The organism is Pectobacterium artocarpous (genome assembly GCF_046159765.1).
Lineage (GTDB): Bacteria > Pseudomonadota > Gammaproteobacteria > Enterobacterales > Enterobacteriaceae > Pectobacterium.
This window is the reverse complement of sequence record NZ_JBJXVK010000005.1, coordinates 1-57,671: the sequence shown is the minus strand read 5'-3', so window position 1 is coordinate 57,671 and position 57,671 is coordinate 1. Positions and strand designations below refer to the sequence as shown.

Sequence of the window (57,671 nt, the reverse complement as noted above, 5' to 3'; positions counted from 1 at the left end):
AAGTATTTCCTTCACTAACGACGCCATTTCATTTTTCATTAACTCCTGGTTAATTTCTGTTTTGATAGTTCCGTCTTCAGGGGCAAGTAGGTTAATAAGAAACGCGCTACCAATAGGTTCTGGAATCGCGCGGGTATCAGAAAAACCTTGCACCAAATGATCAACCCATATTTTCTGCAACGATATACCAAACACTTTATTTGCCATATCCCAGATGCGCATGCCGGCAGGGCGACGATTTGTTTCGACTAAAAACGTTTTTCCAGTGATTGAATCAAGTTTAATTTCGTTATGAAAAGCGCCGTAACGTTGACCCGAAAGAAGATTCATACTTTGACCAGCTTTGACTAATGCCAGAGCCTGCGTCGGAGAACACTGTGCTGGCACGATTTGTCCAAGTTCGACAGGATAATCACCAAGCTGACTGACTTTTTGCGTCAAAAATGAAAGTACACCTACGCCGTCATAGGAAAACTCAGAATCAAAAGCAATCAACTCCTCTGCAATGATGCTGCTGCCAGGTGCAGCCAGACAGGACGCAGCGTAAGAAGCCTCTAGCGAATCCATGGCCTTGACGATTTTCACACCAATGTTTGCCCGACCATCGACTGGTTTTATTACTACACCTGACGGACATAATTCAAAAAACGCTTTTAATTGCTGATAATCGCTCACATGCGTTGAGCGTGGCGTAACAATATTCTGTGCATGAAGAAATGTTTCCAGGATCGATTCCTGTTCCCTGAATTTTAACTTGTCGATACCAGCAAAACTTAATGTCGCATCGTCACCATATAGCCCTAATCTTTTGGCAATGACAGCCGCGTGTCCCGATACCGCATCCATAAAAGGGAGAATACAAGCACACTCCATTTCTACATTTTTAATCAGTTTAATCACTTCATCTTCATAATTCACAGTAGATACAGGCAGGTGATAGACGTGATCACATATATTTCTCTCCTCACCCGAGAGCATATCACTGACGATCACCATATCCAGGTCATACTGCGCTTTCACATATTCCTTGATAAGTTTTAAGTCATGAATTCTTGCAGGAAGATAATCAAGAACTAGCAGATACTTTTTCGTGTTCATTCTCTATCCTTATGAGATTAATCTTTTGATGTAAAGTAACGAAATGGATTGATTAGAAAAAAAGAAAAAACGACAACCAGAAAAAAAATAATAAAAATATATTTATAATCAATTAGCAATAAGGATTTCGCGCAAATAAAGCTAGCCAGCGGAACGGCTAATTGATTAAGAACCAATACAATACCTAAATAACGAGAGAATCCCTCCGCAGGTAAAAGCCTGGCACGATAAAAGCGGGAAAAAAGATTGAAGCACCCTTCCGAACCAATAATAAGCAGAAAGCCAAGAAGATAAACATAGAAATTATTTGCTACACCAACCACCAATAAACCACATGCAGCTATAATAAATGCGCTTAGCCCCACAGTACAAATGTGGAATCGACGAATTAGTTTTGGCGCAACAAAAAACAGCAAACAGTTGGCTATTCCTGCCATAGCAAGCGCCTGCGCGTAGCCTTGTTCAGGCTGGTGAAAAATGGATGTAATAACATAGACTGCCGTTGATAATAATGCCCCTTGCATGATATTTACTAAAAAGGTAAGGCTTATTATTTTTTTCAAATCTCGATTAGCAGCAATATAGGCGATGATGTATTTTAATGACTTTTTATCATGACTTTCTGCACTCACTGTCGTCTTCACTTTGTGGATAGACATCCACAAAAAAGTGCTGACAATGAAAGGGATTGATATAAATATAAATGTTTGCAGAATAGAAAACTTTAACGTTAAAAGACTTACAAGTATTGGTGCTGCTATATAAGTAAACTGCTCGACAAATTGCAGTTGAGAGTAAATAGAAGGTAGTTTATCACTAGATATCGTTTGAGAAACGAAGCCCTCAAGATTCACATAGCCTGCGCCGCTAAAGAACGACAAAATACAGGCTACAGGGATAATCAGGCTTACTATATATTCAGGAGATATATAAGGGTAAGAAAAATACAATAATAGGCACACGCAGCCTCGAATACTGTCACTAAAATATAGCATTCTAAGTGGGTGAATTTTATGCCCAATCCAACCTGAAAGAGGCAATGATACTACGCGTGCTAATCTTTCCAGACCAAAAGCTAAGGAGGTTAATGAAGCGCTATTTGTTGAGGTATACACCAGTACCGGCACAGCGAAAATAATAAATGCTTCTGCAAATATAGAAAAAAAACGTGCCAACACAATTTTCGTGATCACTGGTGCAACCTGTATAAATTAATGAATAGACTTAATGATATAATCACCCAATACTAAAAAGTCAATTCTTGTTTTGAGAAAAGTTTTAATAGCGTCCTCCGGTGAACATACAATGGGTTCACTATCGTTAAAAGAAGTATTAAGTAGAATAGGTACACCTGTAAGCTTATGAAACTCACTAATCAGATGGGTATAGCTTTCATTTGTTTCTTTATCGACAATTTGTACCCGTGCGGTGCCATCTGCATGCGTAACAGCGGGAATAGCATTTTGCTTATCAGGCTTAACATCCATCGCTAACAGCATATATTTTGCCGCATCGGGTAAACCACGAGAAATAAACCAATCACTTGCATATTCTCGCAGCACGCTGGGTGCGAAAGGCCTAAAGAACTCACGATGCTTAACCTTTAAGTTCATCAGATCGCGAATATCTTTATTACGAGGATCGGCCAACAGACTACGATTACCAAGGGCGCGAGGGCCAAACTCCATTCGCCCCTGAAACCAGGCCACAACATTATTATCAGCGATCAGGGAGGCGACTCTTTGGTGGATATTATCCACTTTCTCCCAGGTTAAATTGTATTTTTTCAATTCGTGCTCATACTGCGCATCTGAATATTCAGGACCGAGATAAGCACTGACCATTGGATGACGCTGAGTGTGCTCCATAATATGATGCCAAATATACAGTGCAGCGCCGATAGCGGTACCAGCATCATGTGCGGCTGGCTGTACATAGATATCAGCAATGTCACACGCTTCATAGAGCAATCGATTTGTAATACAATTCAATGCTACGCCACCAGCCAGACAGAGGTAGTGGCTACCGCTGCTTGCCAGATAATGCCTGGCAATGTTCATAACAATATCATCGGTAACAACTTGCAGTGTCGCTGCAATATCATAATGTTCCTGACGTAACTCGTCATGTTTATGACGCTTTTGCAAATCAAACAACGATTCCAATTTTGAGAATGATTTACTACGAAACGTGAGAATATCGTTATTAATAGTAAACTGCCCTTCCGGCAAACACTCAACAATCGTGGAAAACTGCTCCTTGAATCTTTCAGCATCACCATATGCCGCCATGCCCATAACCTTGCAGGCATCATACTCAGAAAATCCAAGATACTCTGAAATTCTCTCCCACATAAAACCTATTGAGTTAGGATACGTTATGGTCGATATTTTCGTTAGTTTATTTTCCTTTCCAATAAAAACACCTGCGGTATTATCCTCACCGATACCATCAAGAGAAAGAACCAGTGATTCATTAAAAGACGAAGGATAATATGCAGATGCAGCGTGAGCAGTATGGTGCGCTACCCAATGAAAATCACCGCGGAATCCCATGTTTTGCAAGATCAATGGAACATTTGCTGTTTTACGATAGAACAGACCTTCTCCAGGCTCACTTGCCCAACCATCAGATAACTTTGTCTCATTAATATAAGCAGACTTATGCCTGGCTACGGGATCAATAGAGTAGCCAATGCTATGAACATCACACAGTTGAATACCAGCAAAGGCAAGCGCAGCGTTAAGCGAAGACAGGGGTAACTCATCAGGATTATCAAGATCTGCTGATTTCCCATGTTTTTGCCTATTTAAACGCTCTTCTTCAATCGCAAAAACAACCTCACCATCCTTAATCAGGCACACTGAGGATTCATGGTAGACTGAATTAATGCCTAAAATATACATTTTAAAACCTCTTAATTCAGCTTAAGCACCAGACAGCGTAAACTTCCGCCACTTTTAAAATATTCACTCATATTGCATTTAACAACATTGAAACCAAAATCATTAATTTTTTGTTCAACTTCAGGAGAACAATCATGCATTAATACATCGTTACCAATAGGGATATTGTTACATACAAACAGCTCTTTGGCATCAAACTCCGAGACAGCAATGCGCCGGCTAAAGTTTTTTTCAATATAATCCTGACTTTCCTTAGTGAAAGCCTCAGGGTAATAAATAATTGTATCTTCAGAAATGAAAGAGAAGGCCAGTGCAACATGAAAGAACGTATTATCCTGAATATGTAACTCGCCAAGAACTTTCAATTCTGGATACGTTTCCCGAATGGCTTTAACCGCGTCTTTATCAGAGCGAGGACCGAAACCGAATATAATACTGTCGTCCCAGTAAATCACATCTCCCAGACCTTCAAAATGTACACCGGGCTCGACACGATGGACTTCAAAACCCTCTTTCTTCAAAAAATCGATATAATACGGTGTTTCACCCTGCCGTTCAGGGTGCCTGAAATTACTTGCCAGAAATTTATTATTATGAATCATGCCGCAGTCACCGGCAAAAGTCATATCTGGTAAGCCTTTTACTGGCTCAATAACTTTAACTTTTATACCACGGGTCACCAGTTGATCGTAAACATAATTCCATTGATTTTGTGCGACAACTTTGTCTACTTTGTTTTTTGGATCCATCCAATCATTAATAACATATTCAATATCGTAGAAGTCAGGTTTACACATCAGTAGTTCATGAATCATTTTATTTCCCTTTTTTTGATTGCACTACATTTACTATGAATATTAAATATCCGTGAAAATCCTTCTGCATCATCTTGACTATAAAGATGTCCACAGTTGTAAATGGCCATATCCGCATTGTAGATTGACGAATCCGAATCACGAGAGATAACGCGGGCGTAGTACATACCGATCTCTAAATCTACGGTGCCATTCACATTGCAATTGATACTGTCAATAAAAGAGTTTAAATGATTCATTAAAGGATCGTACCAAAGACCTGAATAAACCATTTCAGTCCACTTTCTATCGATAGTTTCTTTAAACCAATTTTCATTTCTATTAGAGCAATAAATCTCTAATTGCTTATGTGCCATAATTAAAAGATGTGCTGCTGGAGATTGATATATCGCACGACTTTTTAAGCCAACGACACCATCCTCAACCATATCGAACAGGCCGACTAAATAGGTATTACCAATTATTTTTAATCTTTCAATAATCTCGTAAAGTGGCATACATTCATGATTCAACGAGACAGGTATACCTTTTGCAAAACCCAACGTGATGACCGTTGGCTCCGCACATTCTTTATATTCTGCGGATATAAAATCCTTTACGTCTTCAGGCATTGTACGGCCAGGATTTTCTAAATCGCCACATTCTATCGTCAGCCCCCACATATTCTCACTCGTAGAGTAGGGATTATTACAGCCAAACTCTAATGGAATATTATAACGGCGTGCATAGTCATAAACATCTTGATCGCTATGGGAAAAACGTCTCAATGAAGCTATGGGTGTTTTACCGAGTATTTCTATATTCATGTCCATTCTGACTTGATCGTTTCCACGGAATTGATGTGCAATATGTTCAATATTCAACTCGGTTGCGACTTCAACCGCAGCCTCAGCTAACGCTGGACGTGATAATGCCGCACTGAGATGGTAGCCATCTTGATATATCGCATTAGCCTTGATCGCTTTTGAGATTATATTACGTGCGTATTGGTCACGATAATCCTTATAAATAAAGCGATCTGCACCTGCGGCTATACATTCCCGCTCAATATCTTCTATGTCACATGCCTTGCCTTCATCAATCAAAACAGAATACACATTGGTAAAGTTTTTCTTTAGATCCTTGATAATGAGCGGGTTGTAAAGACGATTATAAAATATAACAATAACATTATCAGAAATCATTTAGAGTACATCCTAATTCATAAACGAGAGATGTTAATTCATTGTCACAGTCACTTTTTTCAATCAACTCTGAGAACCCGTGCTTTGCAAGCCATGTATCACTGTAAATAGTATCAACGTATCGTTCACCACTATCTGGGATGATAATCACGACATTATCCCCCGGGTTGAACTTATTCAGACGTTCCAGCCCAGCAGATAATGCACAAGCCCCCGTGCCACCAATCAGGATGCCTTCTTTACGAGCCAACTCACGAGCTATTTTAAACGCCGTGAAATCAGATATTTTTATCGCATCGTCGATGTAACGATCATCTAGAATTTTGGGACGAAATGCCAAGCCGGCACCCTGCACAAAATATTTCCCTGCCTCACCGCCAAAGATAATTGACCCCATCGGCTCAACCGCAAATACTTTAATCGCAGGATTCATTTCTTTAAGGTATCTTGAAACGCCAGTGATTGTGCCGCAACTTCCTGCGGTAATAAAAACACCGCTAATATCACCAGAGAACTGACTGTATATTTCTCGGGCTGTTGAATCATAATGTTCCTGAGGGTTATCCTGATTCTCAAACTGCATGGGACTAAAGGCGTTTGGGTATAACGAAATGATTTTTTTAGTCAATTCTATACGATACAAAACCGTATCAATACCATCTTCAAATTCAGGTAAGAAAATGATATCCGCACCATAAGCCTTTATTTTATCTCGTTTAGCACTGGGTACCATGCGATCTAAAATAGCAATAAATTTATATCCTTTTGCGGCGCATGCCATTGCCAAGCCAATCGCGGTATTCCCTGATGATGGCTCGATAACGATCATGCCTTTGCGCAGTACGCCTTTACTTTCTGCTTTCTCCAGCATGGAAATAGCGATTCTATCTTTAATGCTCCCACCTGGATTGGTTGTTTCCATTTTAAGATGGACATTTACGCCTTGAGTGTCAAACGCATTGATACGTACACAGGGTGTATTTCCTACTGTCTTAAGAATACTGTTGTATTTCATTTTAATTTTCTCTGAATTAGCTGGACTATATATTCTGGCAATAAGAACAGGAATACCACGATTTGCTTGATATACGAATAGCCCATTATTTTCAAACTTTAAAAAATCAAAATAATGAAATAGATTTCGTTTAAAAAACCCATACATAACGCTCAGCATAAAAACACCCTTCGTTTATCAAAAAATATTCCTATCCGAGAAACGTTAGCCACCTTAAGTTTTACGTATTTTCTTTACAACTAGCAGAATTGTCAGTTGCGGAGGATGTCTTGAAGAGAGAGTCTTACGCATATAAAGCATTCGATAAGAGTAGGTGATATGCGCATACTGATCATAGGTAGTGGCTTTTCCCCGATACATAAGAAACTCAAGTTGCTTGGGCATCACTTGTTCATCATCCCTGATCCCACAAGAAAGATTAATCTTAATGAAGATAATCTTTATGATGGTATCAATTTCCCTGAGAATAAAGATGACATAGAATCATTAGCACGAAATATATGTGAAAATAAAACAATTTTCAGTATCGACCGCGTAATCGCTTTTAATGAACAATGGCAACAGGTCGCAGCTCGTGTAGCGGCCTATACCGGGTTACCGATTATTACCGATGAGCAATTGGTTAGCAGGACCGTGGATAAATATTCGATGCGTAATCATCTGAAAATGAATAACTTCCCAACGATAAAATTTGAAAAAATAAATCAACATTCTGATCTTGCCCCTGCATTGAAGCGTGTTGGCTTTCCTGCTGTTTTAAAACCACTTTCAGGTGAGGCCAGCAGGGATATATTTCTTCTTCACGATGAGAAAAGCTATCATCAACTTGAGCCAATACTTTGCGAAAAGAGCGGTGAAACGTTTATTCTTGAGTCATTTGTTGCTGGAGATGAGTACAGCGTTGAGGCTATTTCTTACCATGGCCAACATCATATTTTAGCCATTACAAAAAAATACAAAAATGATAGATTCGTTGAAATTGGTCATGTTTTACCCGCACCCATTACGCTTGAGCAGGAAGATCTCATCAGAGAATATATTCAAGATTTTCTAAGTGTAATGGGGTTCGACAACAGTGCCTCCCACACTGAAATTATTCTTTCAAATAATGGCCCCACCGTTATCGAAAGCCATACTCGCCCAGGCGGAGACAATATCTATTGCCTATTGGAGTTTTCTACAGGCATCGATTTGATGAATCTTGTAGCAAAAATAAATACCGATAGTGTGGAGGAAATTGACTTACGTAAAAGGGAGGATACCTGTTATTCAGCGGTATGGTATTCCTCACCAGAAGGTAATGAAAAATTTATTCTCGACAGTGTACTAGGTCTGGAAGAAGCAAGACGCCGAACCGGTATCAAAGATATTACTATGTTAACGAAACCCGGTGACACGGCGCGCCGCGTAGCAAATAGTTTTGATAGGAGTTTATTTGCAATTGCGACAGGGACTACGGCTGGCGAAGCATTATCTACCGCTCAGGATGCATTATCTGAGATAACACTAAAGTACAAATACTGCACAAAATAAAAGGTTAAAAATGGAAAATGTAGCATTCACCTTATTCGCCATCAGCGGGACATTACTATTAGGAGCCATGAATCCAGGAGAAAGTTTTCTTTTGGTTGCACGAACAACTGTCGCGACATCTCGGCTGAATGGAATTGCGACGGCACTCAGTATGGGTACAGGAAGTTTGATTTTTTCCCTTGCTGCAATATTTGGCCTTCAAGCCATTATCAAAACCATGCCCGATTTTTATTTTTTCATCAGAATATTGGGGGGGTGCTATCTCATTTATCTCGCGTATAAATTCACAATTAAAAAAACCAACATTACTGTAAACCATACTCTAGAGGGTGTTGAACAACAGTCGTTCATGCAAAGCTATTTCCAGGGGCTTATTATTCAATTAAGTAACCCCAATACTGCCCTAGTTTTTGCCAGCGTCTTCTCCGCCCTATTGAGTCATACGCTCTCATTTGAGATGTATTTTATTTTACCCGCTATCGCCTTCTCTATTGATGCCTTGTGGTATATCTTTGTCGCTGTCGTTCTGTCTTATCAGCGCCCAAGAAACACCTATCTCAATTATAAAAAATGGTTTGATATTATTGCTGGCTCACTAATGCTATTTCTCGGAATAAAAACGCTATACACTGCATTTACTCTGGCTAATCCTTTCTGAAGCAATGTCATTAAAAACATACGACGATGGCATTCTCTTCGTTAAAAATGCTAAATAGCTTCGCCCAATATCAGCATGACCTGGCTAACATGGAACGGTAATATGCGAAGCTATTTAGTCCCATCTGTCTTCTTGAGCTTGCACTTTTCATCGTGCGTTATCGTTTCCTCTACTGCGTTATGAGCGAAACCTGCGAGCCGCCTCGCGTACTTGAGTCATCGTAGAAAAATCGGATACGCATCCCTGCCTCAGTCTGGTAACGTCGCCATGACGTCAAATCGCAGCCATCAATGATAAGATAGCGCACTCGCGGGTGATGTTTTTCATCCGCCAGTCAGTATACTTCTGGCATTCCATTTCAATGCTCAGGTGACGCGCCATCAGCAAGGTTTGCTATCAAACCCAATGCCATCACCTGACGAACAAAAGCGTTAAGACTGAGTAAAATCAATATGAAAGATTCTACCGACAAGGATTTCACTGCCCATACGCCGATGATGCAGCAGTACTTTAGGTTAAAGGCTGAACATCCGGAAATCCTGCTGTTTTACCGCATGGGCGATTTTTACGAGCTGTTCTATGACGATGCCAAGCGGGCTTCTCAACTGCTGGATATTTCTCTGACGAAGCGCGGCGCTTCCGCAGGGGAACCGATACCGATGGCTGGCGTTCCTCACCATGCCGTTGAAAACTACCTTGCCAGACTGGTGCAAATGGGCGAATCCGTCGCTATCTGCGAACAAATTGGCGACCCGGCCACCAGCAAAGGTCCTGTAGAACGCAAAGTAGTACGTATCGTCACGCCGGGAACCATCAGCGACGAAGCACTATTGCAGGAAAAGCAGGACAACCTGCTGGCCGCTATCTGGCAGGATAGTCGGGGATTCGGTTATGCCACTCTGGATATCAGCTCTGGACGCTTTCGCGTGAGCGAGCCTGCCGATCGAGAAACCATGGCGGCCGAATTACAGCGCACCAATCCGGCGGAATTGCTCTACCCTGAATCCTTTGAGTCCATGGATTTGATCGAAAACCGCCACGGACTGCGTCGTCGTCCGCTATGGGAGTTTGAACCTGATACGGCACGTCAGCAGCTCAACCTGCAATTTGGCACCCGCGATCTGACGGGTTTTGGCGTAGAGCAGGCAAAACTCGCACTGCGAGCCGCCGGATGCCTGCTGCAATACGCGAAAGACACCCAGCGCACCTCGCTGCCGCATATTCGCGGCATTACGATGGAGCGCCAGCAGGACGGCATCATCATGGATGCCGCTACGCGCCGTAACCTTGAACTCACACAGAATCTGTCTGGCGGAGTGGAAAATACGCTGGCTGCCGTGTTGGACTGCACCGTGACGGCAATGGGCAGCAGGATGCTGAAACGCTGGATTCACATGCCTAGCCGCGATATTGAAGCGCTCAAACAGCGCCAACAGGCGATCAGTGCGTTGCAGGAGATCACTCCCGATCTGCAACCCTATCTGCGACAGGTCGGCGATCTGGAGCGTATTCTGGCGCGGCTCGCGTTGCGTACGGCACGCCCGCGCGATCTGGCACGTATGCGCCATGCTTTCCAGCAGTTTCCCGATATTCGCCAGCAGCTTGCGCCGTTGGAAACTGATTCGGTTCGTCGTCTGGTTAGCCTGATTGGTCAATTTGATGAGCTGCGGGATTTACTGGAACGCGCGGTTGTCGAAGCTCCGCCCGTGCTGGTTCGTGATGGTGGCGTGATTGCGCCGGGCTACAATGCGGAACTGGACGAATGGCGTGCGCTGGCCGATGGCGCCAGCGATTATCTGGATCGTCTGGAAATTCGCGAGCGGGAAAAGCTGGGACTTGATACGCTGAAAGTCGGCTTCAATGGCGTACACGGCTATTACATTCAGGTCAGCCGTGGTCAAAGCCATCTGGTGCCGATTCACTATGTACGTCGCCAAACGCTGAAAAATGCCGAACGCTACATCATCCCTGAACTGAAAGAGTACGAAGACAAAGTTCTGACTTCAAAGGGCAAAGCGCTGGCGCTGGAAAAAGCACTCTATGATGAGCTTTTCGATCTGCTGCTGCCTCATCTGGCTGAGCTTCAGCAAAGTGCAGCCGCGCTGGCCGAGTTGGATGTCCTGACGAATCTGGCCGAGCGGGCCGATACGCTGAATTACGTCTGCCCGACGCTGAGTGACAAACCCGGCATCAAAATCACAGGTGGTCGTCACCCTGTCGTCGAACAGGTGCTTCGTGAGCCGTTTATTTCGAACCCGCTGTCGCTGGCACCGCAGCGCCGCATGCTGATCATTACCGGCCCCAACATGGGCGGGAAAAGTACCTATATGCGTCAGGCGGCACTGATTGTGCTACTGGCACACATTGGCTGCTTTGTACCTGCGGATCAGGCGGTTATTGGCCCCGTCGATCGCATTTTCACGCGCGTGGGTGCCGCGGACGATCTGGCTTCTGGCCGTTCCACCTTCATGGTGGAAATGACAGAAACGGCAAATATCCTGCACAACGCCACGGAAAACAGTCTGGTATTGATGGATGAAATCGGCCGTGGAACCTCAACCTACGATGGTCTGTCGCTGGCCTGGGCCTGCGCTGAGAATCTGGCAAACCGCATCAAAGCCATGACGCTGTTTGCCACGCACTATTTTGAGCTAACCACTCTGCCGGAAAAAATGGAAGGCGTGGTGAATGTGCATTTAGATGCGCGCGAACACGGCGATACCATTGCCTTCATGCACAGCGTACAGGATGGCGCAGCCAACAAGAGTTATGGTCTTGCCGTCGCCGCCCTGGCTGGCGTACCGAAAGAAGTGATTAAGCGCGCACGTCAGAAATTGAAGGAGCTGGAAACGTTATCGAATAATGCGTCATCCAGCCATATTGATGGTGCGCAACTGGCACTACTGAGCAATGATGAGCCGTCTCCGGCCATTGAAGCGCTGGAAGGCATCGACCCTGATACGCTCACACCGCGTCAAGCGCTGGATTGGCTTTATCAGCTCAAGAAAATGCTCTAACGCGTAATCGATACAAAAGAGGCACTGAAATCAGTGCCTTTTCTTTTTAATACAGCGCTAGTCTATCTGTGTATCGCAGTTTGCTCGTGCTCTCATACGTGCTTTCTCACTGCTGTTGGGGACCACCGCTTTCACCATCTGACCTTCTTCCATCGACGGAATTACGGCAAAATGTGCGGTAAAGGAAATCAGTACCGGTTCACCCGCCGACAACGTGGTGCGAAGATACAGTCTTTCCAGCACAGCATTACTCGCCACCGCAAACGTTTTTCCCGTGGCGCAATCAGAGAACGTCGCAGCATCTGCCAGATTACGGTACATGCCCTTCATCGACATCGGCGTATCCGGCAATCCCTGCTCGGTTGCCGTCAGTTGACGAGGAAGAGAGGAGTTGATGGGAAGCCCTTGCTGATCCAGCATTTCCAGCCCCTTATCAACCGGGCGGAAGTAACGTTTTTCTCCTGCACTGTCCGTCAATACCAGCTTATCCGCAGTGCGTCGCCATTGCCCATAGGAAGCGAACGTGTTGTTGCCTGCCCGCGTGGTCTGATACTGCTCCCGCAGCACAAAAGTCCCGTCTTTTTCCAAAAACAACGACGTATCAATCCCTCCGCAGTCCGCACAGGGTAAAATGCCACGATAACTTTGCGCCATTGGTTTAAGGGGTTCTTCCTGAACCTGTGAACGGGTATGACACCCGATCAACCCAGAAATCCCTGCCATCAACAGCACACCGATAGCCAGTTTTTTCATCATTATTGTCCTGCCGTCTCTGCCCTGTTTTTATCTTTCTGACTCAATGCTCTAAATGTATCCAGTCCGTTATCATCCCTGAGTCTGAGAAATTTTCCACTCAGAAAATACCATTTCCAGACTATTCTTATCGTCAGACAACCAGATCGTGCCTTCCTGTATTGTCGCCTGCAATACCATCGTGCGCGCGGCCAGTCCAGCAAGCTGGGTCAATTGATTGTCATCTAAAAAGCGAATAGCCAGATTCTTGTATCCGGAGACCTTACTTGATATCGCACTCCACCAAACCTGAGCCGCACGCTCACTGTACGCGTATAACACCACAGTACGGGACTGATTGCAGGCTTTCTTAAGCCGCTTTTCATCCGGCAGGCCTAGCTCAATCCACAACTCCAACTCCATCGTATCGTTGCGTCGCCAGATTTCCGGTTCGTCATCGGCACTGAGTCCTTTGGTAAAACGCAGGTCTTCATCAGCATGGCAAATCCACGCTAAAAGCCGCAGCATCATGCGCTGTTCCGTTTCAGACGGATGCTGCGCTATTGTCAGGTTCGCGTCGTGAAAAAAATTCCGATCCATATCGGCAATATTAACTGCTGCTTTGTAAACCGTTGCTTTTAGTGCCATCAGTAACCTCGTCATTATTACCTTTAGTTTACTTGAGTTAGCGCCATCCTCACAGTAAAGGTGATATCTGCAACGTAACTGATAGATTAGGCTTCTAAGGACTACTGATATCCTGTTAGTGCCTATGCTATAGTCGGTTTGATAAATAGAGTTTATCTTCGTAGGCTTACAACATCGCGCACCGCAACAGGTGATGATGCATGAATATCTACCGAGCTGAGCTTTCAAGGGAGGATATAGTGCAAGAATACTGTGAATTAGTACGTCGCTTATACGCAGAGATCGCCAGTGGCGATCTGGGCTATATACCCGATTCGCTGGGTTGTGTTTTGAAAACCCTGGATGACATTGCCGCTAATGATGCGCTGCCATCCTCCGTCAGGGAACAGGCCGCTTTTGCCGCCGCTAACTTATTGGTGAGTGATTATGTCAATGAGTAATGAATATCAACCCATCAACTGTGATGATTACGACAGCCTGGAAGCCACTTGTCAGCAGAATCTGACGCTGACGCTGGAACTACGCAATGGTGAAGTTGTGACCGGTAAAGCCAGTGACATGATCTCACGTAAGCAGGTCGAATATTTGGTGATTGAAGCCTCTGGTGCAACACGCGAACTGCGCCTCGACCACATCGTCAGTTTCAGTCATCCTGAAATCGGGAAGGTCGTCGTCAGCGAATCCTGACAGGCTTACCCTTTCATTCAGCGGCAAACGCTGAACAAATGCTTCCGAAACGGACACGCGGGTTGTCCGTTTTTATTTCAGCACTTCTAGCTTTAGCTTTTATCCAGACCTTTTTCCCAAAGAATATGCCATACGGGTTGGCTTTCTTTCGCCTGCCCTTCCCGCGTGACGAATCGCCCCACAGCCGCAATCAGTTGCTCGTTGTAAAACACCAGCGGAGTCCGGTCGCGCCACCAGGGAGGAACGCCCAGCTCCTGCCAGAGTTTCTTGATTTGCCGCCCGTGAGATCTGCCAACAATATGCACAGTTCCACGGGTCGAAAAGCGAATACTCACCGCCTCACCGTTTTCCGGTGCACGAACCGCCATCCCACGCTCGGCCAGCGACAGCGTCCCCATATTGTCAGGGAACGATAACGGATGTGACGTCGGCTTCCACGGCAGAACGCAGTCTTTTAGCGACTGCATCGGCGGCAGTAAATAGAGATGCTGACGGAAACGGCGGATCTGCCACAGATTCACCTGCAATACCGGCTCCGCATCCTGACGGCTCATTGCGACTTCATCCCAGAGTCGCTGTAGCTGTTCACGTGCGGGCATGGTCGCACCTTGCTGCGCCAGCCAGCGACGCAGTAGCGCAAAACGACGCACTGGGCTTAGCGGTATCAGGCCGTCAATGCTCAGCGCTCCATCCGGCTGACATAACGCCTGCAGTGATTCCTCCAACAGCTCATCCAACAACTGTTCCTGTTCAGCACACAGCTCAGCGCTACGCGCTACGGCGGAGGAGAAATGCGGCCAGCGCTGCGTCAAGCGAGGTAAAATCTGGCGGCGTAGAAAATTGCGGTCAAAACGCTCATCCTGATTGCTGTCGTCTTCAATCCAGCAAAGCTGATGCCGCTGTGCGTACGCTTCCAACTGGAGACGAGAAAATCCTAACAGCGGGCGCACAAGTCGATGATGGCCCAGCATGCTTTGTGCCGCCATCGCCGACAATCCGGCAGGTCCGCTGCCGCGTTTAAGCGCCAGTAAAAAAGTTTCACTCTGGTCATCAAGATGCTGCGCCGTCAGCAGAGTTTCCCCAGCTTGCAGATGCGCTTGTAGAGCCTGATAACGCGCCGTTCTGGCCGCTGCTTCAATACCGCCGTGCTGCGTTTCAACCGTCACTGACAGCGAGGCAAACGGCACCTGCCAGCGTTCACACTGCTGCCGACAATGTTCAGCCCAACTATCTGCCAGCGGATTTAAGCCGTGATGAATGTAAGCCGCTCGAATAGCCAGCCCGGAACGCTGACGTACAGCCATCAGCAGATGCAGCAACACGCTGGAGTCCAGGCCACCGCTGTAGGCCAGCAGGATCGACCCGCATTCGGCCGTTTGCGCCGCGATCGCCTGGAACAATCCATCGTCAAGTAATCCATCGTCAGATTCAGTGCTGTTCACAACATCAGATCTCATACAGTTCTATGGGCAAGCCATCAGGATCGGAGAAAAACGTGAAGCGCTGCTGCGTTTCAGGATCGATCCGTACAGGTTCACAGACAACGCCAGACTGCTCCAGCGAGGCGACGGCCTGTTCAACGTCAGCCACGGCAAACGCCAGATGGCGCAGGCCGCAGGCTTCTGGTCGGCTGACACGATCAGGTGGTTTAGGGAAAGAGAATAGCTCGATGGTATAACGCCCATTCAGCGAGAGATCTCCTTTCCACGACTGCCGCACTTCACGATAGACCTCATGGTTCAACGTAAACCCTAGCACATCACAATAAAACGCCTTGCTGCGTTCATAGTCGGAGGCAATAACCGCAATGTGATGGACATCGAGCAGCTTCAGCATTATTCACACCCTCATAGCAAAAAATCCGCTGTCATTCCTGACAACGGATTTTGAAAGCAATGCCAGAATCACCTGATGGATAATAGCGCAAAGGCCATGACCTCATTGGCTGTCACCATAGCGATTAGCAATAATTATTAACAATAGCCATAGTTCATCAAACGCTGATAACGGCGGTTCAGCAGTTCTTCTTCGGTCATGCCATCGAGGTCGAGCAGATCGGCCAGCAGTTGCGCTTTCAGCGACTCAGCCATCACCGGAACATTACGGTGTGCCGAACCCAACGGCTCAGGAATCACGGTATCGATCAGTTTCAGCTCTTTCAGACGCGGCGCGATGATGCCCATGGCTTCCGCCGCCAGCGGTGCCTTATCCGCACTCTTCCACAGGATAGACGCACAACCTTCCGGCGAAATGACCGAGTAGGTGCTGTACTGCAACATGTTGACCTTGTCACCCACACCGATAGCCAACGCACCACCGGACCCCCCTTCACCGATAACGGTACAGATGATGGGCACACGCAGCGCGGACATTTCGCGCAGATTGCGCGCAATAGCTTCAGACTGGCCGCGCTCTTCTGCGCCAACGCCCGGATAGGCTCCCGGCGTATCGATAAAGGTAATGATCGGCATCTTGAAGCGTTCAGCCATTTCCATCAGGCGCAGTGCTTTGCGATAGCCTTCCGGTGCAGGCATACCGAAGTTACGGCGAATCTTTTCTTTGGTTTCACGTCCTTTCTGATGGCCAATGATCATTACCGGACGCCCATCCAAACGGGCAATCCCACCGACAATGGCTTTGTCATCGGCATAAGCGCGATCGCCAGCCAATTCATCAAAATCGGTGAAGATATGCTTAATATAATCAAGCGTATAAGGACGTTGCGGATGGCGTGCTAATTGCGCCACCTGCCAGGCACCCAAATCAGCGAAGATTTTACGCGTCAATTCAACGCTTTTTTCGCGCAGGCGCTGGACTTCTTCGTCCAGATTAATATCCAATTTTTCGTCTTGACGGCTGACTGCGGTCAGCGAGTCAATTTTCGCTTCCAACTCTGCAATCGGCTGCTCAAAATCAAGAAAATTCAGACTCATAGTATTCCTATATTAGTCAAATTCCAGTTCCACCTGCTCATTACCCACTAATGTGCGCAGCTCGTTCAGTAGCGCATCGGCAGGCGTTACACGCCATGCTGCGCCAAAACGTAATCGGGCGCGCGCATCTTCACGCTGGTAATAGAGATGCACTGGGATCGTCCCCGATCGATGGGGTTCCAACGATTGGCGGAGACGGTTTAATAGCTGGTCATCAATTTGCCTGTCAGTCAGCGAGATAGCAAGCCCGCGCGCATATTTTTCCCGCGCTTCACTGATATCCATTAACTCTCGGACGGTCATTTTAAGCCCGCCGCTGAAGTCATCAAAGCTGACCTGTCCACTGGCGATAAGGATACGGTCTTTCTCAAGTAAATGCTGGTATTTTTCCAATGCATCGGTAAACAGCATGATCTCAAGGCGACCGGAACGATCGTCCAACGTACAGACACCAATACGGTTACCCCGCTTGGTTACCATGACGCGAGCCGCCAACACCAGCCCAACGGCAGTGGTCATTTTACCCCGATCCGTCGGGTGCATATCTTTCAAACGTACGCCACCGGCATAGCGTTCAATTTCCTTAATATATTGCGTGATCGGGTGACCGGTCAGATACAGCCCCAGCGTTTCCCGCTCACCATCCAACACCACCTGCTCCGGCCACGGTGGCACGGTGCTGTAAGATTGTTCAACCTGCTCAGGCGCCTCGGCCAGCACGCCGAACATATCCACCTGACCAATGGCTTCCGCTTTCGCATGCTGATCGGCAGCTTTAAGCGCATCAGCCAATGAATTCATTAGCGCGGCGCGATGTGGCCCCAGGCGGTCAAATGCCCCTGACATAATCAGCTTTTCCAGCACGCGGCGATTCAGCTTTTTAATGTCGGTACGCGCGCAAAGATCGAACAGTTCTCTGAAATAACCGCCCTGATTACGCGCTTCGATAATCGCCTCAATCGGGCCTTCCCCCACGCCTTTAATCGCGCCGATGCCGTAAACAATCTCGCCATCGTCATTAACGTGGAAGTGATACAACCCACTGTTAATATCTGGAGGCAGGATTTTTAACCCCATCCGCCAGCATTCATCAACCAGCCCGACCACTTTATCCGTGTTGTCCATATCAGCCGTCATTACCGCCGCCATGAATTCAGCCGGATAGTGCGCTTTCAGCCACAGCGTCTGGTAAGACACCAGTGCATAAGCCGCAGAGTGCGATTTATTAAAGCCGTAACCGGCGAATTTTTCCACCAGGTCGAAAATTTTAACTGCCAGTTCACCGTTCACACCGCGAGATTTGGCGCCATCCTCGAAACCACCACGCTGCTTCGCCATTTCGACCGGGTTCTTTTTCCCCATCGCACGACGCAGCATGTCCGCACCGCCCAGCGTATAACCCGCCAGTACCTGAGCGATCTGCATAACCTGTTCCTGATATAGGATAATGCCGTAGGTCGGCTCCAGAACCGGCTTGAGTAACTCGTGCTGCCATTCGATATCAGGATAAGAGATCGCTTCACGACCATGCTTACGGTCGATGAAGTTATCCACCATGCCGGATTGCAGCGGGCCTGGGCGGAACAGCGCCACCAGTGCGATCATATCTTCAAAGCAGTCGGGTTTCAGACGCTTGATGAGATCCTTCATACCGCGTGATTCAAGCTGGAATACCGCTGTGGTTTCCGAACGTTGCAGCATGTCGAAACTTTTCTTGTCATCGAGCGGGATCGCCGCGATATCAATCGGTTCCAGCCCCTGCTTCGCCCGGCGGGCGTTAATCATCCCCAGCGCCCAGTCGATGATGGTCAGCGTACGCAGACCAAGGAAGTCAAACTTCACCAGCCCGGCATATTCCACATCATTCTTGTCAAACTGGGTAACCGGGTGGTTCCCTTCCGCATCGCAATACAGCGGCGCGAAATCGGTAATCTTGGTGGGGGAAATCACTACCCCACCCGCATGTTTACCGGCGTTACGCGTTACCCCTTCGAGCTTGCGCGCCATATCAATGAGAGCCTTAACTTCCTCATCGGCTTCATAAATTTCTGGCAACTGCGGTTCAGCAGCAAAGGCTTTTTCCAGCGTCATGCCCGGATCGGGCGGCACCAGTTTTGAAATACGATCGACAAACCCATAAGGGTGCCCAAGCACACGCCCGACGTCACGAATAACCGCTTTCGCTGCCATCGTACCGAAGGTGATAATCTGTGATACCGCATCACGTCCGTACATTTCCGCAACGTGATCGATGACCTTATCGCGTTTTTCCATACAGAAATCGACGTCGAAGTCAGGCATGGAAACACGTTCAGGGTTAAGAAAACGTTCGAACAGCAGGTCGAATTCCAGCGGGTCCAGATCGGTAATTTTCAGCGCATAGGCCACCAACGAGCCCGCACCGGAGCCACGCCCCGGCCCAACAGGCACGTCGTTATCCTTCGACCACTGAATAAATTCCATGACGATCAGGAAGTAACCGGGGAAACCCATCTGGTTAATCACGCCCAGTTCAACATCCAGACGCTCATCGTACTCTGGCCGCCGTGCTGCGCGCACTTCCGGGTCAGGGAACAGAAATTCGAGGCGCTCCTCAAGTCCCTTTTTCGAACACTCAACCAGAAAATCTTCCGTGGTCATGTCGCCCGTCGGGAACTGCGGCAGGAAATATTCCCCCAGACGAATCGTTACGTTACAGCGTTTGGCAATTTCAACGCTATTGGCCAGCGCTTCGGGGATATCCGCAAATAGCTCGCACATTTCCTCTTCGGAACGCATGTACTGCTGCGGGCTGTAATTACGTGGGCGTTTGGGGTCATCAAGCGTGTAGCCATCGTGGATAGCCACGCGGATTTCGTGAGCGTCAAAATCATCAGTGCTGATAAAGCACACTTCATTGGTCGCCACCACGGGCAACCCATACTTCGTTGCCAGCTCGACCGCAGCGTGCAAATAGCTTTCTTCGTCGGGGCGAGAGGTGCGGGTCAGTTCCAGATAGTAACGCTGGGGGAAGTGTTCCTGATAAAACGCCAGACACTGCTCGGCCTGCGTTTGGTTGCCGCGTAGCAAAAACTGACCGACGTCACCCCGGCGACCGCCAGACAGTAAAATCAGCCCTTCCCGATGCTCAATCAACCAATCCCGGTCAATCGTCGGTCCGGCAGCGCCATAACCACGCTGATACGCATGAGAAATCAGCAGCGTGAGATTCTGGTAGCCTTCATTATTCATCGCCAGAACAGTGAGATGCGCGAGTTCATCCCCTAGTTCATCGCTTTCGACATAGAAGTCAGCGCCGATAATCGGCTTAATGCCCGCGCCATGCGCACCACCATAGAACTTAACCAGCCCACACAGGTTGGTAAAATCGGTAATCGCCAGCGCTGGCATGCCGAGTGCCGCCGCTTTTTTTACCAGCGGACCGACTTTGGCCAGCCCATCGATCATGGAATAGTCACTGTGAACACGCAGGTGAACAAAACGTGGTTCGGCCATCTCCAGATCCCAGAATTTATCGATTAGTCAGCATGGCAGGCACAACGACATGCGCACACCACATCGAGAGTTAATGATGATGTTTCACGCCAGTCCTAATGCACGTTTGACTGGCGCGAAGCTCCGACGATGAAACTCAGTGGCACCCAGTGCGGCCAGTTTCTCCAGATGAAAAGCCGTTGGATAGCCTTTATGTTGGGCAAAACCATAAGCGGGGAAGCGTTGATCCAATTCGACCATCTCACGATCGCGTGTCACTTTCGCCATAATCGAGGCCGCGCTGATTTCAGCCACGCGGCTATCCCCTTTAACCACCGCCTGAGCGGGCATCGGCAGCGCCGGGCAACGGTTGCCGTCAATCAGAACAAAATTAGGCACGACAGCCAATCCAGCCACCGCACGCTGCATGGCCAACATGGTAGCATGCAGGATATTCAGTTGATCAATCTCTTCCGGTTCCGCACGGCCAAGGCTCCACGCCAGCGCCTTCTCTTTGATTTCATCATAGAGCGCCAGCCGACGTTTTTCACTCAGCTGTTTGGAGTCCGCCAGCCCGACAATTGGCCGAGTCGGGTCAAGGATCACCGCAGCCGTCACGACTGCGCCAACCAGAGGACCGCGCCCCACTTCATCAACGCCAGCGATACAGGTCGCCTGCGGATAGATAAACATTTCACTCATGGCTTTATTAATTACGAATAGCGTTTTATGAACGCGGCTTGATTAATTCCAGTACCGCCTGAGCCGCCTGTTCATCGGCGTTACAGCGAATTTGCTGATGCAAATCTACAAATGTCGTGCGCAGTTCTGCCGTTTTATCCACATCAGCAAACAGCGGCAGTAGCGCGGCGGCTAGCTTATCTGGCGTACAGTCAGTCTGTAACAGCTCAGTCACCAGCTCACGCCCAGCCAACAAATTCGGCAGCGACACCCACGGCGTTTTGACCAGACGCTGTGCCAGCCAGAAGGTAAAGGGCTTCATACGGTAACCCACAACCATCGGGCATTTCGCCAGCATACACTCCAGCGCCGCCGTACCGGAAGCCAATAGTGCCGCATCACTGGCAATCATGGCTTCACGCGCCTGACCATTCAAAAGATGCACGCGCAAATCGGAGGCCACACTGCTTTTGATCATCTCAAACTGTTCACGCCGTTTGCTGCTCACCAGCGGGACCACAATTTCCAAATCGGGGAAATGTTGGCGCAGCAACACAGCCGTATTGAGGAAATCCGCGCTAAGCATTTCCACTTCCGCTCCGCGGCTGCCTGGCAGCAGTGCCAGACAGTGCGCTTCTGGCGCAATCCCCAACGTCGCGCGTGCCGCCTGCTTATCAGGGTGCAGCGGCATTGCATCGGCCATCGTGTGGCCGATAAAACGGCAAGGTACATTGAAACGATCGTAAAACGCTTTTTCAAAAGGCAAAAAGGCCAGCACCAGATTCGTCGCTTTACCTATTTTGAAAACGCGTTTTTGACGCCATGCCCACACAGACGGGCTGACGTAGTGAATGGTATTGATGCCGCTCTGCTTGAGGTTACCCTCCAGCGTGATATTGAAATCAGGTGCATCAATGCCCACAAAGACATCGGGCTGGAGTTCGCTGAAGCGTTGGGTTAAATCCCGCCGAATTTTCAGCAGGCGAGGAAGTCGCCCAAGCACTTCCACAATGCCCATCACAGCCAGTTCTTCCATCTCGTACCAGGCTTCACAGCCTTGAGCCTGCATACGCGGCCCAGCAACGCCGACAAACCGTGCATTGGGCACCTTTTCTTTTAGCGCTCGAATCAGGCCTGCGCCAAGGATGTCGCCGGAAGTTTCCCCGGCGACCAACCCAATAGTCAAAGGACGTGATGACATGGATTAACGAATGATGCCGCGAGTAGAACGAGCAAAGAAATCGGTAAACGCCTGCACCGCCGGGTGTTCCGCCGCCAGCACTTCAATTTCCGGTTTCACTTCGTCCAGCGTTTTACCGCTGCGGTAGATCAGTTTGTACGCATTACGGATCGCGTGCAGGGTTTCTTTTTCGAATCCACGACGCTTCAGGCCTTCAATATTCAGGCCAAACGGCGTGGCGTGGTTACCCTGCGCGATAACATACGGCGGTACGTCTTGCGCCACACCGGAACAGCCGCCCACCATGACGTGAGCACCGATGATGCAGAACTGGTGTACTGCCGTCATCCCACCGATAATCGCAAAATCATCGACAGACACGTGACCACCCAGCGTCGCGTTATTCGCCAGAATGCAGCGATTACCCACGACGCAGTCGTGTGCGATATGCGTGTTGATCATCAACAGGTTATCGCTACCGACTTTAGTCAACCCACCGCCCTGTGTCGTGCCACGATGAATCGTGACGCTTTCACGGATACGGTTACGATCGCCAATCTCTACGCGGGTTGGTTCCCCGGCATATTTGAGATCCTGGTTCACTTCACCAATTGACGTGAACTGATAGATTTCGTTATCGCGGCCAATTTTAGTGACGCCATTGACGACGACATGTGATTTCAGCACCGTACCCGCACCGATCTCAACCTGAGAACCGATATAGCAGAACGGGCCAATATGAACGCCAGCACCAATAATGGCACCGTCTTCAACAATCGAACTAGGGTGAATAAAGGCGGTTTGATCAATCACGTTCTCAGGACTCCCGACGGCGAGCACACATCATTGACGCTTCGCAGGCCACTTCGCCATCAACTTTGGCAACACCTTTAAAGCGTGCAACGCCGCGACGCTCTTTGATGAATTCAACTTCAAGGATCATTTGATCGCCTGGCTGCACTGGGCGCTTAAAGCGCGCTTCGTCAACAGCGGCGAAATAGTACAGTTCACCCGGCTCCAGTTTGCCCACGCTTTTAAACGCCAGAATACCGGTGGCCTGCGCCATCGCTTCCAGAATCAGCACGCCGGGAAAAATCGGTTTGCCCGGGAAATGGCCCTGGAAGAAGGGTTCGTTAAAAGAGACGTTTTTCACCGCCCGCAGAAACTTCCCTTCTTCAAAATCCAGTACCCGATCAACCAGCAAAAATGGGAAACGGTGCGGTAATAGTTCTAAAATCTCTTCAATATGCAGAGTATGAGTGTCAGTAGTCAAAATACTCTTCCTGTCCATAAAAACTGATGCCATCAACAACACGGCCTGCGCAGACCCTAAATTAGGAGTCTTCAGGCAGGCCGCAAATAAAAACGCGAGTGATTAAACGTTATCGACTTTTCGTTCAACGGCTTTCAACCGTTTGCTTATCTCATCAATATTCATCACCAGCGCTGCGGTTTTACGCCATACTTTGTTGGGTTGCAAAGGAATGCCCGAAGAGTATACCCCAGGTTCTGTGATCGGTCGCATGACCATTCCCATTCCCGTGACCGTCACTTTATCGCAGATCTCCATGTGCCCGTTAATGACGCTGGCACCGCCGATCATGCAATAACGACCAATTTTCAAGCTCCCCGCCATAATGACGCCACCCGCTACCGCGGTATTGTCGCCAATCACGACGTTGTGCGCAATCTGACATTGATTATCAATGATAACACCATTGCCAATGACCGTATCATCCAACGCGCCACGATCGATGGTTGTGCTTGCGCCGATCTCAACCCGGTCGCCAATTCTTACCGTTCCTAACTGCGGGATCTTCACCCAGTTACCGCGATCGTTGGCATAGCCAAAACCGTCTGAACCGATAACCGTTCCCGACTGAATCAGGCAATGTTCACCCAGCTCAACGCGGTGATAAATCGTTACATTTGCCCACAAACGGGTACCTGCGCCAATGCGGGCATCTTGACCGATAAAGCAGCCGGGGCCAATCACAACGCCATCGCCCAGTTGTGCGCCAGATTCAATGACGGCATTTGCGCCAACGGACACATGCTGACCCAGCCTCGCGTCCGGAGCAATAACCGCGCTCGGCGCAATGTCAGTTGCCGGTTGCGGCGTGGTATCCAGCAGTTGCGCCATACGCGCATAGGTAAGGTAGGGATTCTTCACTACCAGCGCAGTAACCTGACAGTAAGGTAAATCCGCTTCCGTCAGCACGACCGCTGACGCCTGCGTCCCAGCCAGTTGCTCACGGTAACGACTGTCGGAAAGAAACGTAATTTGCCCAGATTTTGCTGAATGCATAGAAGCAACACCGGTGATGACGATATCGCCATCACCGTGTAATTGTGCATCCAACTGTTGAGCTAACGCGTCCAGTCGAATTGAATACATGGTTTATTTAACCTGTTTCAGCACATCGGCAGTGATGTCTTTCGCATTGGCGACATACGCAACCGCGTTAGCGTCAATCACAACATCATAACCTTCTTTGGTTGCAACCGCTTTCACGGCATCCTGAATACGGCTCAGAATTTTGTTGCGTTCTTCCATCTGACGACGGCGGTTATCCTGGTCAAAAGCCTGCGCTTTGGTGGAGAACTGCTCGCGTTGCGCCATGACGTCCTTCTCCATTTTGCTGCGTTCGCTCGCTTTCATGGTAGAACCGTCACGCTGCAACTTCTGCATCTTGGTCTGTAAAGCGTTTTCCATAGATTGCAGTTCAGAAGCACGGCCTTTGAACTCGTTTTCCAGCTGTTTGCCAACGGTTTCACGCTGTGGCAGCTGTTGGAAAATGCTGGAGACGTTAACAACAGCAATTTTGTCAGCAGCCTGAACGCTGGCTGAAGCAGCCAATGCTAAACCGAGGCCTGCGGCACATAACCACTTTTTCACTATAAACTCCTCAACCTAACCTATTTGTGTCTTAACACTTTAATTATGGGCATCACGCCGTAGTGTGAACGGCTTCTGATCAACCATTCATAGCCACGAAATATTCATATCAACGAACTATTTATATCAACGAAATACTCGTCTCAACGAATCATGATACGACATTCCCTGCATACGACCTATTGACGTCACACTACCAGGTTTTGCCAATGTTAAACTGGAATTGTTCCGACTTGTCTCCATCGTACTTTTTAACCGGCTGGGCATAGGAGAAGACCAATGGCCCAAGCGGAGACATCCATTGCAACGCGATACCGCTGGAAACACGGAAGTTGCTTGCTTTGCTGTAATCCGGTACGCCTGCGGCAATCGTTGCAGGTGTATTTTCCCAGTTGGTATCCCATACCGTACCACCATCCACAAAGAAGGATGTACGTACAGAATTCGCGTATTTATCGCTGATAAACGGCGTCGGCACGATCAGTTCCGCACTCAGCACGGCCATCGCATTCCCCCCCACCGCATCATCCAGATTAGTCGAGTCAATCGGACAATTAGCATAAGACGTTGCCCCCGCAGCACACTTGTAATATGCGGCTTTAGGACCAATGGTGTTCGACTGGAAGCCACGCACTGTACTGGAACCACCGGCATAGAAGTTGTCGTAGAACGGCACTTCCTTACTACCGATGCCATCAGCAAAGCCCGCACGCGTACGGCCCATCACGACCCATTTACCACTGTCGGTCAACGGGTAGTAACTCGCCGAATCAAACGTCAGTTTGTAGTATTCGTTATCGGAGCCTGGTATCGCAATCTTGGCGTTCGCAGAGGCACGTGTTCCTTTCGTCGGGAAGTAGCCGCGATCCAGATTGTTATACGACCATCCGGTATTCAGGAAGAAATCATTGGCTTTGAAATCCGCACTCGATTTGTTGTTCTCAGGAACCACCGATGGGTTGACACCCACGGAATCCAGATAACGCCACATTGCCACCTGCGGTCTCATATCGGACAGATCGTTATGGACATAATCCAGGCCGACACGCAGTGAGTTGTTCTCGTTAATTGGGAAGCCCAGCGTGCTGCCCACGCCGTAACTCACGTTGGTATAATCGGACAGATCGGCGTCAGAGGCCTCGAATTTGTTATAGAAGACGCGGCCACCGAGGCTAACGCCATCGACGGTAAAGTACGGGTCAGTTAGTGACAGTTCGACATACGTCTGGTAGTCGTTTTTCGTCCCGCTGATACCCACGGAGTTACCTGTCCCCAGCCAGTTGTCCTGCTGAACCCCAGCCTGGAAGCTCACACCACTTTCGGTACCGAAACCAACACCAAAGTTGAATGTCCCCGTATTACGCTCTTTGACTTTATACGTCACATCAACCTGATCGGCCACGCCGGGAACACGCTGCGTTTCTACATCAACGCTTTCAAAGAATCCCAGTCGGTTTAGACGTTCTTTGCCTTGTTCAACCAGATCGTTACCTAACCAGGCACCTTCCATCTGGCGCATTTCACGGCGCAGGACAGCGTCTTTCGACGTGTCGTTGCCATCAAAACGGATATGACGCACATAGAAACGGTTACCGGCATCAACGTTGATGTTTAATCTCACCGTCTTGTCTGCATCATTAATTTCCGGCTGCGTTACCACGCGCGGATAGGCATAGCCATAACGACCCAGCAGTTTCTTGATGTCCTCTTCCATCCGGGTCACTTTCGTCCCGTTGTAGAGTTCACCCGGTTCAATCTTTGTCAATCCTTCGATTTCCGCAGAATGACCAGCCAGATTACCTTTCACCGTCACGCCGGACAGCTTGTACTGATCGCCTTCCGTCATATTGATGGTAATGTAGATGCCTTTTTTATCTGGCGTCAGGCTCACCTGAGTAGAATCAATGTTGAAACGCGCATAGCCGCGATCCAGATAGAAACTCCGCAGAGTTTCCAGATCGCCAGACAATTTTTGCTTCTGGTATTTACGATCGCCAACCACGTTCCACCACGGCACTTCATCACGCAGTTGGAAACGGGAGATCAATTCGTCGGAGCTGAACGCTTTGTTACCGACAATATTGATCTGTTGGATCTTGGCGGAAACACCTTCCGTGAAGACCAGTTTCAGGTCTACGCGGTTACGCGGGAGTGGCGTGACAACGGCTTTAACCGATGCGCTGTACTTACCCACGCTGTAGTAGAAATCTTCCAGTCCTTTTTCGATGCTGGTGAGCGCCGTGCGGTCCAACGCTTCACCGACGCGCACGCCGGAAGCCTCAAGGTTCTCTTTCAGCATGTCGTCTTTAACAGACTTATTGCCGGAAAACGTGACGCTGGCGATTGTCGGACGTTCTTTCACCTGCACAATCAGCGTTTCGCCATCGCGCAGGACGCGGACATCTTCAAAATTTCCGGTCGCAAACAAGGCACGGATGGTGTTGCCGATATCATCGTCACCGATGGTATCACCAACGCGGACTGGCATACTGAGTAGTGCCGCCCCGACTGCAACCCTTTGCAGGCCCTCGAAATGAATGTCCTTCACTACGAACCCGTCTGCACCGTATACGGTTGCGCTGCTGAACAGCAGCGACGCTATGAGCAACTTTTTGATCGCCATCGTTGTTATGCGTTTTTCCTAACCTAATCCCGCGCCTAGAGACGAGAGAAATCATTGAAAAGTGCAAGTCCCATTAACAACATCAGCAATACTGTACCAATGCGATAGCTAACGTCCTGCACACGCTCAGAAACCGGCCTGCCCTTCAGCTTTTCAACCGCAAGAAAGAGCAGGTGTCCACCATCCAATACCGGCAGAGGGAATAGATTGATGATCCCCAAATTAACGCTGATTAAGGCCAAAAACATCAGGTAATAAATCAATCCATAATCTGCTGACATTCCTGCGCCCTGAGCAATCGAAATGGGACCGCTCAGGTTGTTCAGCTTAACATCCCCCATAACCAGTTTCCCTAACATACTGACGGTCAATTTCATCAGTTGCCAGGTTTTATCTGTTGCCTGGTAGATTGCGCTAAACGGCCCATACTGGCGCACAGTTCTGTATTCTTCCGGCAGCGGCGTCACACTTGGCATAACGCCTGCCAGCCCTTCAACTCTGCCACTCCCCACAGATTTGCTGTCTGGCGTTAACGTCAACGGTATTGCTGCGCCGTTTCGTTCCACCTCCAGAGCAATGGATTGTCCGGGGTTATTACGCACGGCGATGACGAAATCACGCCATTGCGCTAGCACCTGCCCGTCGACTTTAACGATCCTGTCTCCGACTTGCAAACCTGCTTTTTCCGCCGCCGAGCCTGCCTGCACCTGATGCAGTACGGGCTCGATTTGCGGACCGCGCGGAATAATACCGAGCGAGGCAGCAGGATCTTGCTTATCAGGCTCAAACTGCCAATCGCGTAAATCCAGCGTTTTCTGGACGACGCGGTCAGCACCTAAAGGTGCAGTTCCGATCACGACTTCGCTATCGCCGATTTTACCGATCAGCGCCAGACGCGCAGTATCCCAATCAGGCGTTTCGATACCATCTACTGACTTTAGTTCCATTCCCGCGGACATTTCCGCTTGCGCCGCGATGGAATTGGGCAGGATTTCACCCACAACCGGACGCACGCCCGGCACGCCGAGAATAAACACCAGCCAGTACGCCATAATGGCAAACAGGAAATTGGCAATCGGGCCAGCGCTGACGATAGCCGCACGCTGCCAGACCGTTTTACTGTTAAATGATTGGTGGCGGAATTCTGGCGCAACGGTGTCGACACGTTCATCCAGCATCTTGACGTAGCCACCAAGTGGGATCAGCGCAATCACGAATTCTGTACCGGTACGATCGCGACGACGCCATATTGCGCGCCCGAAGCCAACGGAGAAGCGTTCGACCTTCACACCACAGCGGCGAGCCACCCAGAAATGCCCAAACTCATGGACGGTGACCAACACACCCAGTGCGATAATAAACGCGGCAAGATTCCAGAAAAAACTCAGCATAAATAGCTCTACCGCTTTATTCTAAGCCACTTTAAACAGCAGCAGCATCAGGCAAGAGAATACAGGAACCGCAGCAGTCAGGCTGTCGATACGATCGAGCACACCGCCGTGCCCCGGAATCAAATGGCTACTGTCTTTGATGCCCGCCTCGCGTTTGAACATGCTTTCCGTCAAATCACCCAGTACCGAAGCCAACGCGGCAGCGATAGAACATATCAGCAATGTCGATGGCTCCACCGTTAATGGCGCGTAGAAGCTAAACAACACAGAGATTAGCGCTGAGGTCGCCAGGCCGCCGAGAAAGCCTTCCCAGGTTTTGCCCGGCGAAACTTTTGGCGCAAGCTTACGCTTACCAAACAGTTTACCTAACATGTAGGCACCGCTGTCCGCCCCCCACACCAGCAGCATGACATACAGCAGCCACCAGGCTCCCGTGAACGGATTAATCGCGTAATTATAATGACGAAGCGCGACCATGCCCCAGAAAAACGGCACGATCGTCATAATACCGAACACAAGCCGCAATGTACGCGAATGGCGCCAGAATGAGGCGGAAGCCGGATAGAACAGAACCAATAGCAGTGCCACCCCCCACCATGCCAGTGATGACCAGAGTGAGACACTGATCTGCGGAATATGAACGGAATAATGGTAGGCTGGGAGTGATAACAGCATCAGCGCCAGCAAGAAACCACACAGAATCGCGAGCCACAGGCGTTGACCATAAGAGGCAAATCCTGCCAGTTGCCCCCATTCCCATGCCGCCAGCATACAAACAGCCAGCGTAACCAACGTGAATCCCAGAGGAGGCAGCAAGAAAAGCGCTGCAATAACAATCGGGATCAAAATAAAAGCAGTAATCAGGCGATACTTCAGCAAAAGTTCCCCCTAGGATGCATCAGCATCGATAGGTGTTGTTCCCCCGAAGCGGCGCTCGCGTTGTGCAAAAGCATTCAGCGCACCTTCAAAGACTTGTTCATCGAAATCAGGCCAGAGGACATCAGTAAAGTAAAGTTCAGCATAAGCAATTTGCCACAGAAGAAAATTACTGATGCGGTGTTCTCCACCGGTTCTGATCACCAAATCAACCGGAGGCAGATCATTCAGACAGATGTACTGACATAATGATGCTTCATTAATGCTATCAGGACGCAGAATGCCTTCCTGCACCTGCTCTGCAAGTTGCCGTACTCCCTGAATAATATCCCAACGGCCGCCATAATTCGCGGCAATATTGAGTGTGAGCCCCTGATTCTTTTCTGTCAGCGTCTCCGAACGGCGGATGCGCTCTTGCAAACGCGGACTGAAGCGACCGATATCGCCGACAACCCGTAAGCGAACATTGTGCTTGTGCAGGCTTTTTACTTCGCTGTCCAGCGCCCGAACAAACAGCTCCATGAGTGCGGAAACTTCCTGCGCCGGACGGTTCCAGTTTTCACTACTAAATGCATAAAGCGTTAGTGCGTCCAGCCCTTGGCTTACGGCAAAACTGACTGAACGTCGCACAGCCTTTACACCAGCCTGATGGCCAAAAATCCGCATTTTCCCCCGGTTTTTCGCCCAGCGACCATTGCCATCCATAATAATGGCAACATGCTGCGGCCCCGCGGGTGGCAGATCGTTAGTATTTTTTTGATTATCGGACGGCATAACGCGTACTTATTTCCTCAAGCAAGAAATACAACAGTCCTTCCGTAACATCAGACCCCGTTAGCGCAAAAAAAGCCGTGAACAATCACGGCTTAGCTTCACGGTCGATTAAACCACTTTCGCATAATCAACCATTGAGTGGCGCAGACTATACCACCTCCACCGCACATGAACAAATTGTGCCATGAGCCTATCCGGTTATCGCGCGTAGCGTGTCAATGCGCGCGCGGCGGCCTGTCTGGCCCAGCGATCAATGAATAAAACATCATCAACACTGGCAGGTTCTGGCAATGTAAGCTGTGCAATGACATGCCGATTTACTGTCGCGATATCCGTAAAACGAATCTGCGACTGCAAAAATGCCGCTACCGCAATTTCATTCGCGGCATTCAATGCTGTCGTGGCCGACTGACCATGACTACAGGCATCCATTGCCAACTGCAAACAAGGGTAGCGCGCATAATCCGGGTCCAAAAAGGTTAGCGCGCCAATCTGGCAAAAATCTAACGCTTTTGCGCCCGAGGCCACACGTTCGGGATAAGCCATCGCATGGGCAATCGGCGTACGCATATCAGGCGATCCTAACTGCGCCAGAACGCTGCCATCACGGTAGCGTACCATTGAGTGAATCACCGACTGAGGATGAATAATGACTTCCATCTGCTCAGCAGAAGCGTTAAACAGCCAGCGCGCTTCGATATACTCCAGCCCTTTGTTCATCATTGTGGCGGAATCAACCGAAATTTTACGCCCCATTGACCAGTTTGGATGGGCGCACGCCTGATCTGGCGTCATATCCGCCAGCGCCGACACCGATGTTTCACGAAACGGACCGCCGGACCCAGTCAGAATAATGCGTTCAACACCATGCTGCGACAATGAAGCGTAACCTAACTGACGCTGAATTTGCTCAGGTAAACTCTGAAAAATCGCATTATGTTCGCTATCTATTGGTAAAAGCTGCGCGCCACTTTGCGCTACCGCGTCCATAAAGAGACGCCCGCAAGTAACCAGTGACTCTTTATTCGCCAACAAGACCTGTTTTCCGGCATGGATTGCCGCCAACGTCGGCAATAATCCTGCGGCTCCCACAATCGCGGCCATGACCTGATCGACGCCATCCAACGCGGCAAGCTCACACGCCGCCTGAACCCCTGCCAGAACTTCCGTTTTGCAGCCGCATTCCACCAATTGCTGGCGCAGAGCTGTTGCAGAGGCTTCATCCGCCATTGAGGCATAAGCAGGTTGGAAAGTAAGACACTGCTCCAGCATCAGCTTGACGTTGTACCCGGCGGATAGCGCACGTACGGCAAACTTATCAGGATTGGCTTTAATGACGGCCAGCGAACTGACGCCAATAGAGCCAGTGGAACCAAGAATTGTCAGTTGCTTCATTAAAAATGCTCTGAATAACCGGATTTGATGACAGGAAGGTACACGAGTCTGAGACGATTGCCATGATATATCTCTGCTCTCGCTCACAGTCGCGACTGTAACAGGGATATATATAGCAAAAAATTGTTTACTGCCCAGAGGGGCTGGCCTTCACCTATTCCCTGCATAAAAAATAAAGCGCCGCCGGAAAAAAGGGGCAAGCCCACACGTTTCCTGCGACGCTATATTCAACAGGCTGATTAGAACTCCATCAGCTCCGCTTCTTTTTCTGCCAGTACGGTATCCACTTTCTTGATGAAGTTGTCAGTCAGTTTCTGTACATCGTCCTGAGCACGACGTTCTTCATCTTCACTGATCGCTTTATCTTTCAGTAGCGCTTTCAGTTTGTCGTTAGCATCACGGCGCACGTTGCGTACAGAAACACGCCCTTGTTCCGCTTCGCCGCGCACAACTTTGATCAGATCTTTACGACGTTCTTCCGTCAATGGTGGCAACGGAACACGGATGACGGTGCCAGCAGAAGACGGGTTCAGGCCGAGATCGGAGGCCATGATGGCTTTCTCAACCGCCGGGCCAAGCGTACGGTCGAATACCGTAATTGCCAGCGTGCGGGAATCTTCTACGACAACGTTAGCAACCTGACGCAGTGGCGTTGCGCTGCCATAGTATTCAACCTGAATGCCATCAAGAATGCTAGGCGATGCACGGCCGGTACGGATTTTGCTGATCTGGTTTTTAAACGCTTCAACACATTTATCCATGCGCGTTTCAGCATCTTTTCTGATTTCATTAGTCACGTTGTGAACCCTTGAAAACTGGTTGCCTGGCGGACCATGTCAGTACATGATCCGGTGAATAATTAATGCCAGCGCTCGGCTGACGTATAGCGCAATACTGACAATATATTACCCTATAATCGGGATTAGCCGTTATTACTGACTAATCAACGTTCCTTCTTTTTCACCCATAACAACGCGACGCAGTGCGCCAGGTTTGTTCATGTTGAAAACACGGATCGGTAAATTATGGTCGCGTGCCAGCGTAAACGCAGCAAGATCCATCACTTTCAGCTCACGTTCCAGCACTTCCTGATAGGTCAGCGAATCGTATAACGTTGCTGAAGGATCTTTTACCGGATCGGCAGAATAGACCCCATCGACCTTTGTTGCCTTCAATACGACATCTGCTTCAATCTCAATGCCGCGCAGGCAAGCTGCAGAATCCGTGGTAAAGAAAGGGTTACCTGTCCCGGCGGAGAAAATCACCACGCGGTTATTGCGCAGCAGGCTAATCGCTTCCGCCCAACTGTAATTGTCACAGACGCCATTCAAGGGAATGGCGGACATCAGGCGAGCGTTCACATAGGCACGGTGCAACGCATCACGCATTGCCAGACCATTCATGACGGTCGCCAGCATTCCCATGTGGTCGCCCACAACGCGGTTCATACCCGCTTTAGCCAGACCCGCGCCACGAAACAGGTTACCGCCGCCGATAACCACACCGACCTGAATACCTAACTCAACCAGTTCTTTCACTTCCTGAGCCATGCGATCCAGAATGCTCGCATCGATACCAAAACCTTCAGTTCCCTGTAAAGCTTCGCCACTGAGCTTCAGCAGGATTCGTTGATAGACGGGTTTTGCATTGGTTGCCATGGTGTTCTTATCCTACAGGCTGTCGTCGTATTGGGGGTTGTAAAATCAAAACTGTTCCACCCAGCCCTTATTCTGAATGCAGGAAGCCAAGCGTAATGAAACTCTTTGGGCTGGATAAAAAGGAACCGCCAACTGGCGGCTCTTTTTACTGATTAAGACTGCTTACTCATCGCTGCAACTTCAGCAGCAAAGTCAGCCTCAACTTTCTCAATACCTTCACCCACTTCGAAACGGATGAAGTTAGTTACATCAGCATTGTGCTCTTTCAGCAACTGACCAACAGATTTGGCTGGATCCATAACGAAAGGCTGACCAGTCAGAGAAACTTCACCGGTGAATTTCTTCATACGGCCTTCAACCATTTTCTCTGCGATTTCTTTCGGCTTGCCAGACTGCATCGCGATTTCCAACTGAACCTGGTACTCTTTCTCTACCACTTCAGCAGACACGTCTTCTGGCTTAACGAATTCAGGCTTGCTTGCCGCAACGTGCATAGCCAAGTGTTTAACCAGCTCTTCGTCAGCGCCTTTAGCAGCAACCAGGACACCGATGCGCGCACCGTGCTGGTAGTTACCCAGAATGTCGCCTTCCAGAGCAGAAACGCGGCGAATGTTGATGTTCTCACCGATTTTCGCAACCAGCGCGACACGCTCTTCTTCGAACTGTGCTTTCAGCACGTCAACATCAGTGATTTTGCCTGCAACAGCCGCGTCCAGCACTTTGTCAGCAAATGCCTGAAAACCACCATCTTTAGCAACGAAATCGGTCTGGCAGTTAACTTCCAGGATCACAGCGTAGTTACCGTCGATCTTAGTCTTGATTACGCCATCAGCAGCAACGTTGCCTGCTTTTTTCGCCGCTTTAATCGCGCCGGATTTACGCATGTTTTCGATAGCCAGCTCGATGTCGCCGTTAGCTTCAACCAGCGCTTTCTTACATTCCATCATGCCAGCAGCGGTACGCTCACGCAGCTCTTTTACCAGTGATGCGGTAATTTCAGCCATTCTAAAATCCTCGGGAGATTTGTTCTGCCTGGTCGCCACAACCAAACAGCTTTAAAAGTGAAAAAGGGGCCATAAAAAGGCCCCTAACCAAACTAGTACTACCTGGTTAATAAGGGCTCAACGAGCCAGACTTATTATTCAGCTTCTACTAAGCCTTCTTCTGCCTGCACAGCCAGATCTTGAGAACGGCCTTCGCGGACAGCAGTCGCAACAGCGCTCAGGTACAGACTAACTGCACGGATTGCGTCATCGTTACCAGGGATGATGTAGTCAACGCCATCTGGATCGGAGTTGGTATCAACCACGGCGAATACCGGAATACCCAGGTTGTTAGCTTCTTTGATTGCGATGTGCTCGTGATCGGCGTCGATAACGAACAGCGCGTCTGGCAGACCGCCCATATCTTTAATACCGCCCAGGCTGTTTTCCAGCTTGTCCAGTTCACGAGAGCGCATCAGCGCCTCTTTTTTGGTCAGCTTGTCGAACGTGCCGTCTTGAGATTGGGTTTCCAGATCTTTCAAACGCTTGATGGACTGACGAACGGTTTTCCAGTTAGTCAGCATACCGCCCAACCAACGATGGTTCACGAAAAACTGATCGCAGTTGTTGGCTGCATCTTTTACCGCTTCGCTTGCTGCGCGCTTAGTACCAACGAACAGAATTTTGCCTTTGTGAGAAGCAATTTTGCTCAGCTCAGCCAGAGCGTCGTTGAACATTGGTACAGTTTTTTCAAGGTTGATGATGTGAACTTTGTTACGCGCACCGAAGATGAATGGCTTCATTTTCGGGTTCCAGTAACGGGTCTGGTGACCAAAGTGTACGCCAGCCTTGAGCATATCGCGCATGGAAACAGTTGCCATGATTACCTCTATTAATTAAGTATGGGGTTATGCCTCCACATGTCCCATTGCGCCGACCCCATCCGGTGAAACACCTCAGGAGCACCCCGGCGAACGTGCCGACATGTGTGTGTTATTTACACAAAGTGAGTTTAGTCGATGTGGCTGGGTACCGTATAACCAATATCCAGCCGGATCATCGGCGCGCTTTATACCATAAATCCCCCAGCGACACCAACATTTGTTATTCAATCGTCCACGCATCAGAATGATCGTTTGGCAACCCAGCGGCAGGACTGGTAACATAAGTTATTAGTTATTCATCTTAATTCTCGTGTCTTAAATGACACCTGCGGACGACCACCAATGGCAATTTCAATTAAAACTCCTGAAGACATCGAAAAAATGCGCGTCGCTGGCCGTCTGGCTGCCGAAGTTCTGGAAATCATCGAACCCCACGTGGTGCCGGGCGTGAGCACCGCCGAACTGGACAGAATCTGTCACGATCACATTACCAACAAGCAGCAGGCGATCTCCGCCAGTCTGGGCTACCACGGTTTCCCGAAATCAGTGTGTATTTCCGTCAATGAAGTGGTGTGCCACGGTATTCCAAGCGATGACAAAATCCTTAAGGATGGCGATATCGTCAATATCGACGTCACCGTCATCAAAGACGGCTTCCACGGCGATACCTCAAAAATGTTCATCGCAGGCAAGCCAACCATTCTGGGCGAGCGCCTCTGTCGCATCACGCAGGAAAGCCTCTATCTGGCGTTGAAAATGGTTAAACCCGGCATTCGCCTGCGTACGTTGGGTAAAGCGATCCAGCAGTTTGCGGAAGGGAATAACTTCTCCGTAGTGCGTGAATATTGCGGTCACGGTATCGGTAAAGGCTTCCATGAAGAGCCGCAGGTTCTGCACTATGATGCCGATGACGGCGGCGTGGTGCTGCAGGCGGGTATGGCATTTACGATCGAGCCTATGCTCAATGCCGGTGATTTCCGTATTCGCACAATGAAAGACGGCTGGACGGTAAAAACCAAAGATCGCAGCTTGTCGGCACAGTACGAGCATACTATTGTGGTAACCGATAACGGCTGCGAAATAATGACGTTGCGAAAGGATGACACCATCCCCAACATCATCACGCATGAACAGTAAACACTAAGCCGGCAGATGCCGGCTTTTTTCTGGCGTGCAAAAGCACGTCCCCCTTAAGGCCGTCGCAAGCGACGTTGGAAAACGCGCTCTGCGTTTTTTTATGGGCTGCGCTATGACAGATAACCACTTTTCGCCAGACAGTACACCACCTGACGCAACCTCACCCAACAGCCCTTCAGATACCACGACACTCGCGCAACGTCCCGCGTCACCGCTGACCTACGCGGATGATATGCTGAATTGCCAGAGGTTAAAACAGCAGTTAGAACTGTTTCAGCTTTGGCTCGGTTCAGAATTCCGCGCCGGCGTCAGCGCGGAAAAGCTCATTGATGCCAGAACCTTGTTCATCGATCGCCTGTTGCAGCGGCTATGGTACTTCTACGGTTTTGAAAATATTGCCCAGACTTCTCTGGTCGCCGTAGGTGGATATGGTCGCGGTGAGCTGCACCCGCTTTCCGACATCGACGTGCTGGTCTTAAGCCAGACAGCGTTGAGTGAGGAACATTCCCAGCGCGTCGGCCAATTCATCACCCTACTGTGGGATCTGAAGCTGGAAGTCGGCCATAGCGTCAGAACGCTGGAAGAGTGCTTACAGGAAGGGCGCGCCGATATTTCTGTCGCGACCAATCTGATCGAATCGCGCATGATATGCGGCGACGTCGCCCTGTTTCTCTCGCTGCAAAAACACATATTCAGTGATGAATTTTGGCCATCATCCACGTTTTTTCCAGCAAAAATCGCCGAACAGCAAGAGCGCCATCAACGCTATCACAGCACCAGCTACAATCTGGAACCCGACATCAAGAGCAGTCCTGGCGGGCTACGCGATATTCATACTCTGCTGTGGGTCGCGAGACGCCACTTCGGTGCCACCTCGCTAAATGAGATGGTCGGTTTCGGCTTCCTGACTGAGGCCGAACGTAAAGAGCTGAACGAATGCCAAAGCTTTTTGTGGCGCATCCGCTTCGCTCTGCATCTGATCCTGCCGCGTTACGACAACCGGTTGCTGTTCGACAGGCAGCTTAACGTTGCGCAACTTTTGCAATATCAGGGCGAAGGCAACACGCCAGTAGAACGCATGATGAAGGATTTCTACCGTATGACGCGCCGCGTCAGCGAGTTGAACCAGATGCTATTGCAGCTCTTTGACGAAGCGATTCTGGCACTGGATGCGAGTGAGAAGCCTCGCCCGATTGACGATGAATTCCAGCTACGCGGTAATCTGGTGGACCTGCGCGATGAAAACCTGTTTATCAAAAAACCGGAAGCCATCATGCGCATGTTCTACCTGATGGTGCGTAACCGCGACATCAGTGGTATTTACTCCACCACGTTGCGCCAGTTGCGCCATGCACGTCGTCACCTCGCCAGCCCGCTCTGCACCATCCCGGAAGCGCGCCAGCTATTCATGAATATTCTGCGCCACCCACACGCGGTAAGCCGTGCCCTGCTGCCAATGCATCGCCACAGCGTGCTGTGGGCGTACATGCCGCTGTGGGGGAATATTGTCGGCCAGATGCAATTCGATCTGTTCCATGCTTATACGGTGGATGAACACACGATCCGCGTTCTGCTCAAACTGGAAAGCTTCGCCGACAAGGATACGCGACCACAGCATCCGCTGTGCGTAGAACTCTACCCTCGCCTACCCCAGCCCGAATTATTGCTGCTGGCGGCCCTGTTCCACGATATTGCGAAAGGCCGCGGAGGCGATCATTCTGAACTGGGTGCGCAGGACGTGTTGGAGTTTGCCGCGTTGCACGGGCTGAACTCGCGTGAAGCCCAGTTGGTTTCCTGGCTGGTACGCTGCCACCTGCTGATGTCCGTCACCGCACAGCGTCGCGATATTCAGGATCCTACCGTCATTCAGCAATTTGCCACCGAAGTGCAGAGCGAAACCCGCTTGCGCTATCTGGTCAGCCTGACGGTTGCGGATATTTGCGCCACAAATGAAACATTGTGGAATAGCTGGAAGCAGAGCCTGTTGCGTGAACTTTATTTCGCGACGGAGAAACAACTGCGCCGTGGCATGCAAAATACGCCAGATTTACGTGAACGCGTCCGGCATAACCGCCTGCAAGCATTGGCGCTGCTGCGTATGGATAACATCGACGAAGAAGCGTTGCACCACATCTGGAGTCGTTGTCGCGCCGATTATTTCCTGCGCCACTCGCCAAATCAGCTTGCCTGGCACGCGCGCCACCTGCTGGAGCATGATGTCAACAAACCGCTGGTGCTCATCAGTCATCAAGCCAGCCGTGGCGGCACAGAGATTTTTATCTGGAGCCCGGACAGGCCCTATCTTTTCGCGGCGGTCGCCGGCGAACTGGATCGACGCAACCTCAGCGTGCACGATGCGCAGATTTTTACCAGCCGCGACGGCATGGCGATGGATACGTTCATCGTGCTGGAACCGGACGGCAGCCCGCTGGCGCAAGATCGGCATGAAATGATACGCCATGCGCTGGAACAAGCGCTAACACAACGGCATTATCAACACCCGCGCGTACGACGCCCCTCACCCAAGCTGCGCCACTTTTGCGTGCCAACGGAAGTCAACTTCCTACCGACACATACGGACAGGCGCAGCTATATGGAGCTTAGCGCACTCGATCAACCAGGGCTGCTGGCACGTATCGGTGAAATTTTTGCCGATCTCAACCTATCGCTGCACGGCGCACGCATTTCCACGATCGGCGAACGGGTAGAGGATCTTTTCATTCTGGCCGACACCGACAGACGGGCATTAAAGCCGGAATTGCGCCTTAAATTGCAAGAACGGTTGACAGAAGCCCTTAACCCAAACGATAAAGTACCATTGAGTTAATTTTTACAATCAGGAAAGAGAAATCAGGATGCACCAACAACTACAGAACATCATTGAGACGGCTTTCGAGCGCCGCGCTGAAATCACTCCGGCAAACGCAGACACCGTTACACGTGAAGCCGTCAGTCAGGCTATCAGCCTGTTGGATAGCGGCACCCTACGCGTTGCAGAGAAAATCGACGGCCAGTGGGTTACCCATCAGTGGCTGAAGAAAGCGGTGCTGCTCTCTTTCCGCATTAACGATAACCAGGTGACGGAAGGCTCAGAAACGCGTTATTACGACAAAGTGCCAATGAAGTTTGCCAACTATGACGAAGCCCGCTTCCAGCGTGAAGGCTTCCGCGTCGTACCACCAGCGAGTGTGCGTCAAGGCGCCTTTATCGCCCGCAATACCGTGCTGATGCCGTCTTACGTCAACATCGGCGCTTACGTTGATGAAGGCACGATGGTAGATACCTGGGCAACCGTCGGTTCTTGTGCTCAGATCGGTAAAAACGTTCACCTGTCCGGCGGCGTAGGTATCGGTGGTGTTTTGGAGCCATTGCAGGCGACCCCGACCATCATTGAAGACAACTGCTTCATCGGTGCGCGTTCTGAAGTTGTAGAAGGCGTCATCGTGGAAGAAGGTTCCGTTATCTCCATGGGCGTGTTCATTAGTCAAAGCACCCGTATTTACGATCGTGAAACCGGCGAAGTCCACTATGGCCGCGTACCCGCTGGCTCCGTCGTGGTTTCCGGCAACTTGCCGTCCAAAGATGGCAGCTACAGCCTGTACTGTGCAGTCATTGTGAAGAAAGTGGATGCGAAAACCCGCGGTAAAGTGGGTATCAATGAGTTATTACGCACTATCGACTAAACGAGAAACGGCGGGTTAATCACCCGCCGTTTTTTTATCTTCGAACGATAAGTGATTTATATGTCCCCTAAATACTTCGGTATGACGGGTATATCTAAAAGCCGAGAAGGTGACGCTATGTATGACAATCTAAAAAGCCTGGGCATTACCAATCCCGATGATATCGATCGCTACAGCCTGCGTCAGGAAGCGAACAACGACATCCTGAAGATCTATTTTCGTAAAGATAAGGGCGAGTTTTTCGCTAAAAGCGTGAAGTTCAAATATCCACGCCAGCGTAAGACCATCGTGGCCGACAACGCAGGACAGGGCTATAAAGAGATCAACGAGATTAGCCCAAATCTGCGTTATGTCATTGATGAATTGGACAAAATATGCCAGAAGGAACAGGTTGAGGTCGATCTGAAGCGCAAAATCCTCGACGATCTGCGCCATCTGGAAAGCGTCGTTTCCAACAAGATTACCGAAATTGAAGCGGATTTAGAGAAACTGACCAAGAATCGCTAAACACGAGCATTCTCTAACAGGCTGCAACAACAACGGGAGCACAACAGGCTCCCGTTTCTCATTTCAGCACAGAATCACTGTGCATCAACCAAATCAGCCCATCCTTCAACCCACGGGCATGAAATCACTTCTGGTTCTGGGTGTTCGACGGCATCAATTTCCAACACGTCACCCAGACGCTTAGCACCGATTTCCTGCAACAGCGCATCGAAAAGATGACCGCCCGCACAGAAATTCGGGTAACTGCTGTCGCCTAGCGCAATCACGCCATAGCGCAGCGCGGGCTGATAACCGCCGCTCTCACGCAGTGCGGCGTAAAGCGGAACAATAGAGTCAGGCAGTTGGCCTTGTCCCGTCGTCGACGTGACAACTAAAACCGAATGCTCGCGATAGTCCAGCCAGGATTCCAGCGTCGCATCTTCAAAAACCTTAACCTCATGACCACGATCCCTGAGGATATTTTCGGCTTCTTCCGCCACCAGCAATGCATTCCCGTAGACCGTACCCACAAAAATACCAATCTGCGCCATGCTTCTGACTCCCTTTTTGATTCAATGTGTTTGATATAAAAGCTATACAAAGTAATACGGAAGATATTACCCGACGAAATGTTTGCTATCCTGACCTGAGTCGGCAGGAAACTCAACCCCTTCAAACTCAGGGAGAATCCCCTGCCAGCCAAACTGAGTCATCACACCTTGCCATGGCGTATCCCAGCATGCTTGCAACGTCAATGGCTGCCCGCTCACTGGATGATTAAGCTGTAGCTCGCTGGCATGCAGCATGAGTCTGCCGCAGGAAAAATGTGTCTCCATGGCACGATTGTGTCGCAGGTCGCCGTGTGCGGTATCGCCAATAATCGGATGGCGGAGGTGTGACATATGGCGACGGAGCTGATGTTTACGCCCGGTCAGTGGCTTCAGTTCCATCAGACTGTATCGTGCCGTTGGGTAACGGCCAATGGCTACCGGCATCTCGACCTGCGCCAAAGAACGGTAATGCGTGACGGCAGGCTGCGGTGCCTTATCAGGATTCGTAAACTTGTCGGCGATCTTGTCCAGCTCTTCGGTGAGCGCATAGTCAATCACGCCGTCGTCCAGCACATAGCCACGCACCACGGCATGATACATTTTCTGCATCTGGTGTGATTCAAACTGCTGGGATAGCGCACGCGCCACCTCGCTGGACAGCGCGAGCAACAACACGCCGGATGTCGGCCTGTCGAGACGATGAACGGTATACACATGCTGGCCGATCTGATCGCGCACGGTCTGCATCACCACGACCTTTTCTTTGCGATCCAGCCAGCTACGGTGGACAAGCCAGCCGCTGGGTTTATTGACGGCGACCAGATGCTCATCCTGATAAATAATCTCAAGCATCGTGTACTGCGCCATCCTGTGCATCTGGGCGGAACAGCGCATCAATCAGCCCGATATGCAACAGAATCGCCGATGTCTCTTCTGGCGCACCTTCCAGTGCTTCTTCAAAATAGGGAAGCAAAGCCAGTTCTGTGGGCAACGCTAATTCGCTATCCAACAAGGCATGCATGCGCGGCAAAAAGACCCACTGCAACCACTCTTCGGGTTTCATGGTATCAAGGCTGAAAGGCTCAGTGCTATTAAACGCTTCGTCTTCTGGCGGAACAACCTGCCAGAAAGGACTTTCCCTCAACGCGCGCTCAATATCGAATAATGACTGACGAACCTGGTTCTCTCTACTCATGCGGTTTCTCGCCCTTGAAGCCAACAGTAATGACGGCAAAGCATAGCATTGATATCAGCCTGACCCAATCGCCGCATGTTGACCACAGGCTATCGGCGACAACCTCAGTTCCCAATGCTACAGGCAAAAAAGTGGGGGTACTGATTGCTCAGTACCCCCGGTTCGTTTTATAGCTATCCCGCTACACATTTGCATCCCTGCTCATCCATGAAAACTTTTCCTTTTTGGTCATCCTGACCCACAATCCTTGCTGGCGTCCTACTTTCTTCCTGACGTTTCCATCCTGTATCTTCCGTGATTAAATCCCTTAGGCTCCTGCCCCACCGATATTCCTAATCGGCTCTCGATCTCCTTCCTGGAGGTGTCCCTGATTTCATCCTGAAACCATGTATCTTCCTGAAACCATGTTTCGTCCTGAAAACAACCCGAGTGCAGTAACACTATTTTGTTACTAATAATCACCATTACACACACTGTAACCGGTTACTAACTTAAGTTATAAGATGTATTAATTGTCAGCTTTCAGCAAGGGGTAAGTGACAATGTTTCTCAGCACACCTTAGACGACATGGTAAATTTTTGTTTTAATCGTCTAATTAATAATGAAAAAATAAAAATGAAACATATTTTCAACATTAAAGATAAGATATTTCTTACAGCAAATGTAAGAGATCTCTCACAAAACCAAAAGTGAAATTCGATTAACCATTAGACCGCTAACGGATTCAGGTTAGAAAAAAACGCTGTCAGCGTCGGTGCTAAGATCTGACGCTTTTTCGTACCGAACTCTTCCAGGATGATCTCACCAGAAATATTACACAACGACACCATTGTCATCTCAGAATCGGTCGTCGCTAAAAACAGCGTCGGCGTAAGTTTAAGGCGTTTCTGAGTTAACAAGTGGCCAATCAGATTCTCCTGAATGCGGGTGAAATCCTCTTCGCTCCACACCTGCAATAGCTGACAAGATAGCGAATCAAACTGCGCCGCCATATCTCCGGCATACTGCGCGGTGTAAAAAGCATGAACATCAGGATGCAAGCTAATTTCCAGCGCACGTTCCACGCCGTCCAATGCGGCTGAAGGAGCAAAAGGCTGCGGCAACCAGTAAACCGTATTCTCATGATTTTCGACAATACACGGGGAAGGTATGCCGTAAAGGGCTTCACTGGCGGGAAAGTGCCCCTTCTCCTGTTGCCAACAGGCAACATAACGCTGGGTAAACGCCGCCAGTGCCGAAACGACCTCATGCTCCATAATTTTTCTCATCACTCTTTTAGTCAGGTTACACTATTCGCCATCACGATTATCACATCAAGGTAACAGCATGTCCGTTTATGACAAGCACCAGGCCCTGAGCGGGCTGACACTGGGCAAACCCACCCCCTACCACGACCGCTATGATGCCGCACTCCTGCAACCCGTGCCACGTAGCCTGAACCGCGACCCATTGGGCGTTTATCCTGACAACCTGCCTTTTCATGGCGCAGATATCTGGACGCTCTACGAGCTTTCCTGGCTGAATAACCGTGGCGTGCCTCAGGTGGCTGTCGGTGAAATGCATCTGAATGCGGAAAGCCTGAATCTGATTGAATCAAAAAGTTTTAAGCTGTACCTGAACAGCTTTAATCAGACGACGTTCGACAGTTGGGAAAGCGTACGCGACACGTTAGCCAACGATCTGGCGCACTGCGCACAGGGAGACGTCAGCGTCACGCTTTCCAAACTCAGTGAGCTTGAAGGCCAGCCGCTAGCGGGCTTCACAGGCGAGTGCATCGATGATCAAAACATTCAGATCGACAGCTACGATTTCAACGCCGACTATCTGGCGACAAATGAACAGAACGCGCCTGTCGTTGAAGAAACGCTGATCAGCCACCTGCTGAAATCCAACTGTTTGATCACCCATCAGCCCGACTGGGGCTCTGTACAGATCCACTATCACGGCAAACGCATTAACCGTGAAGCGCTGCTGCGCTACATTGTCTCGTTTCGTCATCATAACGAATTTCATGAACAGTGTGTGGAACGAATTTTTAACGACATCATGCGCTACTACCAGCCGGAAAAACTCAGCGTTTATGCCCGCTATACCCGACGCGGCGGGCTGGACATCAACCCGTGGCGCAGTAACTATCCCTTTAACGCGCCAAATGGGCGTCTGCCGCGCCAGTAACCGGCCGATAAGTCGCGCGGGCTTGCACGGTAACTGCGTAGCGTCACGCAAATGGGTTCTAAGACTGCCGCCAACATTGGAAAAAATGATGACAGCGCGTTAAGGTGGTATTCCAGACAACAAAAGATCCATAACGTCTGAATGGTACTCAAGTAGGTTTCATTTAGATTCGCGGCATTTAACGCATGTATAGCCCGCGTCGCGTCTTAAATGAATAACATTCGTGCCGTGTTGCTGAAGCGTCGAACGTGTAGTAACGGAACGTGCTCTCGGCAGCCAGCATGGCATCGCGAATTATATTGCGTTTCAAGGAGCAAAATTGATTACACATATCAGCCCATTGGGATCGATGGATTTGTTATCGCAGTTGGAAGTCGACATGCTGAAAAGCACGGCCAGCAGCGATCTCTACCGTTTGTTTCGCAACTGTTCCCTCGCCGTACTGAATTCCGGTAGCCAGACAGATAACAGCAAAGAGCTACTGTCTCGTTATGAAGATTTTGATATCAACGTGTTACGCCGCGAACGTGGCGTCAAACTGGAACTGGTGAATCCACCGGAAGACGCGTTCGTGGATGGCAATATCATTCGTGCGCTACAGGCCAACCTGTTCGCCGTATTGCGCGACATTCTGTTCGTCAACGGCCAAATCGCCAGCGCGGGCCGCTATCAGAACCTAAATCTGGAAAATTCCGCCCATATCACCAATCTGGTGTTCTCTATCCTGCGTAATGCCAAAGCGCTCCACGTCGGGGAAGAACCGAACATGGTGGTTTGCTGGGGCGGCCATTCAATTAATGAAATTGAATATCAGTATGCACGCAAGGTAGGCAGCCAGCTCGGCCTGCGTGAACTGAATATCTGTACGGGCTGCGGTCCGGGTGCGATGGAAGCACCAATGAAAGGTGCCGCCGTCGGTCACGCACAGCAGCGTTATAAAGAGGGGCGCTTCATCGGTATGACTGAGCCGTCCATCATTGCGGCCGAACCGCCGAATCCGCTGGTCAATGAACTGATCATCATGCCGGACATAGAAAAGCGTCTGGAAGCCTTTGTCCGTATCGGGCACGGCATCATTATTTTCCCCGGCGGGGTCGGTACGGCGGAAGAGTTCCTCTATCTGCTGGGCATCATGATGAACCCGGAAAACAACGAACAGGTGTTGCCGATTATCCTGACAGGGCCGGAAGAAAGCGCAGACTATTTCCGTGTGCTGGACGAATTCATTGTGGGCACGCTGGGTCGTCAGGCGCGTCGTTACTATTCGATCATCATTAATGACGCCGCGGAAGTCGCCCGTCAGATGAAGAAAGCGATGCCGCAGGTGAAAGAAAGCCGTCGCCACACGGGCGATGCCTACAGCTTTAACTGGTCATTGCGCATCGCACCCGACCTGCAACTGCCCTTCGAGCCGACGCATGAAAATATGGCCGATCTCAACCTGCATCCGAACCAACCGGCTGAAGAGCTTGCTGCCGCGCTGCGCCGAGCGTTCTCCGGCATTGTGGCTGGTAATGTGAAGGAAGTCGGTATTCAGGCAATTGAGCAACGTGGGCCATACAAAATTCACGGCGATCCGCAGATGATGAAAAGCATGGATACGCTGTTACAAGGCTTTGTCGCACAGCAGCGCATGAAGCTGCCCGGCAGCGCCTATATCCCCTGCTACGAAATCTGCTCCTAACGGTCCACCGAGCGGTCGTCTCTATGTGGGGAAGCTCAGCTTCCCCCTCTTATCACATCAGGAATCACGCGATGCCCGTCCATTTGCTGATTGTCGACGCACTCAACCTGATACGTCGCATTCATGCGGTTCAAGGTTCCCCGTGTATCACGGCATGCCAACATGCGCTGCATCAGCTCATACAAAACAGCCAGCCTACGCACGCTGTCGCCGTCTTTGATGATGAAGATCGCGATGCCAGTTGGCGTCACCAGCTCCTGCCAGACTACAAGGCAGGACGCACGCCCATGCCGGATAATCTGAAACAGGAACTCCCGCAGATTAAATCGGCATTTGCCGCAGCAGGCGTAGCAAGCTGGCACAGTCCCGGCAATGAAGCCGACGATCTGGCAGCGACGCTAGCCACCAAGCTGTCATCAGCAGGGCATCAAGCAACCATTGTATCGACCGATAAAGGGTACTGTCAGTTATTGGCACCACACATTCAGATTAGAGATTACTTTCAGAAACGCTGGCTGGATCTGCCGTTTATCGAACAGGAGTTTGGTGTTTCACCGCAGCAGCTTACGGATTACTGGGGGCTGGCGGGCATTAGCAGTAGCAAAATTCCGGGCGTCGCGGGTATCGGCCCCAAAAGCGCAGCACAGCTTTTGCAACAGGCAGGGAGTCTGGAGGCGTTGTACCAGCAATTAGATACCGTGCCGGAGAAGTGGCGTAAGAAATTGGAACAATATAAAGAAATGGCGCTTGTCAGCCGACAGGTGGCCACGCTGCGTACCGATTTAACGCTCAATGGTAATCTGCAACAGCTAAGGCTGCCGGTGCAGATTGCCGCTCAGTCGGGCCCTCACTAGCGACATGCATTAATATGGATGCGTACCCGTTATCCTAGATACGCATCCGTATGCTTTTATCGCTCGTCGCGACGGCCAGGCACTGCACTCCAGAAACGACGAACATGCACGGTGATTTCTTCACGATCATGGTACAGATGCTTGGCATGAACTTCAGCATTAATGCCATTTTCACTCAGGCGTTCACGCAACTGCGCCAGATTCTGCGACACTTCTTCGTAGCGTTTCTTCATTGGCAGTTTCAGATTGAAAATGGCCTCACGGCACCAGCCCTTCACCAGCCAGTCGCTCATCAGGCTCGTCACTTTCGCCGGCTTTTCCACCATGTCGCACACCAGCCAGTACACATTATTCCGCGGTGGTTCGAAGCGGAAGCCGTCCGCCTGATGATGCATCACCTGCCCAGTTTCCATCAGACTGGGTGCCATTGGCCCATTGTCTACTGCATAAACCATCATGCTGCGTTTGACCAGTTGATACGTCCAACCGCCGGGACACGCGCCTAAATCCACCGCGTACATCCCGCTGCCCAAACGCTCATCCCACTCATCCGCGGGAATAAAAACGTGAAACGCTTCTTCCAGTTTCAACGTCGAGCGGCTTGGCGCATCAGAAGGGAATTTAAGCCGTGGGATACCCATATAAAACGGCGAATTGTTATTGCTATAGGAGTAACCGACATAGCAGCAGCCTGGCGCAATAAACAGCACATGCAGTACCGGCCGATCTGCTTTTTCATAACCCAAGAGAATTTTATGTTCGCGCAACGCCGCACGCAGCGGCACGGTAAATTTGCGGCAGAACTTCATCAGTTCCTTGCTTTCGTTAGTGTCAGGAACTTCAACACGCAGTTCCCCGGCGCGTTCAATGGCTCCCGACAACATGCCGACAATTGGCGTGATACGATCTTCCGGCGGCAGATCACGCAGTAACTCACCGCTTACGAACATTTGACGAGCAAAAATCAGCTCATGGAACGGCAGTGTTTTCACCAGACGTTCAGCATCTTCATGCTGGTAGCATTCAAACACCACGTAGCCGCTGTTTTCTTTTACCCGCGCGAAGCCAAAGGCATTATGCTGCGTGGCTTTTTCCGTTATTTCTGCCGCACACTCTTTTTCGAATCCAGGACGGCAATACAAAATGACTTTATTCATGGCGTTCAGCCTTTCTCTTCAGACGCAGTGCGCCAATCAATATTAATATCCATCCCACCAGAAAACAGGTTCCGCCAAATGGCGTCACATAAACCCATAGCTTCAGATGAGAAAGCGCCAGACAGTATAAACTTCCGCTGAAGAGTACCGTTCCCAACGCCAGAAAAACGCTGCTCCAGTAAAACCACAGGTTGGTTCGGTGTTGCATAGCAATGGCCAGCGCCAAAATCGCCAGCGTGTGAAATGCCTGATATTCAAGGCCGGTACGCAGCCAGCCCAGTTCCGTTGCACCCAGCGTTTTACTGAGGACGTGGGAACCAAACGCGCCCAGCGCGACAAAAGTGAAGCCACTGACAGCAGCAAACACCAGCATGAAACGACTATTCATCGTAGTTACCTATAATCGTTGTTACCTATAAACGAGGTTGCTGACAAAGACCGCCGTTTTCGTTCGGCAAGTAGGTCGGTCTCAGTCTGAAACGTAGTTATCTACGTGAGTTATTCGGTCACCCAACCTTCGACAGCCACACGGCCTCAGCGCGTGCCGTTGTCATAGCGAAAACGAAACTTTTCCTGCTCGCTGGCTGCCCGCGCCAAAATCCAATGGCGAAAGGCGGCTATTTTACCCAGTTCTGCCTGACTGTCATGACATACCAGATAAAAAGCGTTCCGGCTGACCAGCACATCGTTAAATGGGCACACCAGCCTCCCAGCTTCGATTTCCGTTTGTGCCATTACATTATTCGCCAACGCCACGCCCTGACCATGAATCGCCGCCTGCAACACCATGGCGCTGTGGCTGAAAATAGGCCCCTGCTGCACGTTAATTTGCACGCCAAGCTGACGCGTATAGGACAGCCAGTCACGACGCGACGCATCGTGCAACAGCGTGTGTGCGACCAAATCATCCGGCGTTTTTAACGGGTGATTCCCCGCCAGCAACGCAGGTGAGCAAACGGGTAACAGATATTCGGCGTACAATTTTTCTACCCGTAACCCCGGCCAGTTTCCCCGACCGTAGAAAATCGCGACATCCACGTCATCCGCCAGACGATCTTCATCGCGATCCACTGCTTGAATACGCACATCAATTCCTGGATAGTCGGAGTTAAAGCTCGACAGACGTGGTACCAGCCAATGAATGGCAAAGCTGGGTAGCAGGCTAACCGTTAACGCGCCTTTGGCGCTGCGGGATTGCAGCTTGCGGGTTGCGTCATTCAAAGATGAGAAAATCTCTTTGATATCAAGGTAGTAACTTTGCCCCTCTTCCGTCAGTAGCAGGGAGCGATTACGACGGCGGAATAGTTTAAGCCCCAGAAAATCTTCCAGGGATTTAATCTGGTGGCTGACGGCGGCCTGCGTAACAAACAGTTCTTCTGCCGCTTTGGTAAAGCTTAAATGGCGAGCCGCCGCATCAAAAACGCGCAATGCGTTGAGCGGAGGAAGACGTTTTGACATGAACGAAATCTTTTGGTTTACGCTAAATCAGCGGTTTATCGGGCACATTGATACCCATTAAATCTTAAGATGCAGAAAAACAACCAAGGGAAAGATCCCCTGCCAATTAGCTGGCTAAGCGATTAATACCAGTGGCAACAGCCGGATTCTCTACAACGAAAAGATGACGGGCACAACTATTAGTTTTTGTAATCCGAGACATTATAATTTGTCCGTTGAGGATGTACCAGCAAATACCTATATTAGCGCAACTTCCTAGGCCGGAACGAAAAGTACGGAGGGGTAACCTGAGTGCTTTTGGCTTGTGGTTGTGATGTTGTGTTTGCTATTTGTTTGTCTGCCTTTTGCAGATGTGGTAGCGAGTCTAGCCTATTCACTTCCTGTACATTTACCCTGTCTGTCCAAAGTGATTTTTTGTGTAGCACCGTAAATTACGGTGCTTTTTTTTGTCCTCGATAAAGAAAAAAAGCCAACGTGTTACCGCTGGCGTTTTAGTCTACACTTGCAATGCTAAGTAATACTTGATTACTTCGCTTCAACCATTTCACGTACATTATCACGACTAATCTGCTGGTTCTGACCATACGCGTCTGTGTAGCTGATCATCCCCGTATCGTTATCCACTTTTGGCTTGCCTTCAGAGATAATGGTACGCCCATCATTGGTATGTAAGACGTAGTTGCTAGAACAGGCTGCCAGAGTAAATGCCAGTGCGATAGCGGCAAAAATAGAGATTTTATTCTTCATAATTAGTCCTCATCAACTTTAAATTTCATCCAATATACTTATTTCATCAGGAAATCCTGAAAAGTAACAATTTAAAGCGTAGCAAGAATTGTTTTTTTTTCCACAAAATCGTATTAAGCATAGTCTTAAACTTGTCTCTATCGACAAAATGGGACAGGATCTGTCCTCCAAAAGAGGATGCTCATGACACCGTTTAACCCTGCCACCTTTCGCCAACAGTTCCCCGCCCTCCAGCCTTCGACGGTGTATCTTGATAGTGCCGCGACCGCGCTGAAACCACAGCCTGTCATTGATACAGTGCAACAGTTCTATAGCAGTGAAAGCGGTACGGTGCACCGCAGCCAGCATCGCGGCGCGCAGGCGCTAACCCAGCGTTTTGAAGGTGCTCGTGAGCAAGTCGCCACGTTACTTCACGCCGACGATCCGCGTTCCATTGTCTGGACCAGAGGCACAACGGAAGCAATCAATCTGGTCGCCCAGAGCTATGCTCGCCCTCGCCTTCAACCGGGCGACGAAATCGTTGTGAGTGAAGCGGAGCATCACGCCAACCTGATTCCATGGCTCATGGTGGCGCAGCAAACTGGCGCAAATGTGGTGAAGTTACCGATAGGTGCGGACTTCTTGCCGGATGTTGAGCAGCTAGCTACGCTGATCACCCCCAAAACCCGGCTGCTGGCGCTGGGGCAAATGTCAAACGTGACGGGCGGACAGCCCGATCTGGCGCGCGCGATTGCGCTGGCCCACGGCTATGGCGCGGTAGTGATGGTTGACGGCGCGCAGGGCATTGTTCACTGTCCGCCGGATGTACAGGCGTTGGATATTGATTTCTATGCGTTTTCCGGGCACAAACTGTATGGTCCAACCGGGATTGGCGTCCTGTACGGCAAAACCGCCTTGCTGGAGAGTATGATGCCGTGGCAAGGCGGCGGGAAAATGATGACGCAAGTTTCGTTTGACGGCTTCAAACCGCAGGCGATTCCGCAGCGGTTTGAAGCCGGGACACCGCATATTGCTGGCGTGCTTGGCCTGTTTGCGGCGTTAGACTGGCTAAGCTCGCAGGAGTGGCACGCCGCCGAGCAGCACAGTCAGTGGCTCGCGCAGCTTGCCGAAACACAGTTGACGCGGTTCCCCGGCTTTCGCAGCTTCCGTAGCCCGCACTCCAGCGTGCTGTCCTTTGATATTGCCGATGTACATCACAGCGATCTGGTGACGCTGTTAGCCGAAAGCGGCATCGCACTGCGCGCCGGGCATCACTGTGCGCAGCCGCTGATGAACGCACTCGGCGTCAGCGGCACGCTCCGTGCCTCATTCGCCCCGTACAATAACCAACAAGATGTTGCTGCACTGATCGCCGCGGTGGGCAACGCCCTTGACTTACTGATCGACTAAACCATGACCGAAACAACCGACGCTATGCATCCTTTTGACCACATGCATCCTTTTGGCCACGCCATCACCGTCGCCGATCTGCTGGCGCGCTTTGATACCTGCCGCGCATGGGAAGATCGCTATCGGCAGCTTATTTTATTGGCAAAGGCGTTACCCGCACTGCCCGAGGTGCTGAAAACCGAGGATATTTCATTATCCGGCTGTGAAAATCGCGTCTGGCTGGGTTATCAACGTCAGGAAGACGACAGGCTGCACTTTTACGGTGACAGCGATGGGCGCATTGTTCGGGGATTATTGGCGGTATTGCTCACCGCCGTTGAAGGAAAAACGCCAGAAACGCTATTACAGCACGATCCACTGGCGCTGTTTGACATGCTAGGACTGCGCGCTCAGCTCAGCGCTTCACGTTCAAGCGGGTTGGCGGCGCTGGCCGCCAGAATCAGGAACATAGCAGAACAAGAAGCAGCGGGAAAATAGCGGAATCGCGCTACTTCTGCGCCACAGACGATCCTCCCCTTTTCGCCATCATCTTCTTCAGCGCATGGGATACCGCAACAAACCCGAAGGTTGCGGTGACCATCGTCGCAGCCCCAAAGCCTGACGCGCAATCCATCCGCATGACACCATCTGCCGTACTACGAGACGCACAAACGGAACCATCAGGCTGCGGATAAACCAGCGGCTCGCTGGAAAACACACAGTCGATACCCAGCTTTCCTTTGCTGTTCTTCACCACGTTAAAATCGTGCTTTAACCGCTCGCGTAGCTTGGCAGCCAGCGGATCCTGAATCGTTTTCGCCAGATCGGTAACTTCAATCCGGGTCGGATCGATCTGCCCGCCAGCACCACCGGTTGTCACCACCGGGATTTTATAGCGGCGACAGTAGGAGAGCAGCGCCGCCTTCGGGCGCACACTGTCGATAGCATCAATCACATAGCTGAAGTTTCGGTCAAGCAGCTCGGCCACGTTTTCCGCGCTAATGAAATCATCCACGCAGGTGACACGACATTCCGGGTTGATCGCCAGAATACGTTCCGCCATCACTTCCGTCTTCGACTGCCCTGTGTGCTGACGCAACGCGTGGATCTGACGGTTGGTATTACTGACGCATACATCATCCATATCAATCAGCGTAATCGCGCCGATGCCGGTACGCGCCAGCGCCTCAGCCGCCCAGGAACCAACGCCACCAATGCCAATCACACAAACGTGAGCCTGAGAAAACAGCGTCAGCGCCTGTTGACCATATAACCGCGCGGTGCCGCCGAAGCGTTGCAAATAGGCTTCGGATAATTGCGTACTCATTTAACCAACCTTACGAAAACAAAATCACAGAAGAATAAAACAGCGAGAAAAGCGGCTCAGGATAGCGCTAAACCCGCACCACATCCACCAGACAGCTCATGGCATTCGGCCCCTGAGTGAGCGGCGACGTGCCGATATCCAGCGTCAGGACATTCGCATTTCCTGATTGCTCAACCGGATACCACGTTTTCTGACCAAAGCCGGGCTCAAACCAGGCACCAGTGGGCATAATCACCACGCCCGGCGTGACGCCGTCGGTAATCTGTACGCCCGCCAGAATACGGCCACGCGCGTTTCTGACTTCCACCTGAGAGCGATCGGTAATATCCCGCGCAGCAGCGTCCTGCGGGTGCATGTACAGCGTCTCTTTTCCTGCGGTCTTATTCGCGGCAACCTGCGGCGTAGCGGCCAGTTGGCTATGCAAACGGTCAGATGGCTGAATAGAAATAAAGTGCAGCGGCCACTCTTGCGCGCTTTCAGCCCCCAGCCATTCAACGGGAGGCTGCCACTCAGGATGCGGCGCAAAATCGGCATAGCCATAGCTAGCGATGGCAGAACTGAACAGTTCAATTTTACCGCTTGGCGTACTCAGCGCATGCTGCTGCGGGTCACGGCGGAAATCCTCAAAGAACACAAACGGTTTTTCATCCATCGGGATTTCGACATGTCCCTGCTGCCAGAAATCCTCAAATGACGGCCAGTTATTAGCGGCATCGCGCTGCCGCGCTCGGCATTCGTCATAAAGGTGTTCCAGCCATTGCTGCTCGCTGCGATTTTGCGTGAACATGTCACCATAGCCCAGACGTTCCGCCAGTTCGCTGAAGATATCCACGTCATTACGCGCCTGATGCTGCGGCACAATCGCCTGATGCATGGCAAAGATAAAACGATCACGAGACGACCCGCCAATGTCATTACGCTCCAGCGTGGTGGTGACGGGCAGTACGATGTCCGCCATCTGTGCCGCTGGCGTCCAGACGATATCCTGCACAATCACCGTATCTGGCTTACGCCAGCCGTCCACCAGACGGTTCAACTGCTGGTGATGATGGAACGGATTACCGCCCGCCCAGTGAATCAGATGAATATCGGGATAAGTATGGGTTTCGCCCTGAAAGGTATAAGGCGCTCCCGGATGCAGTAGCATATCGGCGATACGTGCCACAGGGATCGCCAGCCCCGCGTTCGGGGTTGACGGAGAAGCGGGCCCAGGCGTTGAAATACGCTCGTTGCCGACGCTGTTCATCGAACCGTGGCCGAAGGAGAATCCACCACCCGGTAACCCTACTTGCCCCAGCATTGAAGACAGCGCAATCATCATCCAATAGGGCTGTTCGCCGCGGTGTGCACGCTGCACAGAGTAAGAACAGGTAATAAAGCTGCGCACACCGATCAACTGCTGCGCCAAACGCCGGATGCGCTCGGCAGGAATACCCGTGATGTCGCTGGCCCATTCGGGCGTTTTCACCATGCCGTCGCCGCGACCATGCAAGTAGTCACTCAGTTGCTCGTAGCCAACGCAGTAGCGTTGCAAGAAATCTTTATCGTCGGCACCCAAGCGCTGAATTTCATAACCCAGTGCCAGCATCAAGGCGACATCGGTATTCGGGCGGATGGGAATCCACTCGGCATTCACAAATTCAGGGCAGTCATCGCGCATAGGGCTGATGTTAATGACCGGAATGCCTTTCGCCACCAGCGTTTCCAGCGCGGGCTTCAACGTGTGGTGCCCGGCGCCGCCGGAGGCCACCTGTGCGTTTTTCAGCGCCAAACCGCCAAACGCGAGGAAAATATCACAGTGCTCGGCGACGCTGCGCCATTCGGTTACCTTACCCGTTAGCGGATGGAAGGTGCCAATCACATACGGCAGGAAGAACTGCGCCGCGCCCCAGCTGTAATTACCCTGCTGGTCGACCGCGCCGCCGCCGGAGAAATAGAAGCGTCGCACCTGAGAACGCGCATGGTGATAGCGCCCGGCAGATGACCAACCGTAGGAACCGGCAAACATGCCGTCTGCACCGTAGCGATCGCGAATACGACGATTCTCCTGCGCGACCAGATCAAGCGCCATCTCCCAATCCACTTCAACAAAGTCTTCCCGGCCACGCAGCGTTCTGTCGCTATTTTCGCGTTTCTGGAGCCAGGAACGCCGCACCGAAGGCCGACGGATACGCCGGTCGGAATACACCAGCGGCACGATGGAATCGAGCATGGCGGAAGGGGCCGGATCGTCGGCAAACGGCTCGCATCGAATCAGCTTGCCATCTTCAACCACTGCGGTAAACGCGCCCCAGTGCGCAAGATGTGGATAACGTTTAATCGCCATGACAACCTCAGAGAAGAATCAATTTTGTTGATAGTTAACCAGCAGCGAAGAACCCGAACCATTCGCTGGAAAGAGCGAACTGCCTTGAGAACTCTTCAACACCCAAACCCGCCCATAGTGGTTATAGAAGCCAGCCGAATGCCCTGCATCTGGCCCAATGCCCTGATACATATCGAAGTGCTGGCCTTTAATCGCCCCACCGACATCCAGTGCAATCATCAAGCGCATTTCATACTTGCCGATGAATTTGCCTACGTTATCCAACAACGGCACTTCCATTAACAGGGCTGTGCCTGCCGGAATCAGCGAACGGTCAGATGCCACAGAGGCTTTCGCCACCAGCGGTACGGCACTGGCCCCTTTCACAGGCGCGGACATCATGGGTTTAAAGAACACAAAAGAGGGGTTCTGCTCAAACAGTTCACGTACTTCATATTCGGTGTGCTGCTCCGCCCACTTGCGGATGGCCTGCATAGACATCTCTTCACGCGGAACTTCACCACGATCGATCAGCACTTTGCCAATACTGCGGTAGGCATGGCCGTTTTTACCGGCATAGCCGAAGAACGTCAGCGGACGTCCATCGCCAAAATCAATATAGGCACTGCCCTGCACTTCCATCATGAAATTATCGACTAACGAGTTAGTCCAGGCGAGAACCAGTCGATCATCGAGCGCACCGGCATAAATACCAGCACGATCCGGCAGCCGGCTGTTCTTTCTGCCCTTTGACGGCATAGCATATAAAGGATGGCGGAATTCCCCCTGACGGGTATGGCGCGCCTGCAACACGGGCGTGTAATAACCGGTGAACTGCACGTTACCAAAGTTATCAACGCCTTCCATCTGCCAGGCATTCAGGCCAAACTTGCTCAGTTCACGGGTATCCGCGCCTGACATCATCCAGTTTTCAATCGCCTGAAAGGTCGAATTATTGCGCGTATAGAGATTCGGTGACGCCGAGCGTATTTCAGCAACCTGAGTCATGAAATCCCGCGCGTTGACGGGTTTACCCTTGGCATTGGGCTCATTCACCAATTCCAGCGGCTGGTTGAGGTGACCATCTTTATATTGCTGCCCGCGATCGGTTGGCCTGGATTGACACCCAGCCAAAATGGCGATAACCACTACGGTCAGCACATATTTTCCCCACCATCCCTTCATCTTTACACTCGCTTTTTACATCAAAAAAGTTACCGTCGAACGATAACAAACGGCTATCGAGAAAGGAATGGGACAGCACATAAATCCACGGTTCAGGCGTATGGCGTTCGACAGACGACACAGTAAAAAATCAGGGTTTCCTTTCATCGCTACATTGCGGTTATAAAATGACCCATCAGGTGGTAAATCAACCAAATACCGCGCTTTTTAGAGAAATAGGTTGCATCAATACTCATGGAGAGTATAGTGCGCATCCACAGACGCGGGGTGGAGCAGCTTGGTAGCTCGTCGGGCTCATAACCCGAAGGTCGTCG

Annotated in this window: 52 protein-coding genes (1 of these 52 running past the window's edge); 14 read left to right on the top strand and 38 right to left on the bottom strand. The window is 50.3% G+C overall.

The annotated features are described in order from the left end of the window. The 6 genes in view from ACKQAD_RS04450 to ACKQAD_RS04425 are tightly spaced (at most 18 nt apart) and all read right to left on the bottom strand, a layout consistent with a single transcriptional unit that may run on beyond the window. Positions 1-1,098: the 5' portion of an ATP-grasp domain-containing protein gene (locus tag ACKQAD_RS04450; RefSeq protein WP_409159042.1), read on the bottom strand. Its footprint begins 204 nt before the window's first position; the window shows 1,098 of its 1,302 coding nt (coding positions 1-1,098); its start codon is at positions 1,096-1,098; its stop codon lies off the left edge, out of view. Between the two features lie 17 nt (positions 1,099-1,115). Further along, positions 1,116-2,291 carry an MFS transporter gene (locus ACKQAD_RS04445; protein WP_409159041.1) on the bottom strand — a complete coding sequence of 392 codons (1,176 nt, stop codon included), beginning with the start codon at positions 2,289-2,291 and terminating at the stop codon, positions 1,116-1,118. An 18-nt stretch (positions 2,292-2,309) separates the two neighbouring features. Next, a complete protein-coding gene (locus ACKQAD_RS04440; RefSeq protein WP_409159040.1) occupies positions 2,310-4,004 on the bottom strand; it encodes a carbamoyltransferase family protein in 1,695 nt (564 codons plus the stop codon). Between the two features lie 11 nt (positions 4,005-4,015). Then, positions 4,016-4,819, bottom strand: a complete 804-nt coding sequence (locus ACKQAD_RS04435) for a dimethylarginine dimethylaminohydrolase family protein (protein WP_039355988.1) — start codon at positions 4,817-4,819, stop codon at positions 4,016-4,018. Beyond that, positions 4,816-6,003 (bottom strand): argininosuccinate synthase, encoded by a 1,188-nt coding sequence (argG, locus tag ACKQAD_RS04430; RefSeq protein WP_409159039.1) that lies wholly within the window; start codon positions 6,001-6,003, stop codon positions 4,816-4,818. Before argG ends, ACKQAD_RS04435 begins: the two co-directional genes overlap by 4 nt. After that, positions 5,993-7,177 carry a PLP-dependent cysteine synthase family protein gene (locus tag ACKQAD_RS04425; protein ID WP_409159038.1) on the bottom strand — a complete coding sequence of 395 codons (1,185 nt, stop codon included), beginning with the start codon at positions 7,175-7,177 and terminating at the stop codon, positions 5,993-5,995. The genes argG and ACKQAD_RS04425 overlap by 11 nt, the downstream gene beginning before the upstream one ends. 159 nt (positions 7,178-7,336) lie before the next feature. Here ACKQAD_RS04425 and ACKQAD_RS04420 point away from each other — a divergent pair, with 159 nt between their 5' ends. From ACKQAD_RS04420 to mutS, 3 genes are all read left to right on the top strand, one after another. After that, positions 7,337-8,551 (top strand): ATP-grasp domain-containing protein, encoded by a 1,215-nt coding sequence (locus ACKQAD_RS04420; protein WP_409159037.1) that lies wholly within the window; start codon positions 7,337-7,339, stop codon positions 8,549-8,551. A 10-nt stretch (positions 8,552-8,561) separates the two neighbouring features. Next, positions 8,562-9,209 carry a LysE family translocator gene (locus tag ACKQAD_RS04415; protein ID WP_039355982.1) on the top strand — a complete coding sequence of 216 codons (648 nt, stop codon included), beginning with the start codon at positions 8,562-8,564 and terminating at the stop codon, positions 9,207-9,209. Between the two features lie 452 nt (positions 9,210-9,661). Further along, entirely contained in the window at positions 9,662-12,226 is a 2,565-nt protein-coding gene (mutS, locus tag ACKQAD_RS04410) for a DNA mismatch repair protein MutS (protein WP_409159036.1), read from the top strand. 57 nt (positions 12,227-12,283) lie between these two features. Here mutS and nlpE read toward each other — a convergent pair whose 3' ends face one another. Both nlpE and ACKQAD_RS04400 read right to left on the bottom strand, forming a co-directional pair. Next, entirely contained in the window at positions 12,284-12,979 is a 696-nt protein-coding gene (gene nlpE / locus ACKQAD_RS04405) for an envelope stress response activation lipoprotein NlpE (RefSeq protein ID WP_409159150.1), read from the bottom strand. A 72-nt stretch (positions 12,980-13,051) separates the two neighbouring features. After that, on the bottom strand, positions 13,052-13,606 hold the full coding sequence (locus tag ACKQAD_RS04400) for a YaeQ family protein (RefSeq protein ID WP_409159035.1): 555 nt from the start codon (positions 13,604-13,606) through the stop codon (positions 13,052-13,054). A gap of 239 nt (positions 13,607-13,845) precedes the next feature. Here ACKQAD_RS04400 and ACKQAD_RS04395 point away from each other — a divergent pair, with 239 nt between their 5' ends. After that, a complete protein-coding gene (locus ACKQAD_RS04395; RefSeq protein ID WP_409159034.1) occupies positions 13,846-14,046 on the top strand; it encodes a YaeP family protein in 201 nt (66 codons plus the stop codon). Next, positions 14,033-14,293, top strand: coding sequence for a Rho-binding antiterminator (gene rof, locus ACKQAD_RS04390; RefSeq protein ID WP_012773648.1), 261 nt, complete (start codon positions 14,033-14,035; stop codon positions 14,291-14,293). The genes ACKQAD_RS04395 and rof overlap by 14 nt, the downstream gene beginning before the upstream one ends. 92 nt (positions 14,294-14,385) lie before the next feature. Here the strand turns inward: rof and tilS are convergent, their stop codons facing one another. The 19 genes from tilS to rpsB form a co-directional block, all read right to left on the bottom strand. Beyond that, positions 14,386-15,750 carry a tRNA lysidine(34) synthetase TilS gene (tilS, locus tag ACKQAD_RS04385; protein ID WP_409159033.1) on the bottom strand — a complete coding sequence of 455 codons (1,365 nt, stop codon included), beginning with the start codon at positions 15,748-15,750 and terminating at the stop codon, positions 14,386-14,388. Next, entirely contained in the window at positions 15,740-16,129 is a 390-nt protein-coding gene (locus ACKQAD_RS04380) for a VOC family protein (protein WP_409159032.1), read from the bottom strand. The genes tilS and ACKQAD_RS04380 overlap by 11 nt, the downstream gene beginning before the upstream one ends. Before the next feature lie 137 nt (positions 16,130-16,266). Next, positions 16,267-17,226, bottom strand: coding sequence for an acetyl-CoA carboxylase carboxyl transferase subunit alpha (accA, locus tag ACKQAD_RS04375; protein WP_409159031.1), 960 nt, complete (start codon positions 17,224-17,226; stop codon positions 16,267-16,269). A gap of 12 nt (positions 17,227-17,238) precedes the next feature. Then, on the bottom strand, positions 17,239-20,721 hold the full coding sequence (gene dnaE / locus ACKQAD_RS04370; RefSeq protein WP_409159030.1) for a DNA polymerase III subunit alpha: 3,483 nt from the start codon (positions 20,719-20,721) through the stop codon (positions 17,239-17,241). Positions 20,722-20,805: 84 nt separating this feature from the next. Then, the gene (rnhB, locus tag ACKQAD_RS04365) at positions 20,806-21,402 is read right to left on the bottom strand and encodes a ribonuclease HII (RefSeq protein ID WP_409159029.1); all 597 of its coding nucleotides are present in this window, start codon (positions 21,400-21,402) and stop codon (positions 20,806-20,808) included. Positions 21,403-21,427: 25 nt separating this feature from the next. Beyond that, positions 21,428-22,582, bottom strand: coding sequence for a lipid-A-disaccharide synthase (lpxB, locus tag ACKQAD_RS04360; protein WP_409159028.1), 1,155 nt, complete (start codon positions 22,580-22,582; stop codon positions 21,428-21,430). Positions 22,583-22,585: 3 nt separating this feature from the next. Next, complete coding sequence (lpxA, locus tag ACKQAD_RS04355; RefSeq protein WP_409159027.1) at positions 22,586-23,374, bottom strand: acyl-ACP--UDP-N-acetylglucosamine O-acyltransferase; 789 nt, start codon at positions 23,372-23,374, stop codon at positions 22,586-22,588. Positions 23,375-23,378: 4 nt separating this feature from the next. After that, positions 23,379-23,852, bottom strand: a complete 474-nt coding sequence (gene fabZ, locus ACKQAD_RS04350) for a 3-hydroxyacyl-ACP dehydratase FabZ (RefSeq protein WP_172644777.1) — start codon at positions 23,850-23,852, stop codon at positions 23,379-23,381. Between the two features lie 84 nt (positions 23,853-23,936). Further along, complete coding sequence (lpxD, locus tag ACKQAD_RS04345; protein ID WP_409159026.1) at positions 23,937-24,959, bottom strand: UDP-3-O-(3-hydroxymyristoyl)glucosamine N-acyltransferase; 1,023 nt, start codon at positions 24,957-24,959, stop codon at positions 23,937-23,939. Positions 24,960-24,962: 3 nt separating this feature from the next. Next, positions 24,963-25,460, bottom strand: coding sequence for a molecular chaperone Skp (gene skp / locus ACKQAD_RS04340; protein ID WP_409159025.1), 498 nt, complete (start codon positions 25,458-25,460; stop codon positions 24,963-24,965). 193 nt (positions 25,461-25,653) lie between these two features. Further along, positions 25,654-28,083, bottom strand: coding sequence for an outer membrane protein assembly factor BamA (gene bamA / locus ACKQAD_RS04335; RefSeq protein WP_409159024.1), 2,430 nt, complete (start codon positions 28,081-28,083; stop codon positions 25,654-25,656). Between the two features lie 35 nt (positions 28,084-28,118). Beyond that, positions 28,119-29,474, bottom strand: a complete 1,356-nt coding sequence (gene rseP, locus ACKQAD_RS04330; RefSeq protein ID WP_409159023.1) for a sigma E protease regulator RseP — start codon at positions 29,472-29,474, stop codon at positions 28,119-28,121. 21 nt (positions 29,475-29,495) lie between these two features. Continuing rightward, a complete protein-coding gene (gene cdsA / locus ACKQAD_RS04325; protein WP_409159022.1) occupies positions 29,496-30,353 on the bottom strand; it encodes a phosphatidate cytidylyltransferase in 858 nt (285 codons plus the stop codon). Between the two features lie 9 nt (positions 30,354-30,362). Further along, a complete protein-coding gene (gene ispU / locus ACKQAD_RS04320) occupies positions 30,363-31,124 on the bottom strand; it encodes a (2E,6E)-farnesyl-diphosphate-specific ditrans,polycis-undecaprenyl-diphosphate synthase (protein ID WP_409159021.1) in 762 nt (253 codons plus the stop codon). Between the two features lie 198 nt (positions 31,125-31,322). After that, on the bottom strand, positions 31,323-32,519 hold the full coding sequence (gene ispC / locus ACKQAD_RS04315) for a 1-deoxy-D-xylulose-5-phosphate reductoisomerase (RefSeq protein ID WP_409159020.1): 1,197 nt from the start codon (positions 32,517-32,519) through the stop codon (positions 31,323-31,325). A 239-nt stretch (positions 32,520-32,758) separates the two neighbouring features. Then, on the bottom strand, positions 32,759-33,316 hold the full coding sequence (gene frr, locus ACKQAD_RS04310; protein ID WP_409159019.1) for a ribosome recycling factor: 558 nt from the start codon (positions 33,314-33,316) through the stop codon (positions 32,759-32,761). Between the two features lie 135 nt (positions 33,317-33,451). Next, positions 33,452-34,177, bottom strand: coding sequence for a UMP kinase (gene pyrH / locus ACKQAD_RS04305; protein WP_012773631.1), 726 nt, complete (start codon positions 34,175-34,177; stop codon positions 33,452-33,454). 152 nt (positions 34,178-34,329) lie between these two features. Further along, on the bottom strand, positions 34,330-35,181 hold the full coding sequence (tsf, locus tag ACKQAD_RS04300; protein ID WP_409159018.1) for a translation elongation factor Ts: 852 nt from the start codon (positions 35,179-35,181) through the stop codon (positions 34,330-34,332). Positions 35,182-35,315: 134 nt separating this feature from the next. After that, a complete protein-coding gene (gene rpsB / locus ACKQAD_RS04295; protein ID WP_409159017.1) occupies positions 35,316-36,041 on the bottom strand; it encodes a 30S ribosomal protein S2 in 726 nt (241 codons plus the stop codon). Between the two features lie 345 nt (positions 36,042-36,386). On the opposite strand from rpsB, the gene map reads away from it, so the two are divergent. The 4 genes from map to ACKQAD_RS04275 all read left to right on the top strand — a co-directional run bounded on the left by map (position 36,387) and on the right by ACKQAD_RS04275 (position 41,371). Further along, positions 36,387-37,181, top strand: coding sequence for a type I methionyl aminopeptidase (map, locus tag ACKQAD_RS04290; protein WP_319846843.1), 795 nt, complete (start codon positions 36,387-36,389; stop codon positions 37,179-37,181). Positions 37,182-37,413: 232 nt separating this feature from the next. Beyond that, entirely contained in the window at positions 37,414-40,008 is a 2,595-nt protein-coding gene (gene glnD / locus ACKQAD_RS04285; RefSeq protein ID WP_409159149.1) for a bifunctional uridylyltransferase/uridylyl-removing protein GlnD, read from the top strand. Between the two features lie 28 nt (positions 40,009-40,036). Next, positions 40,037-40,864 carry a 2,3,4,5-tetrahydropyridine-2,6-dicarboxylate N-succinyltransferase gene (dapD, locus tag ACKQAD_RS04280; RefSeq protein ID WP_409159016.1) on the top strand — a complete coding sequence of 276 codons (828 nt, stop codon included), beginning with the start codon at positions 40,037-40,039 and terminating at the stop codon, positions 40,862-40,864. Between the two features lie 117 nt (positions 40,865-40,981). Next, positions 40,982-41,371 (top strand): DUF3461 family protein, encoded by a 390-nt coding sequence (locus ACKQAD_RS04275; RefSeq protein ID WP_409159015.1) that lies wholly within the window; start codon positions 40,982-40,984, stop codon positions 41,369-41,371. Positions 41,372-41,445: 74 nt separating this feature from the next. Here the strand turns inward: ACKQAD_RS04275 and ACKQAD_RS04270 are convergent, their stop codons facing one another. The 4 genes from ACKQAD_RS04270 to syd form a co-directional block, all read right to left on the bottom strand. Beyond that, on the bottom strand, positions 41,446-41,901 hold the full coding sequence (locus ACKQAD_RS04270) for a flavodoxin (protein WP_409159014.1): 456 nt from the start codon (positions 41,899-41,901) through the stop codon (positions 41,446-41,448). 66 nt (positions 41,902-41,967) lie between these two features. After that, a complete protein-coding gene (gene truC / locus ACKQAD_RS04265; RefSeq protein ID WP_409159013.1) occupies positions 41,968-42,753 on the bottom strand; it encodes a tRNA pseudouridine(65) synthase TruC in 786 nt (261 codons plus the stop codon). Next, positions 42,746-43,096: a YqcC family protein gene (locus tag ACKQAD_RS04260; protein WP_409159012.1), complete on the bottom strand. Its 351-nt coding sequence runs from the start codon at positions 43,094-43,096 to the stop codon at positions 42,746-42,748. The genes truC and ACKQAD_RS04260 overlap by 8 nt, the downstream gene beginning before the upstream one ends. 708 nt (positions 43,097-43,804) lie before the next feature. Then, positions 43,805-44,353: a SecY-interacting protein gene (syd, locus tag ACKQAD_RS04255; protein ID WP_409159011.1), complete on the bottom strand. Its 549-nt coding sequence runs from the start codon at positions 44,351-44,353 to the stop codon at positions 43,805-43,807. A 70-nt stretch (positions 44,354-44,423) separates the two neighbouring features. On the opposite strand from syd, the gene queF reads away from it, so the two are divergent. The 3 genes from queF (at position 44,424) to xni (ending at position 47,810) form a co-directional block, all read left to right on the top strand. Then, complete coding sequence (queF, locus tag ACKQAD_RS04250; protein WP_409159010.1) at positions 44,424-45,272, top strand: NADPH-dependent 7-cyano-7-deazaguanine reductase QueF; 849 nt, start codon at positions 44,424-44,426, stop codon at positions 45,270-45,272. Positions 45,273-45,591: 319 nt separating this feature from the next. Next, positions 45,592-46,956, top strand: coding sequence for a nucleotide 5'-monophosphate nucleosidase PpnN (gene ppnN, locus ACKQAD_RS04245; protein WP_409159009.1), 1,365 nt, complete (start codon positions 45,592-45,594; stop codon positions 46,954-46,956). 71 nt (positions 46,957-47,027) lie between these two features. Then, positions 47,028-47,810, top strand: coding sequence for a flap endonuclease Xni (gene xni, locus ACKQAD_RS04240; RefSeq protein ID WP_409159008.1), 783 nt, complete (start codon positions 47,028-47,030; stop codon positions 47,808-47,810). A gap of 56 nt (positions 47,811-47,866) precedes the next feature. Here the strand turns inward: xni and rlmM are convergent, their stop codons facing one another. From rlmM to ACKQAD_RS04220, 4 genes are all read right to left on the bottom strand, one after another. Further along, a complete protein-coding gene (gene rlmM / locus ACKQAD_RS04235) occupies positions 47,867-48,967 on the bottom strand; it encodes a 23S rRNA (cytidine(2498)-2'-O)-methyltransferase RlmM (protein ID WP_409159007.1) in 1,101 nt (366 codons plus the stop codon). Next, complete coding sequence (locus ACKQAD_RS04230; RefSeq protein ID WP_409159006.1) at positions 48,960-49,355, bottom strand: DUF423 domain-containing protein; 396 nt, start codon at positions 49,353-49,355, stop codon at positions 48,960-48,962. Before ACKQAD_RS04230 ends, rlmM begins: the two co-directional genes overlap by 8 nt. A gap of 146 nt (positions 49,356-49,501) precedes the next feature. Then, the gene (locus ACKQAD_RS04225) at positions 49,502-50,425 is read right to left on the bottom strand and encodes a transcriptional regulator GcvA (protein ID WP_409159005.1); all 924 of its coding nucleotides are present in this window, start codon (positions 50,423-50,425) and stop codon (positions 49,502-49,504) included. Between the two features lie 525 nt (positions 50,426-50,950). Beyond that, positions 50,951-51,172, bottom strand: a complete 222-nt coding sequence (locus ACKQAD_RS04220; protein ID WP_409159004.1) for a YgdI/YgdR family lipoprotein — start codon at positions 51,170-51,172, stop codon at positions 50,951-50,953. Between the two features lie 183 nt (positions 51,173-51,355). Between ACKQAD_RS04220 and csdA the strand changes: the two genes are divergently transcribed. Together csdA and csdE are read left to right on the top strand one after the other, a co-directional pair. Beyond that, on the top strand, positions 51,356-52,561 hold the full coding sequence (gene csdA, locus ACKQAD_RS04215; protein ID WP_409159003.1) for a cysteine desulfurase CsdA: 1,206 nt from the start codon (positions 51,356-51,358) through the stop codon (positions 52,559-52,561). Between the two features lie 3 nt (positions 52,562-52,564). Further along, positions 52,565-53,038: a cysteine desulfurase sulfur acceptor subunit CsdE gene (gene csdE / locus ACKQAD_RS04210; RefSeq protein WP_409159002.1), complete on the top strand. Its 474-nt coding sequence runs from the start codon at positions 52,565-52,567 to the stop codon at positions 53,036-53,038. Positions 53,039-53,048: 10 nt separating this feature from the next. Here the strand turns inward: csdE and tcdA are convergent, their stop codons facing one another. The 3 genes from tcdA to mltA form a co-directional block, all read right to left on the bottom strand. Next, positions 53,049-53,867: a tRNA cyclic N6-threonylcarbamoyladenosine(37) synthase TcdA gene (tcdA, locus tag ACKQAD_RS04205; RefSeq protein ID WP_409159001.1), complete on the bottom strand. Its 819-nt coding sequence runs from the start codon at positions 53,865-53,867 to the stop codon at positions 53,049-53,051. Between the two features lie 67 nt (positions 53,868-53,934). Next, positions 53,935-56,193: a molybdopterin-dependent oxidoreductase gene (locus ACKQAD_RS04200; protein ID WP_409159000.1), complete on the bottom strand. Its 2,259-nt coding sequence runs from the start codon at positions 56,191-56,193 to the stop codon at positions 53,935-53,937. A gap of 18 nt (positions 56,194-56,211) precedes the next feature. Beyond that, positions 56,212-57,357 (bottom strand): murein transglycosylase A, encoded by a 1,146-nt coding sequence (gene mltA, locus ACKQAD_RS04195; protein WP_409158999.1) that lies wholly within the window; start codon positions 57,355-57,357, stop codon positions 56,212-56,214. Between the last annotated feature and the right edge of the window lie 314 nt (positions 57,358-57,671).

Coding starts and splice junctions, on each gene's coding strand:
- ACKQAD_RS04440 (WP_409159040.1), bottom strand. CDS start 4,004: ATGTATATTTTAGGCATTAATTCAGTCTACCATGAATCCTCAGTGTGC.
- ACKQAD_RS04435 (WP_039355988.1), bottom strand. CDS start 4,819: ATGATTCATGAACTACTGATGTGTAAACCTGACTTCTACGATATTGAA.
- argG (WP_409159039.1), bottom strand. CDS start 6,003: ATGATTTCTGATAATGTTATTGTTATATTTTATAATCGTCTTTACAAC.
- ACKQAD_RS04425 (WP_409159038.1), bottom strand. CDS start 7,177: ATGCTGAGCGTTATGTATGGGTTTTTTAAACGAAATCTATTTCATTAT.
- ACKQAD_RS04420 (WP_409159037.1), top strand. CDS start 7,337: ATGCGCATACTGATCATAGGTAGTGGCTTTTCCCCGATACATAAGAAA.
- ACKQAD_RS04415 (WP_039355982.1), top strand. CDS start 8,562: ATGGAAAATGTAGCATTCACCTTATTCGCCATCAGCGGGACATTACTA.
- mutS (WP_409159036.1), top strand. CDS start 9,662: ATGAAAGATTCTACCGACAAGGATTTCACTGCCCATACGCCGATGATG.
- nlpE (WP_409159150.1), bottom strand. CDS start 12,979: ATGAAAAAACTGGCTATCGGTGTGCTGTTGATGGCAGGGATTTCTGGG.
- ACKQAD_RS04400 (WP_409159035.1), bottom strand. CDS start 13,606: ATGGCACTAAAAGCAACGGTTTACAAAGCAGCAGTTAATATTGCCGAT.
- rof (WP_012773648.1), top strand. CDS start 14,033: ATGTCAATGAGTAATGAATATCAACCCATCAACTGTGATGATTACGAC.
- tilS (WP_409159033.1), bottom strand. CDS start 15,750: ATGAGATCTGATGTTGTGAACAGCACTGAATCTGACGATGGATTACTT.
- ACKQAD_RS04380 (WP_409159032.1), bottom strand. CDS start 16,129: ATGCTGAAGCTGCTCGATGTCCATCACATTGCGGTTATTGCCTCCGAC.
- accA (WP_409159031.1), bottom strand. CDS start 17,226: ATGAGTCTGAATTTTCTTGATTTTGAGCAGCCGATTGCAGAGTTGGAA.
- dnaE (WP_409159030.1), bottom strand. CDS start 20,721: ATGGCCGAACCACGTTTTGTTCACCTGCGTGTTCACAGTGACTATTCC.
- rnhB (WP_409159029.1), bottom strand. CDS start 21,402: ATGAGTGAAATGTTTATCTATCCGCAGGCGACCTGTATCGCTGGCGTT.
- lpxB (WP_409159028.1), bottom strand. CDS start 22,582: ATGTCATCACGTCCTTTGACTATTGGGTTGGTCGCCGGGGAAACTTCC.
- fabZ (WP_172644777.1), bottom strand. CDS start 23,852: ATGGACAGGAAGAGTATTTTGACTACTGACACTCATACTCTGCATATT.
- lpxD (WP_409159026.1), bottom strand. CDS start 24,959: ATGTATTCAATTCGACTGGACGCGTTAGCTCAACAGTTGGATGCACAA.
- bamA (WP_409159024.1), bottom strand. CDS start 28,083: ATGGCGATCAAAAAGTTGCTCATAGCGTCGCTGCTGTTCAGCAGCGCA.
- rseP (WP_409159023.1), bottom strand. CDS start 29,474: ATGCTGAGTTTTTTCTGGAATCTTGCCGCGTTTATTATCGCACTGGGT.
- ispU (WP_409159021.1), bottom strand. CDS start 31,124: ATGCCGTCCGATAATCAAAAAAATACTAACGATCTGCCACCCGCGGGG.
- ispC (WP_409159020.1), bottom strand. CDS start 32,519: ATGAAGCAACTGACAATTCTTGGTTCCACTGGCTCTATTGGCGTCAGT.
- pyrH (WP_012773631.1), bottom strand. CDS start 34,177: ATGGCAACCAATGCAAAACCCGTCTATCAACGAATCCTGCTGAAGCTC.
- tsf (WP_409159018.1), bottom strand. CDS start 35,181: ATGGCTGAAATTACCGCATCACTGGTAAAAGAGCTGCGTGAGCGTACC.
- rpsB (WP_409159017.1), bottom strand. CDS start 36,041: ATGGCAACTGTTTCCATGCGCGATATGCTCAAGGCTGGCGTACACTTT.
- map (WP_319846843.1), top strand. CDS start 36,387: ATGGCAATTTCAATTAAAACTCCTGAAGACATCGAAAAAATGCGCGTC.
- glnD (WP_409159149.1), top strand. CDS start 37,414: ATGCTGAATTGCCAGAGGTTAAAACAGCAGTTAGAACTGTTTCAGCTT.
- dapD (WP_409159016.1), top strand. CDS start 40,037: ATGCACCAACAACTACAGAACATCATTGAGACGGCTTTCGAGCGCCGC.
- ACKQAD_RS04275 (WP_409159015.1), top strand. CDS start 40,982: ATGTATGACAATCTAAAAAGCCTGGGCATTACCAATCCCGATGATATC.
- ACKQAD_RS04270 (WP_409159014.1), bottom strand. CDS start 41,901: ATGGCGCAGATTGGTATTTTTGTGGGTACGGTCTACGGGAATGCATTG.
- truC (WP_409159013.1), bottom strand. CDS start 42,753: ATGCTTGAGATTATTTATCAGGATGAGCATCTGGTCGCCGTCAATAAA.
- ACKQAD_RS04260 (WP_409159012.1), bottom strand. CDS start 43,096: ATGAGTAGAGAGAACCAGGTTCGTCAGTCATTATTCGATATTGAGCGC.
- syd (WP_409159011.1), bottom strand. CDS start 44,353: ATGGAGCATGAGGTCGTTTCGGCACTGGCGGCGTTTACCCAGCGTTAT.
- queF (WP_409159010.1), top strand. CDS start 44,424: ATGTCCGTTTATGACAAGCACCAGGCCCTGAGCGGGCTGACACTGGGC.
- xni (WP_409159008.1), top strand. CDS start 47,028: ATGCCCGTCCATTTGCTGATTGTCGACGCACTCAACCTGATACGTCGC.
- rlmM (WP_409159007.1), bottom strand. CDS start 48,967: ATGAATAAAGTCATTTTGTATTGCCGTCCTGGATTCGAAAAAGAGTGT.
- ACKQAD_RS04230 (WP_409159006.1), bottom strand. CDS start 49,355: ATGAATAGTCGTTTCATGCTGGTGTTTGCTGCTGTCAGTGGCTTCACT.
- ACKQAD_RS04225 (WP_409159005.1), bottom strand. CDS start 50,425: ATGTCAAAACGTCTTCCTCCGCTCAACGCATTGCGCGTTTTTGATGCG.
- ACKQAD_RS04220 (WP_409159004.1), bottom strand. CDS start 51,172: ATGAAGAATAAAATCTCTATTTTTGCCGCTATCGCACTGGCATTTACT.
- csdA (WP_409159003.1), top strand. CDS start 51,356: ATGACACCGTTTAACCCTGCCACCTTTCGCCAACAGTTCCCCGCCCTC.
- csdE (WP_409159002.1), top strand. CDS start 52,565: ATGACCGAAACAACCGACGCTATGCATCCTTTTGACCACATGCATCCT.
- tcdA (WP_409159001.1), bottom strand. CDS start 53,867: ATGAGTACGCAATTATCCGAAGCCTATTTGCAACGCTTCGGCGGCACC.
- ACKQAD_RS04200 (WP_409159000.1), bottom strand. CDS start 56,193: ATGGCGATTAAACGTTATCCACATCTTGCGCACTGGGGCGCGTTTACC.
- mltA (WP_409158999.1), bottom strand. CDS start 57,357: ATGAAGGGATGGTGGGGAAAATATGTGCTGACCGTAGTGGTTATCGCC.